General features: G+C 33.1%; 60 protein-coding genes and 1 pseudogene (2 of these 61 running past the window's edge). 17 read left to right on the top strand and 44 right to left on the bottom strand.

Annotated elements, in window-relative coordinates:
• Together ACFWV9_RS09350 and ACFWV9_RS09345 are read right to left on the bottom strand one after the other, a co-directional pair.
• Positions 1-268, bottom strand: the start of a protein-coding gene (locus ACFWV9_RS09350) for an o-succinylbenzoate synthase (protein ID WP_411894946.1). Its footprint begins 767 nt before the window's first position; 268 of the gene's 1,035 nt are visible here — the first part of the coding sequence; it begins with the start codon at positions 266-268; its stop codon lies off the left edge, out of view.
• 4 nt (positions 269-272) lie between these two features.
• Positions 273-962: a DUF2490 domain-containing protein gene (locus ACFWV9_RS09345; RefSeq protein WP_411894945.1), complete on the bottom strand. Its 690-nt coding sequence runs from the start codon at positions 960-962 to the stop codon at positions 273-275.
• A 112-nt stretch (positions 963-1,074) separates the two neighbouring features.
• On the opposite strand from ACFWV9_RS09345, the gene ACFWV9_RS09340 reads away from it, so the two are divergent.
• Both ACFWV9_RS09340 and ACFWV9_RS09335 read left to right on the top strand, forming a co-directional pair.
• The gene (locus ACFWV9_RS09340; protein WP_411894944.1) at positions 1,075-1,917 is read left to right on the top strand and encodes a sterol desaturase family protein; all 843 of its coding nucleotides are present in this window, start codon (positions 1,075-1,077) and stop codon (positions 1,915-1,917) included.
• Positions 1,914-2,705 (top strand): annotated as a pseudogene (locus tag ACFWV9_RS09335) (SDR family oxidoreductase). The gene ACFWV9_RS09340 and the pseudogene ACFWV9_RS09335 overlap by 4 nt, the downstream one beginning before the upstream one ends.
• A 2-nt stretch (positions 2,706-2,707) precedes the next feature.
• On the opposite strand, the gene ACFWV9_RS09330 reads toward ACFWV9_RS09335, so the two are convergent.
• The 8 genes from ACFWV9_RS09330 to ACFWV9_RS09295 form a co-directional block, all read right to left on the bottom strand.
• Positions 2,708-3,382: a metal-dependent hydrolase gene (locus ACFWV9_RS09330; RefSeq protein ID WP_411894943.1), complete on the bottom strand. Its 675-nt coding sequence runs from the start codon at positions 3,380-3,382 to the stop codon at positions 2,708-2,710.
• A 35-nt stretch (positions 3,383-3,417) separates the two neighbouring features.
• A complete protein-coding gene (gene menA / locus ACFWV9_RS09325; protein ID WP_411894942.1) occupies positions 3,418-4,323 on the bottom strand; it encodes a 1,4-dihydroxy-2-naphthoate octaprenyltransferase in 906 nt (301 codons plus the stop codon).
• 15 nt (positions 4,324-4,338) lie between these two features.
• Positions 4,339-5,178, bottom strand: a complete 840-nt coding sequence (locus tag ACFWV9_RS09320; protein ID WP_411894941.1) for a 1,4-dihydroxy-2-naphthoyl-CoA synthase — start codon at positions 5,176-5,178, stop codon at positions 4,339-4,341.
• A 99-nt stretch (positions 5,179-5,277) separates the two neighbouring features.
• Positions 5,278-6,108, bottom strand: coding sequence for a S1 RNA-binding domain-containing protein (locus ACFWV9_RS09315; RefSeq protein WP_411894940.1), 831 nt, complete (start codon positions 6,106-6,108; stop codon positions 5,278-5,280).
• 83 nt (positions 6,109-6,191) lie between these two features.
• Positions 6,192-6,530 carry a DUF2853 family protein gene (locus tag ACFWV9_RS09310; protein WP_411894939.1) on the bottom strand — a complete coding sequence of 113 codons (339 nt, stop codon included), beginning with the start codon at positions 6,528-6,530 and terminating at the stop codon, positions 6,192-6,194.
• A 103-nt stretch (positions 6,531-6,633) separates the two neighbouring features.
• Positions 6,634-8,394, bottom strand: coding sequence for a 2-succinyl-5-enolpyruvyl-6-hydroxy-3-cyclohexene-1-carboxylate synthase (gene menD / locus ACFWV9_RS09305; RefSeq protein ID WP_411894938.1), 1,761 nt, complete (start codon positions 8,392-8,394; stop codon positions 6,634-6,636).
• Between the two features lie 30 nt (positions 8,395-8,424).
• A complete protein-coding gene (locus ACFWV9_RS09300; RefSeq protein ID WP_411894937.1) occupies positions 8,425-9,549 on the bottom strand; it encodes a chorismate-binding protein in 1,125 nt (374 codons plus the stop codon).
• Positions 9,550-9,554: 5 nt separating this feature from the next.
• The gene (locus tag ACFWV9_RS09295) at positions 9,555-9,977 is read right to left on the bottom strand and encodes a PaaI family thioesterase (RefSeq protein WP_411894936.1); all 423 of its coding nucleotides are present in this window, start codon (positions 9,975-9,977) and stop codon (positions 9,555-9,557) included.
• Positions 9,978-10,022: 45 nt separating this feature from the next.
• Between ACFWV9_RS09295 and ACFWV9_RS09290 the strand changes: the two genes are divergently transcribed.
• Both ACFWV9_RS09290 and ACFWV9_RS09285 read left to right on the top strand, forming a co-directional pair.
• A complete protein-coding gene (locus ACFWV9_RS09290; protein ID WP_411894935.1) occupies positions 10,023-10,661 on the top strand; it encodes an alpha/beta hydrolase in 639 nt (212 codons plus the stop codon).
• 1 nt (position 10,662) lies between these two features.
• Positions 10,663-11,229: a GNAT family N-acetyltransferase gene (locus ACFWV9_RS09285; protein WP_411894934.1), complete on the top strand. Its 567-nt coding sequence runs from the start codon at positions 10,663-10,665 to the stop codon at positions 11,227-11,229.
• On the opposite strand, the gene ACFWV9_RS09280 is transcribed toward ACFWV9_RS09285, so the two are convergent.
• Positions 11,226-11,546, bottom strand: a complete 321-nt coding sequence (locus ACFWV9_RS09280) for a YtxH domain-containing protein (protein WP_411894933.1) — start codon at positions 11,544-11,546, stop codon at positions 11,226-11,228. The genes ACFWV9_RS09285 and ACFWV9_RS09280 overlap by 4 nt on opposite strands.
• Positions 11,547-11,735: 189 nt before the next feature.
• On the opposite strand from ACFWV9_RS09280, the gene ACFWV9_RS09275 reads away from it, so the two are divergent.
• On the top strand, positions 11,736-12,095 hold the full coding sequence (locus ACFWV9_RS09275; protein ID WP_411894932.1) for a hypothetical protein: 360 nt from the start codon (positions 11,736-11,738) through the stop codon (positions 12,093-12,095).
• Here ACFWV9_RS09275 and ACFWV9_RS09270 read toward each other — a convergent pair.
• Entirely contained in the window at positions 12,081-13,031 is a 951-nt protein-coding gene (locus ACFWV9_RS09270; RefSeq protein ID WP_411894931.1) for an NAD(P)H-dependent flavin oxidoreductase, read from the bottom strand. The two genes, ACFWV9_RS09275 and ACFWV9_RS09270, sit on opposite strands and share 15 nt — an antisense overlap.
• A 151-nt stretch (positions 13,032-13,182) precedes the next feature.
• Between ACFWV9_RS09270 and ACFWV9_RS09265 the strand changes: the two genes are divergently transcribed.
• Complete coding sequence (locus tag ACFWV9_RS09265) at positions 13,183-13,683, top strand: nicotinate-nucleotide adenylyltransferase (protein WP_411894930.1); 501 nt, start codon at positions 13,183-13,185, stop codon at positions 13,681-13,683.
• A gap of 44 nt (positions 13,684-13,727) precedes the next feature.
• Here ACFWV9_RS09265 and ACFWV9_RS09260 read toward each other — a convergent pair whose 3' ends face one another.
• Together ACFWV9_RS09260 and dnaK are read right to left on the bottom strand one after the other, a co-directional pair.
• Positions 13,728-14,957, bottom strand: coding sequence for a class I SAM-dependent rRNA methyltransferase (locus ACFWV9_RS09260; RefSeq protein ID WP_411894929.1), 1,230 nt, complete (start codon positions 14,955-14,957; stop codon positions 13,728-13,730).
• A 100-nt stretch (positions 14,958-15,057) separates the two neighbouring features.
• Positions 15,058-16,962: a molecular chaperone DnaK gene (gene dnaK, locus ACFWV9_RS09255; protein WP_411894928.1), complete on the bottom strand. Its 1,905-nt coding sequence runs from the start codon at positions 16,960-16,962 to the stop codon at positions 15,058-15,060.
• Positions 16,963-17,156: 194 nt separating this feature from the next.
• On the opposite strand from dnaK, the gene ACFWV9_RS09250 reads away from it, so the two are divergent.
• Positions 17,157-17,660 (top strand): hypothetical protein, encoded by a 504-nt coding sequence (locus ACFWV9_RS09250; RefSeq protein WP_411894927.1) that lies wholly within the window; start codon positions 17,157-17,159, stop codon positions 17,658-17,660.
• A gap of 65 nt (positions 17,661-17,725) precedes the next feature.
• Here ACFWV9_RS09250 and ACFWV9_RS09245 read toward each other — a convergent pair whose 3' ends face one another.
• Complete coding sequence (locus tag ACFWV9_RS09245) at positions 17,726-18,181, bottom strand: nuclear transport factor 2 family protein (protein ID WP_411894926.1); 456 nt, start codon at positions 18,179-18,181, stop codon at positions 17,726-17,728.
• A 105-nt stretch (positions 18,182-18,286) separates the two neighbouring features.
• Between ACFWV9_RS09245 and panB the strand changes: the two genes are divergently transcribed.
• Entirely contained in the window at positions 18,287-19,105 is an 819-nt protein-coding gene (gene panB / locus ACFWV9_RS09240) for a 3-methyl-2-oxobutanoate hydroxymethyltransferase (RefSeq protein ID WP_411894925.1), read from the top strand.
• Between the two features lie 8 nt (positions 19,106-19,113).
• On the top strand, positions 19,114-19,818 hold the full coding sequence (locus ACFWV9_RS09235; protein ID WP_411894924.1) for an RluA family pseudouridine synthase: 705 nt from the start codon (positions 19,114-19,116) through the stop codon (positions 19,816-19,818).
• Here the strand turns inward: ACFWV9_RS09235 and ACFWV9_RS09230 are convergent.
• From ACFWV9_RS09230 to ACFWV9_RS09195, 8 genes are all read right to left on the bottom strand, one after another.
• On the bottom strand, positions 19,811-20,620 hold the full coding sequence (locus ACFWV9_RS09230; RefSeq protein WP_411894923.1) for a sensor histidine kinase: 810 nt from the start codon (positions 20,618-20,620) through the stop codon (positions 19,811-19,813). The genes ACFWV9_RS09235 and ACFWV9_RS09230 overlap by 8 nt on opposite strands.
• Positions 20,593-21,300, bottom strand: coding sequence for a hypothetical protein (locus ACFWV9_RS09225; RefSeq protein WP_411894922.1), 708 nt, complete (start codon positions 21,298-21,300; stop codon positions 20,593-20,595). Before ACFWV9_RS09225 ends, ACFWV9_RS09230 begins: the two co-directional genes overlap by 28 nt.
• 9 nt (positions 21,301-21,309) lie before the next feature.
• On the bottom strand, positions 21,310-21,828 hold the full coding sequence (locus ACFWV9_RS09220; protein ID WP_411894921.1) for a hypothetical protein: 519 nt from the start codon (positions 21,826-21,828) through the stop codon (positions 21,310-21,312).
• A gap of 83 nt (positions 21,829-21,911) precedes the next feature.
• Positions 21,912-22,763 (bottom strand): biotin-dependent carboxyltransferase family protein, encoded by an 852-nt coding sequence (locus tag ACFWV9_RS09215; protein WP_411894920.1) that lies wholly within the window; start codon positions 22,761-22,763, stop codon positions 21,912-21,914.
• Positions 22,756-23,487 (bottom strand): 5-oxoprolinase subunit PxpB, encoded by a 732-nt coding sequence (gene pxpB / locus ACFWV9_RS09210; RefSeq protein ID WP_411894919.1) that lies wholly within the window; start codon positions 23,485-23,487, stop codon positions 22,756-22,758. The genes ACFWV9_RS09215 and pxpB overlap by 8 nt, the downstream gene beginning before the upstream one ends.
• Positions 23,488-23,494: 7 nt before the next feature.
• Complete coding sequence (gene pxpA / locus ACFWV9_RS09205; RefSeq protein WP_411894918.1) at positions 23,495-24,238, bottom strand: 5-oxoprolinase subunit PxpA; 744 nt, start codon at positions 24,236-24,238, stop codon at positions 23,495-23,497.
• A gap of 1 nt (position 24,239) precedes the next feature.
• Positions 24,240-25,466, bottom strand: coding sequence for an Nramp family divalent metal transporter (locus ACFWV9_RS09200; protein ID WP_411894917.1), 1,227 nt, complete (start codon positions 25,464-25,466; stop codon positions 24,240-24,242).
• A complete protein-coding gene (locus tag ACFWV9_RS09195) occupies positions 25,466-26,578 on the bottom strand; it encodes a DUF2891 domain-containing protein (RefSeq protein WP_411894916.1) in 1,113 nt (370 codons plus the stop codon). The genes ACFWV9_RS09200 and ACFWV9_RS09195 overlap by 1 nt, the downstream gene beginning before the upstream one ends.
• Positions 26,579-26,735: 157 nt before the next feature.
• Here ACFWV9_RS09195 and ACFWV9_RS09190 point away from each other — a divergent pair, with 157 nt between their 5' ends.
• Together ACFWV9_RS09190 and ACFWV9_RS09185 are read left to right on the top strand one after the other, a co-directional pair.
• On the top strand, positions 26,736-28,907 hold the full coding sequence (locus tag ACFWV9_RS09190; RefSeq protein ID WP_411894915.1) for a tetratricopeptide repeat protein: 2,172 nt from the start codon (positions 26,736-26,738) through the stop codon (positions 28,905-28,907).
• Between the two features lie 146 nt (positions 28,908-29,053).
• Positions 29,054-29,965, top strand: a complete 912-nt coding sequence (locus ACFWV9_RS09185; RefSeq protein WP_411894914.1) for a transporter — start codon at positions 29,054-29,056, stop codon at positions 29,963-29,965.
• 46 nt (positions 29,966-30,011) lie between these two features.
• On the opposite strand, the gene ACFWV9_RS09180 is transcribed toward ACFWV9_RS09185, so the two are convergent.
• From ACFWV9_RS09180 to tilS, 6 genes are all read right to left on the bottom strand, one after another.
• A complete protein-coding gene (locus ACFWV9_RS09180) occupies positions 30,012-31,406 on the bottom strand; it encodes a sodium:solute symporter family protein (protein WP_411894913.1) in 1,395 nt (464 codons plus the stop codon).
• A gap of 39 nt (positions 31,407-31,445) precedes the next feature.
• Positions 31,446-32,984, bottom strand: coding sequence for a YifB family Mg chelatase-like AAA ATPase (locus tag ACFWV9_RS09175; RefSeq protein WP_411894912.1), 1,539 nt, complete (start codon positions 32,982-32,984; stop codon positions 31,446-31,448).
• 27 nt (positions 32,985-33,011) lie between these two features.
• Positions 33,012-33,971 (bottom strand): YheT family hydrolase, encoded by a 960-nt coding sequence (locus ACFWV9_RS09170; RefSeq protein ID WP_411894911.1) that lies wholly within the window; start codon positions 33,969-33,971, stop codon positions 33,012-33,014.
• A gap of 10 nt (positions 33,972-33,981) precedes the next feature.
• Positions 33,982-35,865, bottom strand: a complete 1,884-nt coding sequence (locus ACFWV9_RS09165; RefSeq protein ID WP_411894910.1) for a CocE/NonD family hydrolase — start codon at positions 35,863-35,865, stop codon at positions 33,982-33,984.
• Positions 35,866-35,929: 64 nt separating this feature from the next.
• Entirely contained in the window at positions 35,930-37,552 is a 1,623-nt protein-coding gene (ade, locus tag ACFWV9_RS09160; RefSeq protein WP_411894909.1) for an adenine deaminase, read from the bottom strand.
• A complete protein-coding gene (tilS, locus tag ACFWV9_RS09155; protein WP_411894908.1) occupies positions 37,549-38,880 on the bottom strand; it encodes a tRNA lysidine(34) synthetase TilS in 1,332 nt (443 codons plus the stop codon). The genes ade and tilS overlap by 4 nt, the downstream gene beginning before the upstream one ends.
• Before the next feature lie 103 nt (positions 38,881-38,983).
• Between tilS and ACFWV9_RS09150 the strand changes: the two genes are divergently transcribed.
• A complete protein-coding gene (locus ACFWV9_RS09150) occupies positions 38,984-39,673 on the top strand; it encodes a hypothetical protein (RefSeq protein WP_411894907.1) in 690 nt (229 codons plus the stop codon).
• Between the two features lie 8 nt (positions 39,674-39,681).
• Here the strand turns inward: ACFWV9_RS09150 and ACFWV9_RS09145 are convergent, their stop codons facing one another.
• Positions 39,682-40,974: an anthranilate synthase component I family protein gene (locus ACFWV9_RS09145; RefSeq protein ID WP_411894906.1), complete on the bottom strand. Its 1,293-nt coding sequence runs from the start codon at positions 40,972-40,974 to the stop codon at positions 39,682-39,684.
• A gap of 79 nt (positions 40,975-41,053) precedes the next feature.
• On the opposite strand from ACFWV9_RS09145, the gene ACFWV9_RS09140 reads away from it, so the two are divergent.
• Both ACFWV9_RS09140 and ACFWV9_RS09135 read left to right on the top strand, forming a co-directional pair.
• The gene (locus ACFWV9_RS09140) at positions 41,054-41,944 is read left to right on the top strand and encodes an aldose 1-epimerase family protein (protein WP_411894905.1); all 891 of its coding nucleotides are present in this window, start codon (positions 41,054-41,056) and stop codon (positions 41,942-41,944) included.
• 39 nt (positions 41,945-41,983) lie between these two features.
• Positions 41,984-43,339: a DEAD/DEAH box helicase gene (locus tag ACFWV9_RS09135; RefSeq protein ID WP_411894904.1), complete on the top strand. Its 1,356-nt coding sequence runs from the start codon at positions 41,984-41,986 to the stop codon at positions 43,337-43,339.
• Between the two features lie 89 nt (positions 43,340-43,428).
• On the opposite strand, the gene ACFWV9_RS09130 is transcribed toward ACFWV9_RS09135, so the two are convergent.
• The 4 genes from ACFWV9_RS09130 to ACFWV9_RS09115 form a co-directional block, all read right to left on the bottom strand.
• A complete protein-coding gene (locus ACFWV9_RS09130) occupies positions 43,429-44,256 on the bottom strand; it encodes a mechanosensitive ion channel family protein (protein ID WP_411894903.1) in 828 nt (275 codons plus the stop codon).
• A 34-nt stretch (positions 44,257-44,290) separates the two neighbouring features.
• A complete protein-coding gene (locus tag ACFWV9_RS09125; RefSeq protein ID WP_411894902.1) occupies positions 44,291-44,464 on the bottom strand; it encodes a hypothetical protein in 174 nt (57 codons plus the stop codon).
• Positions 44,448-45,035, bottom strand: coding sequence for an RNA polymerase sigma factor (locus ACFWV9_RS09120; protein WP_411894901.1), 588 nt, complete (start codon positions 45,033-45,035; stop codon positions 44,448-44,450). The genes ACFWV9_RS09125 and ACFWV9_RS09120 overlap by 17 nt, the downstream gene beginning before the upstream one ends.
• Positions 45,036-45,110: 75 nt before the next feature.
• Positions 45,111-45,515 (bottom strand): DUF2721 domain-containing protein, encoded by a 405-nt coding sequence (locus ACFWV9_RS09115; RefSeq protein ID WP_411894900.1) that lies wholly within the window; start codon positions 45,513-45,515, stop codon positions 45,111-45,113.
• 259 nt (positions 45,516-45,774) lie between these two features.
• On the opposite strand from ACFWV9_RS09115, the gene ACFWV9_RS09110 reads away from it, so the two are divergent.
• Positions 45,775-46,368: a hypothetical protein gene (locus ACFWV9_RS09110; RefSeq protein ID WP_411894899.1), complete on the top strand. Its 594-nt coding sequence runs from the start codon at positions 45,775-45,777 to the stop codon at positions 46,366-46,368.
• Between the two features lie 43 nt (positions 46,369-46,411).
• On the opposite strand, the gene ACFWV9_RS09105 is transcribed toward ACFWV9_RS09110, so the two are convergent.
• The 7 genes from ACFWV9_RS09105 to ACFWV9_RS09075 all read right to left on the bottom strand — a co-directional run bounded on the left by ACFWV9_RS09105 (position 46,412) and on the right by ACFWV9_RS09075 (position 52,142).
• Positions 46,412-47,206 carry a hypothetical protein gene (locus tag ACFWV9_RS09105; protein WP_411894898.1) on the bottom strand — a complete coding sequence of 265 codons (795 nt, stop codon included), beginning with the start codon at positions 47,204-47,206 and terminating at the stop codon, positions 46,412-46,414.
• 58 nt (positions 47,207-47,264) lie between these two features.
• Complete coding sequence (gene lpdA / locus ACFWV9_RS09100; RefSeq protein ID WP_411894897.1) at positions 47,265-48,665, bottom strand: dihydrolipoyl dehydrogenase; 1,401 nt, start codon at positions 48,663-48,665, stop codon at positions 47,265-47,267.
• A 73-nt stretch (positions 48,666-48,738) separates the two neighbouring features.
• Positions 48,739-49,248, bottom strand: coding sequence for a hypothetical protein (locus ACFWV9_RS09095; RefSeq protein ID WP_411894896.1), 510 nt, complete (start codon positions 49,246-49,248; stop codon positions 48,739-48,741).
• Between the two features lie 246 nt (positions 49,249-49,494).
• Entirely contained in the window at positions 49,495-50,265 is a 771-nt protein-coding gene (locus ACFWV9_RS09090) for a LuxR C-terminal-related transcriptional regulator (RefSeq protein WP_411894895.1), read from the bottom strand.
• Between the two features lie 437 nt (positions 50,266-50,702).
• Positions 50,703-51,503 (bottom strand): DUF481 domain-containing protein, encoded by an 801-nt coding sequence (locus tag ACFWV9_RS09085; protein WP_411894894.1) that lies wholly within the window; start codon positions 51,501-51,503, stop codon positions 50,703-50,705.
• The gene (locus tag ACFWV9_RS09080; RefSeq protein WP_411894893.1) at positions 51,490-51,681 is read right to left on the bottom strand and encodes a hypothetical protein; all 192 of its coding nucleotides are present in this window, start codon (positions 51,679-51,681) and stop codon (positions 51,490-51,492) included. Before ACFWV9_RS09080 ends, ACFWV9_RS09085 begins: the two co-directional genes overlap by 14 nt.
• 2 nt (positions 51,682-51,683) lie before the next feature.
• Complete coding sequence (locus ACFWV9_RS09075; protein ID WP_411894892.1) at positions 51,684-52,142, bottom strand: Lrp/AsnC family transcriptional regulator; 459 nt, start codon at positions 52,140-52,142, stop codon at positions 51,684-51,686.
• Positions 52,143-52,299: 157 nt separating this feature from the next.
• On the opposite strand from ACFWV9_RS09075, the gene ACFWV9_RS09070 reads away from it, so the two are divergent.
• Positions 52,300-53,514, top strand: coding sequence for an aminotransferase class I/II-fold pyridoxal phosphate-dependent enzyme (locus ACFWV9_RS09070; protein ID WP_411894891.1), 1,215 nt, complete (start codon positions 52,300-52,302; stop codon positions 53,512-53,514).
• 80 nt (positions 53,515-53,594) lie between these two features.
• On the opposite strand, the gene ACFWV9_RS09065 is transcribed toward ACFWV9_RS09070, so the two are convergent.
• On the bottom strand, positions 53,595-53,990 hold the full coding sequence (locus ACFWV9_RS09065; protein WP_411894890.1) for a hypothetical protein: 396 nt from the start codon (positions 53,988-53,990) through the stop codon (positions 53,595-53,597).
• Positions 53,991-54,149: 159 nt separating this feature from the next.
• On the opposite strand from ACFWV9_RS09065, the gene nhaC reads away from it, so the two are divergent.
• Positions 54,150-55,640, top strand: a complete 1,491-nt coding sequence (nhaC, locus tag ACFWV9_RS09060; RefSeq protein ID WP_411894889.1) for a Na+/H+ antiporter NhaC — start codon at positions 54,150-54,152, stop codon at positions 55,638-55,640.
• Positions 55,641-55,643: 3 nt separating this feature from the next.
• On the opposite strand, the gene ACFWV9_RS09055 is transcribed toward nhaC, so the two are convergent.
• Positions 55,644-56,117, bottom strand: coding sequence for an ankyrin repeat domain-containing protein (locus tag ACFWV9_RS09055; RefSeq protein ID WP_411894888.1), 474 nt, complete (start codon positions 56,115-56,117; stop codon positions 55,644-55,646).
• A gap of 83 nt (positions 56,118-56,200) precedes the next feature.
• On the bottom strand, positions 56,201-57,671 hold the 3' portion of the coding sequence (gene katG, locus ACFWV9_RS09050; RefSeq protein WP_411894887.1) for a catalase/peroxidase HPI. 731 nt of this gene lie beyond the right edge of the window; 1,471 of the gene's 2,202 nt are visible here — the last part of the coding sequence; its start codon lies beyond the right edge, outside the window — the gene reads right to left on this strand; the stop codon is at positions 56,201-56,203.

The following is a 57,671-nucleotide window of genomic DNA, read 5'->3' as shown; positions in this document are numbered from 1 at the left end:
ATCCAAACTGAATACTCGGAAACTCTACCAATTCTAAAACTAATGCTTCTAATCCTAACTGAATGTTATCGCAAGTCCATTTAATCTTTTCTTCATAATCAGGTCTATCGTCAATAGAAAGTCCTCTTAAAATACCACACTCACCAATTCCGGTTTTTCCATCATTATAAAGCTTAATAAACCAAGTTTCTTTGGTAGTCATTACACCACGAGAGGTTCCACTAGGGTTCTTAAAATTTAAAAAGTACTTAAGATATTTAGCTTGCATTTTATTAAAAATTATGATGCATGCTCACTTGAAGCTGGCCTTTACCCCAATTCACAGTTTTCTGATTCATCCAACCTAACTGAAACCTTATTCTAGGATTCAAAACATAACCCAATCCTAAATACGTTCGGTTTCTATCAAATAATTCAACGGTCCTTGAGTCTCCAATATCGGTTTGACCATTGATAAAAAGCTCGTTATATAATGCAACATAAAAGGCCTTAGGTGATAAATCACTTTTGTTTATCGGTACATTTAAAAATAGATTATATCTATACCGTGTTCTAAAATCTTGATCCTCCACAAAACGTTGTTCAAATCTAAATCGATGTGTTAGGTAAACACGATTACCAATTTTTTGAGGAATCAATGCTTCTTGATAAATTCTATTTTCAGCAACGGTTTCATCACTAGTACCATATTGCCCTGTAGTAATATTACCATAACCCAATGTAAACGTTACACCAACATTTTTTGGAGAATACGTAAACCCAGATCGCAATAATAATTGTTCCTTATCTCCTAGTCCTTGCCAATCACGATATTGAAAATCACCTTGAATTCCAAATTCACTATTATTAAACTTGTGATTATAAAAGTACATATACCATGCACCTGTCTGTGATTCATCTACTTGGGCAATAAGTCCACACACATTAGTTATTAAAATGAATACAAGTAATTTTAACTTCATATAAAATGAATTATTTTTGAAAGACAAAAATACGTAACTAACGTTTCTAAATAAAAAAATGCCGGATTTTCCTAATATAATACTCTACGCGATACCTTTCTTTATTTTAGCAATGCTAATAGAACTTTATGTCACTATTAAAATGGGTATAAAAACATATGAACCCAAAGATGCCTTTTCTTCTATAGCCATGGGCTTAGGAAATGTATTCTTAGGTTTTGGCAGTAAAGCTCTCGTGTTGTTAGTGTTTTTTTGGGTTTATGATAGTTTTAAACTCATAGAAATTCCTATTACTTGGTGGTCATTCACTATATTATTTTTTGCAGACGATTTTGCTTATTATTGGTTTCACAGAGTATCTCACGAGTGTAGATTATTTTGGGCATCACATGTTGTTCATCATTCTTCAAAACATTATAATTTGAGCACTGCCTTACGCCAAACTTGGAGTGGAGGATTTTACACTTTTATTTTTTGGCTATGGCTACCTCTATTAGGTTTTCACCCTGCCATGATAATGCTTCAAATGTCAATAAGTTTATTATATCAATTTTGGATTCATACAGAAGCTATAAATAAAATGCCAAAATGGTTTGAAGCTATTTTTAACACACCATCACATCATCGAGTACACCATGGTAGTAATCCTATATATCTAGACAGAAATCATGCAGGAATTTTGATTATATGGGATAAAATGTTTGGGACTTTTCAGCCTGAATTAGAAAATGAAAAGGTTAATTATGGCTTAGTAAAAAACATAAACACGTTCAACCCTATAAAAATTGCATTTATTGAATGGGTTTACATGTTTAAGGATGCCTTTAGTGGTAAAAAATCCTTAAAAGATAGATGGCTATATCTTATTAAACCTCCTGGATGGAAACACGATGGTTCAGGTAAAATTAGTGATGAGTTAAGGGAAGAATGGTTAAAAACCAATACAAAACAATGACATTTAAAGACAAGGTTGTTTGGATTACAGGAGCATCAAGTGGCATTGGTAAAGCCCTAGCTATAGAACTTTCTAATCACAAATGCCAATTAATTCTTTCAGCTAGGCGAGAAAAAGTTTTAAATGAGGTTAAACAACAATGCTCAAGTCCTGAGAATATTAGGATATTACCTTTTGATTTGGCTGATTATCTTAATATGTCTAATGTTTGCAAACAAGCATTACAATATTTTGGGAAAATAGATCTATTAATTAATAATGGAGGTATTAGCCAGCGATCCTTAATAATAGAAACTGACATTTCTGTCGATAAAAAATTAATGGAGGTTGATTATTTAGGTACTGTTGCATTGTCAAAGGCAATTTTGCCTCATTTCATTGAAAATAAATCTGGTCATTTTGTAACTGTTACAAGCTTAATGGGGAAGTTTAGTTCACCCTACAGATCTGCTTATTGTGGCGCAAAACATGCTCTCCATGGTTTTTTTGATGCACTTAGAATGGAACATCAAAACGACAATATAAAGGTTACTATGATTTGTCCAGGATTTGTAAATACAAATATTGCCCGAAACGCTTTAACTGGTGATGGATCACTATAAAATCAACAAGATAATGCGACAGAAAAAGGACTTTCAACTTATGTTTTTGCTAAACGGATGATAAAAGCAATTCAAAAAGAAAAATTTGAAGCTTATATTGGCCAAGGTGAAACCAAGGGAATTTACCTCAAGCGTTTCTTTCCCAAGCTGTTACATAAGTTTGTAATGAAAAGTCAGGTTAAATAGCACTAAACATCTAAGCTTTCACCAATATCCAATAAATATAGTTTCTTAAGTTTAGAATCAAATTTCGCCTTTGCTCTTGGCTTATCGATTTCGATGTATCCAAAAGTATCATAATGGTAACCTAATACACGGTCACAATCTACATATCGTGCTGCTTGGATAGCATCATCAATTCCCATTGTAAAATTATCTCCAATTGGAAGAACCGCTAAATCAAGGTCAAATTGTTTTCTAATAAGACGCATATCATATGTTAATGCAGTATCACCGGCAATATATATTGATTTATCACTTTCTATAATAAACCCACCAGGCTGACCTCCATATTTTCCATCTGGAAATGAAGAGGTATGTATTGCATTAACATACTTAACTTTACCAAAATCAAATTGCCATGAACCACCATGATTCATAGGGTGACCATTAAAACCTAGGTTTTGATAATGAACAACTATTTCATAATTAGATACTATAGTAGCACCAGTACGTTTTGCAATGGCCTCTACATCTAAGGTATGATCTTGGTGTGCATGTGTCACCAAAATATAATCTGCTTTTATCGTATTTATATCAATATGTGAAGCTTTTTCATTGCCAGTTATAAAAGGATCCACTAATATGTTTATGTCCTTAATTTGAATACCTAAACAGGCATGTCCGTAAAATGTTACTTTCATTTTTAATTATTTAAGAGAATAATCTTAGCCTAAAATTAATACAAAATATACCCAATCCCTAATAATAATGAAAAGAGAAAAGTAGATAATGCCAATACTTTTAATTGACTATCAAAATCCTTAGAATCCCTTGCATTATTAATCTTTTTTAAATGAACTATAAATGGTATAAATGAAATTAGATATAAAAAATTATATGGTACAACATAATATAATACTGAGAAAATAATTGTTAAAAGCATTGCTCCTACAATTAAGAGATTATGATAAATTTTAGCCTTTTTTAAACCTAGTTTAACCGCAAGTGTAATTTTACCAGAATTTTCATCAGATTGAATATCTCGCATATTATTAAGGTTAAGTACACCAACACTCAAAAATCCTAAAGCAATTCCCGGTAAAAAAGTTAAATGGTCAATAGTTTTAGTATATAATAAATAACTACCAAGTGTACTGATTAATCCAAAAAATATAAAGACAAAAACATCACCTAAGGCTTTATAACCGTAAGGAGAGTCTCCCATTGTATAGTTGAGAGCCGCATAAACTGACATTCCTCCAAGAGTTACAAATAATAATAGTAGTAAAAACTCATTAGGACCAAAGGCTGCCCAGATTAATGAAAATGTTAAGATAATTACTATAACAATATTAAATTTAATAGCCTCGAGCATTCTCTCTGGCGTTATTGCACCACTTTGAATGGCTCTTTCAGGTCCTACACGTTCATTATTATCTGTGCCCTTTACTCCATCGCCATAGTCATTGGCTAAATTTGAGAGTATTTGAAGACTCATAGTTGTTAGTATTGCTAAGACTAAGACCCACCAACTAAAATGACCATTATAATAAGCAAAACAAGTTCCTAAAATAATACCCGAAACTGATAATGGTAATGTTCTTAAGCGCATGGCTGAAAGCCACGGTTTAATTTTTTTCATTCAAAAGCTTTTAGATTATGGAATCCATTTTTTAGGAAAGTTAGGTTTCCTTTTTTCTAAAAAGGCATCTCTACCTTCTTTTGCTTCATCTGTCATATATGCTAAACGTGTTGCTTCTCCAGCAAACACTTGTTGACCTACCATACCATCGTCAGTTAAATTCATTGCGAATTTCAACATTTTAATTGAGGTAGGCGATTTAGCTAAAATTTCTTGAGCCCATTCATAAGCAGTAGACTCTAATTCATCATGTGTAATCACTGCATTAACCATACCCATTTCAAAGGCCTCTTGTGCAGAGTAATTTCTTCCTAAAAAGAATATCTCACGTGCTTTCTTTTGCCCTACCATTTTTGCCAAGTATGCAGAACCATATCCTCCATCAAAACTAGTGACATCTGCATCCGTTTGTTTAAAAATAGCATACTCCTTACTTGCAAGTGTAAGGTCACATACTACATGCAGACTATGGCCTCCTCCTACAGCCCAGCCAGGAACAACTGCTATAACTGCTTTAGGCATAAACCGAATTAATCGCTGTACTTCTAGAATGTTTAAACGATGATAACCATCATCACCAACATAGCCTTGTTGACCTCTTGCTTTTTGATCTCCACCTGAACAAAAACTCCATATTCCATCTTTTGCCGATGGTCCTTCTGCACTTAATAATACAACACCGATACTGGTGTCTTCATTTGCATCGTAAAACGCATCATATAATTCTGATGTTGTTTTAGGACGAAATGCATTTCTGACATTGGGTCTATTAAAAGCTATCCTAGCGACACCATTACATTTTTGATATGTAATATCTTCGTACGATTTAGCAATTCTCCAATCTATTTGGCTCATTCTTTTCAGGAATTTAACTGCAAAAATAAGGAATTAATAGTAATGATTTCATAGCAATTATTGATGGCCTTTTTAATTTATTTATTTGGTCAATCAATATTAAACTAATCTTATCCCTTCTTTTTCGATAGTAATTAATCGTTCTTTATAAAGTGATCCTACTGCCTTTTTAAAACTCTTTTTACTCATCTGAAGTTGTTCCTTAATATCGTTTGGATCTGATTTGTCATTTAGTGGAATAAAACCACTGTTATCTTTCAATTCCTCCAGGATATACTCAGCATTAGGCTCAATATTTCTATAACCTATTTGACTCAATTGAATATCCAATTTATTATCGTGTCTCACCTTCTTAACAATTCCTTTTATTCTATCACCAACACTCAGATCCTTATAAATGTCATCCTTAAAAACTAAACCTAAATGTTTTTTATTAACGATTACATTCATACCTATTTCTGATGGATGAGATACGATTAAATCAACTTCTTCAAATTTTGAAACCGTTAGTTCTTTATTATCCAAAAATCTATTGGTTTTACTAGAAGCCACCAAACGTTCTGTCTCTTCATCTAAATAGCAATGAACCAAATACCAGCCACCAGATTTCATTTTAAATGCTTGCTCCTTAAATGGACAAAATAACTCCTTAACCAATCCCCAATCTAAAAAAGCACCATATTTTGTTACTTGATTACATCTTAAAAGAGCAAAATCTCCTTTTGTTATATAAGGTTTATCTGTTGTAGATACTGGTCGTTCTTCGTTATCCAAATAAACAAAAACATCTAATTTATCACCAATTTCAAATTCTTCAGGCACATACCTGTTTGGCAATAAAACCTCATTACCTTCTTCATCACCCAAAAACAGGCCAGGTTCAGTATCCCTTAATATTTCTAACGTATTATATTCTCCTAATTTCATCATGGCACAAAGGTATTGATATTGTTAAAAAGAAAAAGCGCTATAATAAATAATCACAGCGCTTTTAAAATGTTTGTAGATAAATCTTAGTAAACTGATTCTTTTTTAAAGTGTTTTACTAATAAGTAATAGATAACTGCTCTATATTTATTTCTATTAGAACGACCATATTTTTCAATTACAGAGTCTATTGCTCCGTCCAAATCAGCACTAGCACTTAATCCTAATTTTTTAATTAAAAAGTTATTCTTTACTGTTGCTAGTTCTTTATCGTCAGAGCCAGAAACTGTAGATGAATCTGCATTATAGATTGAAGGACCTAAACCAACGGTCACTTTAGTCAACAAATCCATATCCGGTTTAACACCACATTTGTCTTTTAAATCTGCCGCATATTTTACGATTAACTCATCTCTTTTACTCATTTTTTTATTGTTTTAGATTAATTTTTTTACCTACTAAAGATAACTAATATTTAGACACTTAAAAAATGGAATGGTCACATTTTATTCCTAAGATTTGGAAAAATTATTTGATGTAATCAAAGTAATCAAGAAGTATTTGATCATTTAATCTAGATGGTGTAATGACCTCAAGTAATTTTGGGTTTTTACTTAAATTATAGAATGTATCTAAAGCGGTCTCAAGCGATTTAGAATCATTTGCAATTTGATAATCTAATTCAAACATGTCACACAAATGCTTTGCATTTAAGTTATGTTTAGTTTCAAAAAATGTATCAAAATTATCAGTGTTTTTATGACCAGGTAAAATTCTGAAAATCCCTCCTCCTTCATTATTAATTAAAATAATCCTGAAGGTTTTAGGTATATAATTATTCCATAAGGCATTGCTATCATAAAAGAAACTAAGGTCACCAGTTATAAATGTAGTTCTTTGATTAGATACCACTGAAGCACCAATTGCCGTACTTGTACTACCATCTATGCCACTTGTTCCGCGATTACAAAAAACATGAATATTCTTTTTTAATTGAAAAAGCTGAGTATATCTAATAGCCGAACTATTCCCTACTTGAAGTTGACTGTTTTCAGGTAGTTTTGATAGTATTCTATCAAATACCTTAAAATCTGAAAATGGTATTTCATTTAAATAGGCTTTATGAAGTTTACGGCGTTTTTGCCTTACTTCTATCCATTTAGATTTGTAATTACTTTTTAAAGCATTATTTACTTGTGGTAAAAATTCTTTAAAAAAAGAATTTGGTGCAATCTTGAAGTCTTTATTTAAACAAAAAAATGTGTCATTAGCATTATTCAGACCAACATGCCAGTGGTGGATTGGTTTATATTTTCTAAGGAATGCCTTTATTTTTTTTGAAACAATTAAACCTCCTATGGTCAATAATAAATCTGGTTGTAGCTGTTTGAAATCATTATCATCTAGAGGTGCAATTATCTTATCTATCCCAGGGAAAAAATCAGGATTATGAAGATTTGAAGTTGTTTCAGTAAAAACAATAATGCTTTCATTATCAACTATTTGATCTAATATATTTTCTTCAATCGAGTTTGGAGAAAGAACACCTACTATTATCATTTTTCTCTTGGCATTTTGCCAAATATTCAAACAACTATCTATATCACCTAAATCTATCCTTGAAACCTTATTCTGTATTTTGAAATCCTCTAAACCTATCGTTGGTTCATCTATAGTTTCATATAAAGGTTCTCCAAATGGAATATTGATATGAACTGGTCCGGAATTTGAATTAGCTATGTTTAGTGCTTTTGATATTTCTTCTTCATTAAATGATTGAATATCTTTTTGTAGACCTATAATCCGTTCTAATTTATTTTCAAGATTTTTAAAAATTGGTAATTCTTTTTCTCCTGAACTTTCAAAGTCATCTTTCAGGTCTAACTTTAGATTGGCACTATAATGCACATGATCTCCATAAACATTTCTTTGTTTAATGGTCTGTCCGTCTCCCATATCAATTAGGTGCTTCGGACGATCTGCAGATAATACTACTAATGGAATATTACTATAATATGCTTCTGATATGGCTGGATAATAATTTAAAAGTGCACTACCTGAAGTACAAACTAATGCAATAGGACTTTTTAATTGTTGTGCAATACCTAAAGCAAAAAAAGCCGCACAACGCTCATCAACAATACTATAGCATTTGAAATTTTTATTATAAGTAAATCCAATTGTTAATGGTGCATTCCTGCTACCAGGTGAAATAACTATATGCTTAATATTATGTGCCTGACATAATGCAACTACCGTTTGTGATAAGGGAATTTTAGAGTATTTCATCAGCGCACAAAGATAACACTTCTCCTCGTTTTACTTTAATACGTTAACGATAGTTTTGGTTTTATTAACTGTCTCTTCCCATTCATTCTCAGGATTTGAATCCTTAGTTATACCTCCACCTACATAAATGAATGCTTTATCATTTTTAATCTGCATACAACGCAGATTAACATAAAAATTAGAAATGGACTTAATACTAGAATAGGCATTATTTTCAACATTTCTTCTATTAGAATTTCTTGTTTTCGTTTGCTTTAAATTGAGTTCTCCTAAAAATCCTGTATAGTAGGTACGCTCATAATTTTCATTGTTAATAATAAAAGATTTCGAGGGTTCTTTTGGGAATCCACAGACTGCAGGTGTAGGATGCAAGGCTTCAATTATAGTATTCAATTCTGTATCATCATTAATCCTACTTACTATTCGTGTTTTTAGATGAAGCAAATTACCGGCTCTAACGGTCTCTATATCTGAAACCTTTAATTTAGAGGTGTAAGGTTTTATCTTATCTATGATATAGTCTGTAACTATTTGCTGTTCCTCTAGTTCTTTTGCAGTCCAATTTGTTTCAGATTTAGAATTGTAAGGTTGCGTTCCTGCTAACGATATAGTTGTAAGTTGTTTACCAACAACTTTAAAAAGCAACTCTGGAGTTGCACCTAGCCACAAACCTATCTTTGGATGGTACCAACAATACACCATTGCATTTTTATAACTACTATACAGACGTTTAAAAATGTCTATTGGGTTTAAATCACCTATTTGGTGTTCTTCATACCTAGACAATACTACCTTATCTAAATTGCCTAAGTTAATCTCAGTAATACCTTTGTTTAAGAGTTCTAGATGCTTTTGTTTATCCGATTTAATAGCATCTCCATCATTTAATTTAGAATTAAAAATATACTCTTCATCTTTACCAACTTCTAAAATGTTATAAGCACAATACTTTACTGGCAATATTATACTCTTCACAGTTGAATCGAAAGGTGCAAAAACAAATCCACTTTCCTCAAAATTATCTGTTGTATGCAACTCATTGTCAGTTTGCAACCAGCTTTTGACTATAGAATTTATTGGTCTACTATATACTACAAAGGGTAATTTCTTATTGTATTGGTTTTCTAATGCAGAAAAAAATGAATTGCTATTCATTAAAATTATGATTTGGGTAGAGAAATTGTAGATAACCGACAAATTGAAATTAAATTATCGGCCTCATCTGTAATTCTAACATCAAGTAGTTGTGTCGTTCTGCCTTTATGTAAAAAAGTAGCTTTTGCATATACATAACCTTCTTTTACACTTTTTAAATGATTTGCAGTTATTTCTATACCTCTAACAAATAACTTTTCTGTATCTATAAAAATATGCGAGGCAAAACTACCAACACTTTCGGCGAGTGCTGCCGTGGCTCCTCCATGTAATACACCATCTGGTTGATGTACTTTTTGAGTCACTGGCATTCTTGCAACTAGATAATCATCACCATAATCTATCATTTCAATTTCTAATGTTTCCATTAAAGTATTTTTACAAATGGCATTGGCTTGGATTAGAAATTCTTCTTTAGAAAGTTGCATAGAAAAACATTATTTTTAAAGTCGATTGCAAAGATACTGAGAATAATGAATCTGACCGAAAAAGAAACATATTACAATACGAGTAACTCCTATTCAACACTCAATGTTTTAAATAAAAACACCAAAAATGTATGGTTTGTCTGCCATGGTATGGGTTACTTAAGTCGATATTTCCTCAAGTATTTTAAGTCTCTAGATCCGGATAAAAATTATGTGATCGCTCCACAAGCACCTAGCAAATACTATCAGCAACCAAAAATGCATGTTGGAGCAAATTGGCTAACTCGTGATAATACACAATCTGGAATGGAGAATATTATCAACTATTTTGATTCCATTTTTAATAACGAACAGTTTTCTTCAAATTTAAACTTTATTGTTTTAGGTTATTCTCAAGGCGTAAGTGTTGCATTACGATATATGATAAAACGAGAAATTCAATGTAATAAATTGATTATTCATTCTGGTGGCGTACCAGTTGAGCTTGTTAATAAAGATTTCAGCTATTTAAAAAAAGAAACAGAAGTATATTTAGTTTATGGTACAAAAGATGAATATTTAAACGAACAACGAATCGCGGAAGAAACCAAAAAAGCTAAAGAATTATTCGGTGATAAATTACAAATTATACCTTTTGATGGTAGTCATACTGTTAACGTATCATTTATAAATTCAATCGTCTAATATGCAAATTCTAGAAAATGAAAGGGTAAAACTTAGCTTATTAGATTTAAGCAATTACTCCTATCTCATCGATATAGCCGAGGAGGAAAATCTAATTTATTATTCACCTTCAGACATATCTACACCAGAAAAATTAAGAGATTATGTTGAATTTGCAGTTAATGGTTACTATAATAATTCAATCATTCCATTTATAGTTTTCGATAAACTAAAAAATGAATTTGCCGGATCTACAAGGTTCGGATTTATAAACCATAAGAATAAAGTACTACACATTGGTTGGACTTGGATTGGGAAAAGATTTCAGTGTACAGGATTAAATAAGAATATGAAATTCTTAATGCTTCAATTTGCATTTGAAAACATGAATTTTGAAAAAGTTGAATTTAGAATAGATGAACGTAACACAAAATCAAGACGTGCAGTTGAAAAAATTGGTGCTACACTTGAAGGTGTTTTACGCCAAGACACAGTAATGAAAGATGGCTTTAGACGAAGCACGTGTTGCTATGGCATTCTCAAAGAGGAATGGCCAAATATTAGGACTTCAATTTTTAAAAATCTCTAATTCGCCTGCTGAAAAGAATTATTTTTCTCCTTTAATATAGCTAGTTGCTTTTCTAAAAAAGTAATTGCTTTTTCTGTTTGATAGCTTGTTTTAGAAGCTAAATTATTTATTTCTTCCTTCAATTTTTTCTTACCAGATGCTGTAGCTTTAGACAAATCATCTTTTACTTCCTTAAAATCCTTCGTAATCTGATCTTTTACCTCTTTACCTTCTTTTTTAAGCCTATCTCTTGTGGTTTTCCCTTTGTCTGGTGCTAACAATACACCAATTCCAGCCCCAACAAGCACTCCTAATATAATAGCTCCTTTATGAATCATTATTTTTCCTTATTAATTAAACACCTTCATTTATATGTATAAAAATATAGCAATTTGTTACAGTCAATTAAAATATAAGAAATTGATTATTATAATTTTAAATGTTTAATCGTGTAAATCAATATTTAAATCGAATATAATCTAGTTTCCTAATCTATTGTTCTATTTTGACTGACTAACCAACATTTTATGAAAACCTTACTTACCTTTTTTGCAATTGTTTTAATGAATCTAAGCTATGCACAATTTATCTCATCAGATGATGCTTTACATTTTGGAGCTGGTGCTGTGATTTCTAGTGCAACTTACTCTATTGTTTATAGCAAAACTAAAAATAAGAAAAAAGCATTTTGGTATAGTTTAGGTACAGCAACCTTTGTTGGTTTAGCTAAAGAAGTCTATGACGGATACATCATTGATGGAAGGTTTGACACAGGTGAAGCTATTGCTACCTTTTCTGGAGGATTGGTTGCCAGTTACACTTTTAATATTTTTACTGGTAGAAAAAAGAAAAAACAAATCGCATCATTAAAATCAATCTCTGATTAGACGTTCAATAATTTCCTTAGTAGGTAAAATTGAATCAGTGTGCTCTATACTTGGGCCAGCAACCCATACTGTTTTATAAGTTGCTTTTTTTGCCGCTTTTTCTGTGATTTTCATACCAATTGAAAACCGAATCATTTTCACCCATTTTTTTAGTTTACGATTCTTATTCAGCAAATTCTCTATCCAGGTAGCCTTGGTTCCTATTTTTTGCACATAAGGGGTATTAATTACTGTACATGGTGTACCAGAGATCCGTTCAGTCATAATAATATCCTCCGCACCATAGTCAACGCAAGCTTGTTTGTAGTCATCCGTTACACCAGCTTCTAAAGATGCTATAAATGGACTGCCAACTGAAACTCCCTTTGCGCCATAACTTAGCATCATATCGATATCTGCCTTGCATCCTACACCTCCTGCCGATATTACCGGTATCATACAGTTTTCAGTTAACTGTTTTATCAATTCTTCCGGTGATAAATTGCCTCGGTGACCACCTGCTTCATTATTAACAGCAATTATGGCATCGGCACCTAATCCCTCTACTTTTTTGGCAAATTTTAAATCTGTGACATCACAAAACACTTTTATACCAACTTTATGGGCTTGTCTAATCGTTTCTTCTGGACTACCCAAAGATGTAATTATAAAATCACAGCCTTCTTTACAAATCACCTCTAATTGGCCTCTATATTTAACGTTTGATTTATTAACAATTAGATTAAAGCCAAAAGATCCACCTTCCACTTTATTTTGTTTCAATTGTTTAATTGCCATACGTAACTCATCCAATGTTCTATAATTTAATGCTGGTATACAGCCAGCGATTCCAGCTTTCATAGCCTCAGTAACCATGGCCACATTAGACACTAAAAACATAGGTGCTTGAATAATTGGATATTTAATTTCTAGAAGCTGTGTAAGTTTAGTATTCATAGGGAAAGTTTATTTTTCAAATATAGTAAAATATATTATGCGTGCATAACATATTAGTGGTCTTGAATAAATATTCTAATACTGATCTACATCATTTTGAGATTTACCTGTTAACCATACATTTAGACTATTAATCATAAAAAACAACAACATGAAAAAGCTATCAATCTTATTACTTCTACTTACATTTAGTAGTCAAGTATTCGCACAGGTTATTGAATTACCTGAAATTGAAATTACTGCTGTAAACTACAAATATTTGAGTTCAGTAGAATCAGATGACACACCGATGTCAGTTAAAATGTTGCAAGAAAAAGTTGCAATGTTCAATCTTAAAAGTTCAGAGTTTTACAATGATGAGTATGCCACATACAATATATCTTTTTACATTCCAGAAGGTAAAATATTAGCAGCTTACGATAAGTCTGGTAAACTTATTAGAACAATTGAAAAGTATAAAAATGTAAAATTACCGAAAACTGTTAGAGAGGCAATTGCTGAGCGATTCCCAAATTGGACAGCAGTTAGTGATTTTTACAAAGTTAATTTTCACTATATGAACGAAGTCACTGATAAACTTTATAAAGTAAAACTTGAAAATGGTGACAAAAAAATGAGAGTTAAGATTAATGAAAAAGGCGAATTTATGTAGAATTCAAATTTTAGAGAGCCCAGCACTATTGCTGGGCTTTTTTTTTATTCTAAAAATCTGTAATAGCCACATTTTAAATAAGCACCTTCTGTAAATGTAACGGGATGATCGATATCATGTGTGGTTTTTAGATAAGTCTCAAACAATAGTGATTGAGAATTTAATACATGTTCATTTAAATCAAAAAAGGACTGTGCAGAAATACGTGATGAACAAGATGCTAAAACCAATAACCCTTTTTTTGCAATCAATTGTATACCTAATTCTGCCAATTGAGTATATTTCTTTTTTGCTAATTCAATATCAGACTGTTGCTTTGCAAAACTAGGTGGATCAATAACAACCACATCATAACGTTTACCTCTTTTTATGAGGTTCATCATTTCTACAAAAGCATCACCAGATATGGTTTTATGAATTCCAGTATAGACATTTAATTTTCCATTTTCTCTTGCCATATCCAAGGCTTGTTTACTAATATCTAAACTTGTTACTTCTGTTGCTCCGTTTGCTAAGGCATGTACAGAGAATCCTCCAGCATATGAGAATACATCTAAAACGGTTTTACCTTTACTAAGTTCACCAACGCGCCTTCTATTCTCTCTATGATCTAAAAAATAGCCCGTTTTATGACCTTTAATTACATTGGCTGAAAACCTTACATCATGTTCAATAAATTCTACAACTTCATTTTCTAAACTACCATACACCACCTCTCCATCCTTGAAGGCGTGATTTTTTGAGTTAAGTAGACTGCGACTTAAACGTATGACTGCGGTTTCGGTATCAGAAACTTGTTGTAAACTAATAATGATAGGTTCTAAATAGGGTAACCAAATTTCAGAATATAATTTTACGACTAAAACTTTGTTGTACACGTCAGCTATTAAACTAGGGAAACCATCATTCTCACCGAATAGTAAACGATAACTGTTGGTATTGGTTTCTAATAATTCTGATCGTTTATCTAACGCGACTTTAATTTTGTGATGAAAAAACTCAGCATTAATTTCGGCTTTAGTTTCTGCGTTATGAATAATTTTTATTCGGATTGGTGAGTTGGCATCGTACAAACCTATGCCAACAACTTTGTTTTTATTCTTGCTGAATATTATAGCTAAGTCACCTGTATTTGCATTATCATTAATCTTTACAATGCTGTTAGAAAACACCCAAGGATGTCCTTTTACAACATATTGCTCTCCTTTAGAGCTGAGTTTAACCGCTAAGTGTTTAGGTTGATAACTAAATTTTAATTTTTCCGATAAATTCATTTATTTTTTAATGAATGTAATGTTTTATTTTATAAAAAAACGCAATCAAATTAATGATTGCGTTTTCAAATTTATTTCAATTCTCTTCAGAGAAAGTAAATTACTTCACTTCTTCGAAATCTACATCTTCAACATCGTTAGTTTCTCCTGTATCATCTTGACTTGCATCAGGACCAGGTTGTGAACCTCCTTGTTGAGCCTCAGCTTGTGCTTTGTACATTTCTTCACTTGCTACTTTCCAAGCTTCATTAATTTTTTCTAAAGCCGGTTCTATAACAGCGATGTCTTTAGTTTCGTAAGCTTTCTTCAATTCTTCTAAAGCATCTTCAATTGGCTTCTTCTTATCATCAGACAGTTTATCTCCAAATTCTTTAAGTTGACTCTCTGTTTGGAAAATCATAGCATCTGCCTGATTAAGCTTATCTGCAGTTTCTTTTGCTTTCGCATCTGCCTCTGCATTAGCCTCAGCTTCAGCTTTCATCTTTTGGATTTCTTCTTCTGTCAAACCAGACGATGCTTCAATTCTAATATCTTGCTTCTTACCAGTAGCTTTATCTTCTGCAGATACTTTTATGATACCATTAGCATCGATATCAAAAATAACTTCAATCTGAGGTGTTCCTCGTCTTGCTGGTGGAATACCATCTAAATGGAAACGACCAATTGTTTTGTTATCAGCTGCCATAGGACGCTCACCTTGTAAAACATGAATCTCTACTGAAGGCTGATTGTCTGCTGCCGTTGAGAATACTTGCGATTTCTTTGTTGGAATCGTAGTATTAGCCTCAATCAACTTTGTCATAACATTACCCATTGTTTCAATACCAAGCGATAACGGTGTTACGTCTAATAGAAGAACATCTTTCACATCTCCTGTAAGTACACCACCTTGAATTCCAGCTCCTAAAGAAACTACCTCATCAGGATTTACACCTTTACTTGGTGATTTTCCGAAGAATTTTTCAACTGCTGCTTGTACCGCTGGGATTCTTGTAGAACCACCAACTAAGATAATCTCATCAATATCACTCTTTGATAAACCAGCTGCTTTAAGCGCAGATGCACATGGTTCTATTGTACGCTTGATTAAATCGTCAATTAATTGCTCAAACTTACTACGTGAAAGTGTACGTACTAAGTGCTTAGGTCCACTAGCAGTAGCCGTTACATATGGCAAATTAATTTCTGTTTGAGTAGATGATGATAATTCAATCTTAGCTTTTTCAGCTGCTTCCTTAAGACGTTGTAAAGCCATTGGGTCTTTACGCAAGTCCATATCTTCATCCTTAATAAACTCTTCAGCTAACCAATCGATAATTCTTTCATCTACATCGTCACCACCCAAGTGTGTATCACCATCTGTTGAAAGTACTTCAAAAACGCCATCTCCTAATTCTAGGATTGAAACATCATGTGTACCACCACCAAAGTCAAATACTACTATTTTTTGGTCAGTACCCTTTTTATCCATACCATAAGCCAAAGCAGCAGCTGTTGGCTCATTAATAATACGTTCTACTTTTAAACCCGCAATCTCACCTGCTTCTTTAGTAGCTTGTCGTTGTGCATCGTTAAAATAAGCTGGTACAGTAATTACTGCTCTGCTTACGTCCGATCCTAAATAATCTTCAGCAGTTTTCTTCATTTTCTGAAGAATCATTGCCGATAGTTCTTGCGGTGTATATAATCGACCATCAATATCCACTCTTGGAGTATCGTTATCACCTTTTACTACTTTATATGGTACACGTTCTGCTTCTTTCTTAGATTCAGAATATTTATTACCCATAAAACGTTTAATAGAATAAACGGTTTTTGTTGGATTTGTAACTGCTTGTCGTTTTGCTGGGTCACCAACTTTAATTTCACCTCCTTCTACGAAAGCGATAACCGAAGGTGTGGTGCGCTTACCTTCTGCATTAGGTATTACAACCGGTTCATTACCCTCCATTACTGAAACGCACGAGTTGGTTGTTCCTAAATCTATTCCAATAATCTTACTCATAATTTTATGTGTGTTATTTTGTTTTTTAAATTTTAACTCGTCTACAATAATTCAAGTATTATGCCATGTCAAAAAATATGACATGATGTCATACCGTTTTTAGAAAATTAAATGGAATCATTTATACTTTGGTACGTGCTTTGATATACCTAGAAATAATATTAGCTATTATGAACAAATTAAATATTTTACACATGAAACGTATTTTATCCTTTATTACAGTATTTACATTATTATTAACAGCATGCGAAGGCCCTCAAGGACCTCCAGGTTTTGATGGATTAGATGGCTTGGATGGTGAAGTCATCGCATCATCTGCATTTGAAATTGTATTGGATTTCACACCAGGTAATAACTACGAATTCATAGAGCCTTATGGTTTTACTATGTTACCAACAGATGTAACGCTAGTTTATATATCATGGGAAGTAGACAACGGACAAGATATTTGGAGACTTTTACCTCAAACTGAATATTTTGATGATGGCGTATTAGTTTACAATTATGACTTTACTCAAAACGATGTACGCTTTTTCCTAGACGGTACCACTGACTTTTCATTGTTAGACCCATCTTATATAGACGAACAGGTGTTTAGAGTAGTTGTTGTGCCAGCAGATAATGTGGGACGATTAGACATTTCTGATCTTGAAGCTGTACAAAATGCATTTGGAATTACCGAATTCCCGAGACGATAAATTTCAAGGTATATAAGTAAAGCAGTTTTGAGAGGTAATGCTTTCAAAACTGTTTTTATTTTAGACTACTTACAACCTTCTCTTCGCCTTGTATCTACGAGATATATTATTTTCCAGTTATCATCCTCTTTAATTAGTTGAAATGAATTTACACCACAATGACTTAGTTGGTCCATGTACCAAAACTCATAAGGTGTCCATGCATTCGCCATGTTTCCATCGACTTGTATTGAAAAATCCAAAAGTTTCTCCTCAAAATTTCTATCTTCTGGAATACTAGCAATGTTTCTAAGAAAATCGTTATAACTATTTTCATTTAAAACTGTATTTCCTTCTTTGTTGACCGAAATAGACTGCAACAAAATATCACCTCTTGCCATCGTTCTCATTGCTGTAGTGTCTTGTTTATGAAAAGCTTCAAAGAAGGTATTAATAGTATTCTTAACGTTTTCCATTTCTTTATCTTGAGAATGAATATTCATCCCAATACAAATCATAACTGTAGTTAAAAGATATCTCATGCTTCATTAGTTTGCTTGAAATTACAGTTTCCACTGTATTTCCAAATTAGATTAAACAAAAGTTTAACAAAACTCTTATTTTTACAGACAACTAATTTAAACAATATGTCTGTAGCCAAAAACGAATACAAAAGAATAACCGTTAAGACCCTTGTTGACATGAAATCTAAGGGTGAAAAAATATCTATGCTAACAGCGTATGATTATACCATGGCCAAGATAGTTGATGGTGCAGGCGTAGATGTTATTCTTGTTGGGGATTCTGCCAGTAATGTCATGGCAGGTCACGAAACCACTTTACCTATAACTCTAGATCAAATGATTTATCATGCCTCTTCTGTAATTAGAGCTATAGATCGATGTCTTGTTGTTGTTGATTTGCCTTTTGGAACCTATCAGAGCGATCCAAAAGAAGCACTGAGGTCTGCTATACGAATTATGAAAGAAAGTGGCGGACATGCTGTAAAAATGGAAGGTGGTAAAGAAATTAAGGAATCTATAAAACGAATTCTAAACGCAGGTATACCTGTAATGGGTCATTTAGGCTTAACACCTCAATCCATATACAAATTCGGTACATATACTGTACGAGCTAAAGAAGAGCAAGAAGCACAACAATTAAAAGAAGATGCTTTAATGCTGGAAAAAGCAGGATGCTTTGCTATTGTATTAGAGAAAATCCCTGCAGCACTTGCTAAAGAGGTGGCCGAAAGCATCTCAATACCAGTTATAGGTATTGGTGCTGGTGATGGTGTTGATGGCCAAGTTCTTGTTTTACATGATATGTTAGGTATGACACACGAGTTTAACCCTCGGTTTCTTCGTAGGTACATGAATTTATATGAGGAAATGACTAAAGCCATAGGGCAATATGTTGATGACGTTAAGTCAGAAGACTTCCCTAATGATAAGGAACAGTATTAATACATAATTTGAACTCCAAAATCTTATCTAACAAAAATAATCTTCAAGTACTTTATGAAGACAACCACATCATTGTTGTAAATAAACGTGCTGGTGATATTGTACAAGGTGACAAAACAGGCGACAAACCACTATCTGAAGTTGGTAAGGAATACATTAAAGAAAAATACGATAAGCCAGGTAACGTGTATTTAGGTGTCGTACATCGCTTAGATAGGCCAACTACTGGAATAGTACTTTTTGCCAGAACCAGTAAGGCTTTACCTAGGTTGAATAAATTATTTGCTGAGAAAAAAGCAAAAAAAACATATTGGGCACTTGTAAAAAACGAACCACCTAAATCTGAAGACACTTTAATTCACTGGTTGAGGAAGAATCCTAAAAACAACAAATCTACCGCTTTCAATAAAGAAGTTAACGGTAGTAAAAAAGCTATTTTACATTACAAAGTAATTAAGACTCTTGATAACTTCTATTTATTAGAAATTGATTTAGAAACAGGAAGGCATCACCAAATAAGAACACAGTTAGCATCAATTGGATGTCCTATAAAGGGAGATTTAAAATATGGATTTGACAGAAGTAACAAAGATGCTAGTATTAGCTTGCACTCTAGACGTATTCATTTCATTCATCCTGTTAAAAAAGAAGAAGTAGACATTATTGCTCCTACTCCAAATGATCCATTGTGGAAAGCTTGTGAGACTAATTAACAGATCTGTAGGGATATTTTATAACTAACCTGGTTCCATTGCCAACCTGAGATGTTAAATCAAAATCTGCTTCAATAAGTTCTGCTCGCTTTTCCATATTGATAAAACCAGAACCCTTTTCCACGTCGTCAGAATCAAAACCTTCTCCATTATCATTTGCACTAATTGTCATAAACTCTTTTTGATAATTTAAATTGATATGTAGTAATTCTGCACTGGCGTACTTTAAACTGTTGGAAATGAATTCTTGCAAAATTCTAAATAAAAATAATTTGTCCTTTTTATTTTCTAATTCTATGCGATTCCCAATAATATCCAATTTTGCATCTATAAGGCCAGATTTGTTTAGCCGATTTACTTCGTTTTTAACAATAGCATCAAATCCTAAATTAAAAATCACATCATTATTTAAGGATTTAGATAATGCCCTTACTTCTGTTAAAGTAGTTTTAACGGCCTCTGACGCATTAGTCAGCTTTGGTTTTATAGTATCATCCGCAACCTTATCAGCTGCCTTTAATTGCATAGTAGCTATTGCTAATAATTGCCCAATATTATCATGTAATTCTCTACCAACATACTTTAAGGTTTCTTCTTGGATTTCTTGTTGGGTTTTTACCAATTCTTCATCAAAGGCCTTTTGTTGATTAATCTTGTCTAAGATCAACTTATTTTTACGTTTTTGAAAAACAAAGAAAAAAAGTATAATTAATAGGCTTATTACAATCAATACGATAACCATATAGATGAGCAGATGAAATTCTGCATCATTAGTTATAATTTTGTCTTGTGTCTGAAGCATATTAATGTAATTGTTAAGGTCAAATAAAGGAGAATATTGGATAAAAGTAAAATTGTATACTTTACAACAACGAAATCTTTATTGCCAGAATCAAAATATCCCTCGTAAAACTGTAATGGGGCAGTAACTAGAGTCCAAAGTAATATTATGGCATTTATATAAAAATAAATGGATTTATAGAAGTAAACAACTTTTTCCGATTGCAATATCTCCAAGAAATATAGCGTACAACTTAAAATTGTCATCCATAAACTCAGTATTGTTAAAAAGGCCATACTTGGTTCAAATATGGCTTTAAAATTAAAAACAACAAAAGCTATAAATAAACTGATATACACATAAAAAGAATATTTAAGTACAGTCTTGTATAGGGCTTTTTCTAAAATTTTAAAATTTAACAATGCAATAAAACTGGTCAACCCAAGATTCCAAAAAATATTATACCACCAATAGTTGTCATTAATCCATGAATCCTTTATTAAGTATAACATGTTGAGCTTTTTTAAAACTCCTGGATAATAACCTATTAAATCTACTAAAAAGGCAAATGCTAAAAAATAAACTAGGTATTTGGCAATTTTATTTTTGTAATGTTTATAAAATAATATTCCAACAAATACAGCCAAAAACTCTACAAAATAAGTCAACGTGGTATAGTTATCCAGGAGAAATTGTTGCATTCGCTTAAATTATTGTGGATAATTTGATCCAGGCGGATAACCTTGACTACCAATATTTAACCCATTACCACCTGGGATATCTCCACTCATGGGTTGTAACGCAAAAACAGCGCCTTGAGAAGTGTTTTTTGTACCAGTCGGTACTATAAACATTGTTGTTAATCCCGACATCTCACCTGGTTTTGCAGGATAAGACCCTAAATAAACTCTAAGCCCATCCATTTTATATCCTAATTCACCGGCTTGATTTTCAGAATAGTTAATGTAATTCTGGATGTCCTCTATAGACCACCAAGATGAACGGTTGTCACCTCCATCAGCAGATTTTCTAAATAATGAATCATTGATAATGTTGTGCTTTATATTATATGCTTGATCTAAAGCTTTCATTTCCGTGGGTGTGACAACACCCTTTGGTTTCGTAATTTCTTGGGCAGTTTTCATTTCTGCTTCGCCTTGATTGCAATAAAAATACATGGCCAATGCGCCAATAATAAGCCCAAGTAAGAGAGGTCCTAATTTTTTCATGAATGAGAATTTTAATTAATAGTTAATACCAAAATATCGAAATTATTCAACAGAAAAAAATAAAGTATCAACTTATTCCTACATTACAATACATTTAATCTGAAATATAATATATCGCCTTGTCGTTTTTGACTTAGAATATTAAGCGATCTTTCTGTTAATTGAAGAACCCTTGGATAGCCTCCCGTTGTTTGGCAATCTCGCATTAAAACAATGAGATTTCCATTTGGCGTAAGTTGAACTGTACCTGGTAAAACAGGTGAAGTTATTATGGCTTTTAATGTATTAGGTAATAATGGTTTTAATTGATATGCCATGCGGTTATTAAGTTTAGACACTTCAAATTGAAAGCTACTTAACTTATCTTTTTGATCTTGAGATAACTCATCGTATTCAGGTCCTTTCTCTACTTCTATTATGTTAACTGAAATAAGACTCTGATCATATTTTACATTTGAATACGTCTTTATAGAATTAGTTGATGCCTTTTCATAGTAAATTTCGTCACCAGCCTTAATAGTATCAGATTCCGTAATTGTTTTGTACATGCTTCTGCTACCCAGAACTTCATTTGTTTTTAAACCTTCTTTTAATGCCAGATAACACCTCAAACCAATTCTAAGGCCTGCAAAACTTAATATATCATTTGGTCTTATGCCAACTACTTGATTATTAGATATGACGTTACCATTTAACATTGGCGCCATGTCTGCACCTGCTATAGCTATCTGAGTCGGTTCAAGAAAATGCAACTCAGGTCCGGACATTGTAATTTCTAAAACGGCACAATCTGCATCATTACCTAATATAGAATTCGCAAAATGACTAGAATAAGAATCCATCACTCCAGAAACAGGAACACCATAGGCTCTATAGCCAAATCTACCAGAATCTTGAATGGTAGTGTAAAAGCCGGATTTGATAACTTTAAGCATTATAAGTTGTAGAAATTAGATTAAAAGTATTAGAATCCACTTCTTGTTTTATTCTTGCATGTTCTGTTCTGCTGATTTGATAGAATCTAATTTTATCTCCAGGCATAATCTGACAAGGGGGATCTTGAAGCGGATTAAATAATTCTATTGGAGAATTTCCAACAACATGCCATCCTCCTGGACTATCTTGAGGGTATATTCCTGTTTGATGTCCTCCTATGGCAACCGATCCTTTTTTTACATCTAAGGAAGGTGTTTTTTTACGAGCCAGATTCAGTTTTGGGTCGAGTCCTCCTAGGTATAAAAAACCTGGTAAAAAACCCAAAAAATAAACTGTATAAATGTTGCAGGTATGGCGCTTGACAATTTCAGATTTAGACATGCCTATAGCATCCGAAAATTCATCTAAATCTAGTCCAAAAAAATCATCATAACAGACTGGAATCTCCCATAGCTTAGTAGTAAATTTTTCTGTAGTATCAAGGCTTGAATATAACTGTTTTAAGATTGATATTTCATCATAGAAGTTATCTATAGTGAAATCATATATTATTAATATTGAGGCATATGCAGAAATTACCTCAACTTTATATTTAATATAATTAGATTTAATGGATTTTTTAAATTTTAAGATGTCATTTAGGATTTTTTCATCAATATTTTGTGGCCATTCAATTAAAATTGAATCATTATTAAACTTCGAATATTTTAGACTGAATCCCATAAAATAACTACTCTACTTCCACTCCGTTTCTTGGTAATTCTGCATTCAAAAATTCTAGAATTTCAACAGCATTTTCAGTATCACCATGTACACAAAATGTTGATGCTTTTATTTCAATATTTTCACCATTTACTGCGGTAACTTTTTCGTCTTTTACCATCTTTAAAACATGTGATAAAACACCTTCTTTTTTATGAATTATAGCATTATCCTTTTTCCTTGAAACCAAAGTTAAATCATCATTATAATTTCTATCGGCAAAAGCCTCATATACAACTTCAATATTATTTCTGATAGCAAGATTTGCAATTACAGAATTATAAGGTGCATAAAGTTTAACCTCAAAATCGAGATGCTTTATAGTCTCTATGACTACAGTTGCAGTGTCCTCATCAATAGCAATTAAATTGTAAAGAGCGCCATGAGGCTTAATATGGTTTAGTTTTATTCCCAATTTATCTGCAAACTCATTTAAATTGAGTATTTGCTGAAGCAAGCTAGCTTTTAACGCGTTAGGCCCTATTTGCATAATCTTTCGACCAAAATTCTCTCGATCAGGAAATGAAGGATGCGCACCTACCTTTACGCTATTCTGCTTTGCAAGTTCCAATACCATTTTCATAGTAGAGGTATCACCAGCATGAGCACCACATGCTATATTGCAAGAGGATATTAAAGGCATTAGCAATGCCTCATTACCCATACCCTCACCTAAATCTGCATTGATATCTATTTTGAAACTTTTTGTCATCTTATATCAGGTTAAAAACTGAAAGAATTCCTTTTACTCCTAAAAATACAGCAATAAAGACAACAATAAGTCCAACTATATTCTGAAATACAGAGTTTTTATAGTTTCCTAAAACATTGGTCTTATTCATTATCCAAAGTAAAAATCCAGCTATAACCGGTAGTAGCAAACCGTTGGCAACCTGCGCAAACTTTATTACTTCAATAGATTTAAAACCAACAGAAGCAAATATGACACCTAATGCAAGTATGAATATCCATACCATTCTAAATTTTGTTGATTTAAGATTATTTTCCCAACCCAAGCAACCACTTGCAACAAATGCAGCAGCTAATGGCGCTGTTATAGCACTTGTGATACCTGCGGCAAATAAGCCCACAGATAAAAAGTACTTAGCATAGCTACCAAAAAGTGGTTCCAATCCTTTGGCTAAATCCCTAGCATTATTAATACTTTGGTCTTGAATAGCACTAGCCGATATTATGATACACATAGACACCAAACCACCTAAAACAACTGCGATAATGGTATCTTTTCTAGCAAAACTAAGGTCAGACTTATTGTTCCACTTCGTTTTAGCTAGAGACGCATGAAGAAATAGATTATAAGGTACTACTGTGGTGCCAATCAATCCAACAATAGTTAATATACTTTTAGCTGGTGTACTGGGCATCAAGGCTCCTTTTATAACTTGAGTAAAATCAGGTTTTGTCATAATTGCAGTGGTCACAAAGGCTAAACTCATAAAAATAACAAGCGTAACTAATACACGTTCTAAAACTTTATAATTTCCTATATAAAGTAATATGAAAGCACAAAGCCCAATCAAAAGCGCCATGGTTTCTAATTGAAAACCAAATATGTCAATATTGGTATCGCCTAAAATAGTCTGCAAACCCAAAACACCACCGCTTATATTACCTGCCTCGTAGGCCGCATTTCCCACTACAATTGCGCTTAAGATTAGTAGGATTGCCAAATTTCTTAGCAGTGGATTTTTAATTTCTTCCCTAATTACTTGAGACAATCCCTTTTGAGAAACCACTCCCAATCTCGCTGCCATTTCTTGTAGTACAATTGTTGCAACAATTGATAATACCATGGCCCACAATAATGCAAAGCCAAAGTTTGCGCCTGCGAGTGTGCATAATGTTACTGTTCCTGGACCTATGAATGCAGCGGCAACTAAAGGTCCTGGACCAATATTTTTAAAGAATTTCTTAAACATTATTCGATAGAATTCAAAGCGTAAATTGCAAAACTACCTAACCAATGGCCACCTTCATAGCTGTCACCAACAATACTAGGTAATGAATAATTAATATGTGCATTGGCGAGGTTTTTTAAATGTTCAAACTCCGACAAATCTTTGGCGATATAGTTTAAACTCCACGCTCTAGAAAAGTTAACACCGTCAAGGTGAACCAACTTACCATCGGTTCTATCTGAAACTTTACCTGTTTCAATATAAAATGATTTGTCCTTTAATTGTGGAAGAAAGTCATTGATCCAGCTTTTGAATTCATCCGCAGACAACACACGTTTCATCAAAGCCGCTTCCTCTAAACAAGGGGATAAAAAATCAAAACCACTTGGTTCCCATTCTAACGGGCAATTTGAATCGCTACTATAGAAATCTCTCGCACGCGTTTCTATCATTGTCATTAACTCGTCGTGTTCTAAGGTAACGGCATAGTCATAGGCAAAACTTAAACCAAATGCGGTATTAGGGTGCTCTCCTACTCGTATTGGATAATTAAGCTTCGGTAAAAACTCAAGGTATTTATCAACAATCATAGCAGTCATTGGCTGTAAATTAAATTCTAGTTGCCTGGCCACATCGCTATCCCATGTATGCAACTCTTCTGCCAATTTTAAGAGCCACGCCCAACCATAGGTGCGCTCAAAAGATGTATTGTGCTTGCCTTCAAAGTATAGGATTTCTTGCTCAATATTTTCCTTCGATATATTATTGAGTAATTTTTGCTCTATATCAGTTTTGTTGTTTATATCTGGAAATTGTTTTAAAAGCGACACTAAACTCCAATGGCCGTGTACCGCAGAATGCCAATCGAAACAACCGTAAAATGCAGGATGCAACTCCTTTGGTGTCTTTAAATCTGAAGCACCACCTATGGTTTGGTTTAATTTGTTTGGATACTCCGTATTCATGCAGTGCAAGGGTAACTGCGCCAAACGGTTGGCTTCTTCTAAGTTTAATATTGGAGTTTTAGCATTAATAGCTTCGCCAACATTGCTTGGTAAAGCCGTTTTGTCTTCAGAATTATTACAACTCATAAAGACAAATAATATAGCAATAAAAGGAAGGTGTTTTGTCATAAAAGTGGCTTTAGCAAGTCAAGTAAAAATACAATATAATTGTACTTCTAAGTAACTTTCATGTCTAATTGAGGACTAATCTTACAAATAGTCCTTATATTTAAAACTGCGATGCTTGTATTACCATTGCTTGTCAGCTTATTTTAAACCAAAAATAATGTCAATCCAATCAAATAGTAAAACAAAATGGCTTACAACTTTAAAATTCTTTGCCGCTTATCTTGTTGCAGCATGGACCTTCTTACAATTTGTTGATTGGGTACTTAATCGTTACAATATTTCACCGTATTGGGTAGATCTTTTACTTTGGATTTTTATTGGCATTATACCATCATTACTGATATATTTTCATCACCAAAAACGTATTAACAAGTTTATGCTCAAAAAGCGTGAAAAGATAATTTTTCCTTTGAACATTGTCTTAATAATGGTAGTGACCTACTTTGGTTTTGGTAATAGTGATCTAGGTGCTACTACAAAAACAATTGACTATGAAACCGAAAGTGGCGAAAAAAAATCAGCATTAATAACAAAAGAAGAATTTAGAATAGGAATCCCTATATATGGTTTTGAGAATATTGATGGCAATGATTCTATTGATTGGTGGCGTTATGGCATTGGCAAACTATTGGTGAATGACCTAGAACAAAACAAGAACATAAGCCCAGATTTTATGTTTTTGACAAAAACAACTACCAAAATACGAGAAGCCTCCCTTTTTTATGACTTTTATGTTGATGGTAAGTACAGAAAGAATGGTGATGACATAGAAATTACGGCCTATTTTAAAAAGGCATCTAATGGCAAAACATTAAAGGAAAAAACATTTTTAGGACAAGATTTCTTGTCCTTAATAGACGAAATTAGTTTTTATATCACTGAACAATCTGGTTATGTTGAATCGAATAACTTAAGGTATTTAGATTTACCAATTAATGAATTTTTAAGTAGTTCTGAAGATGCAGTGCGCGAATTTGTTGAAGGAGATTATGATGAGGCTGTAGCAATTGATAGCACTTTTGCATTAGCATATTTAGAAGATGCAAAAAGAGCGTTGCGTTACAATTCAGGACTTTTAGAGGTGCAATCTGTGATTGACAAAGCCAATGCCAATAAAAATAAGTTACCCTTACAGAAACAACTAGAAGTTAGCATTCAACGCAATTTAGCCTACCAAAACTATGAACTGGCTGAAGAACAGGTAAAACTGCAACTCGACGTAGATCCAAACAACTTATTTTACAACACCATTCTGTATAGTATATATGGAGAGATGAAGGACACAGATAAATTTGCCAATCAATCCAAAAAGCTTTACGATAGTGACCCTAAACCAGAAAATGGGATTGTATTAGCAATAGCAGCCATGGCATCAGGACAAGATGACCTACTTCTAAAAGAATTAAGCAAATTTGAAATAATCAATCCAGCTATAAAAGTATTTAAAATACCACCCTATATTTTTAAAGGAAATATTGAGAAGGCAGAAAATGTTTTGAATGAGGTAAAATCATCTTACCCTGAATGGAAAAATCGAACTATGGTCTACGATTCTATTATAGATTATCTCAAAAACAATACAATAGACAGAAAGCGACTTGAGCTATTTGAAGGGCATTATCGCTCTGAGAGTAATGAACAAACCATGGATTTATGGATTGCAAATGATAGGATTATTCGTCATGTTAAAAATCAATTTATGATGCCAATGATACCTGCCAGTGCAACAGCGCTGGGAGGAGGCTTTGTTAATGGAAGAACATGGAGAGTGGATTTGATCTTTGATGATAATGGTAAAATTATTGGTGTACAGAGTCACCAATATGACAGAAACAGCATGGTGGTTGAATGGTATTGGAAAGAAGATAAAAGTATACAAGATGCACATAAGGCATATAAAAGCGGAGATTTGCAAGTGGCTAAAACCCTCTACGAAATTGCGTATGCAGACAACCCTAAGCATGTTTATTTAAAAAATATTTTAGACCATATTAACTATGTGCTTACCACAGATGCACAAACACTATTGACCCAGCATAATTCTTTTGTTGGTAATTATGGACCTCGTAAATTTTATATGCAAGATGGTAAGTTTTATTATAAACGTAAAGGAGCAGATTCAGAATTGCCAAAAGTACGACTATTACCTCTAGATGAAAATAGGTATATGGACCTTACAAGATTGGATGTCATTATGACTTTTATAGATGATCCCTCTGGTAAAATGGCCTCTAAACCTTTTAGCTTTGTGATAGGTGAAGACCTAAGTTTTGAGTGGCGATTTATTAACAATGAAAACATTAAAAACTACTTCATAAAAGACGATTAACCCAACACACCCTCTCTATCTAATCTCCTGTATTATATAGTCTCAGTAGTATGAGGTCAAAAAATATTTCTTGTTTTTTTAAATTAAAAATTATTTATCTTAGACCAACTTGTTTGATACTATTCAATTCATAACCATTAACTAATTTGAAAAGTCAAAAATTCCTCATAAATCTGTTGATATTACTTGTTGCAGCTAACCTCTTTGCGCAAGACATTGAGCCAAGACGTTGGTCTGCTCTCCCAGTAAACTCCAATATTTTAGGAGCAGGATATGCTTATAGTTTTGGCAATGTAGAATTTGATCCGTTAATAGAGGCTAAAGACGTTAGCATTGATGTTAGCACTGCTATTCTCTCATTTGTAAAACCTTTACGAATAGGTAAAAAACTAGGACGGATTGATATTACAGTTCCTTATAACTTTATAATGTTCGAAGGGCGTTTAAGTGGAAATCCTGCAAGTCTATATCGCAATGGATTTGGAGACTCAAGGATACGCTTCTCTTTAAACCTTAATGGCCCACCTCCTGGTAATATGAAGGATTTAATGATGTACTATAAAGACAACCCTGTAAATACCACATTTGGTGTATCGTTTGCACTGACATTACCAACGGGTCAGTATTTTAATGAAAAACTAATAAATATTGGTCAAAATCAAATTATTTTAAGACCTCAATTTGGAATACTTCACAATTGGAGATCCTGGTCTTATGAGCTCACCGGTTCCATTTATTTCTTCACTAACAATCATAACTTCTTTGGCAATTCAACCAAAAAACAAGAACCCATATTTGCACTCCAGTCCCATCTTATAAAGAGATTTAGTCCAAAACTTTGGTCATCCTTAAGTGTGAGTTATGGCATTGGAGGAGAATCTGAGGTAAATAATATATCTAATGCAGATTTACGGACTAATTTATTATCTGCGGCTTCAGTTGGTTATAGCATTTCAGCAAAACAAGGCATTAAATTGGCATATTTAAATTCTACGACACTTAAAGATATTGGCTCTAATACCCACAGTATTATATTTGGTATCACCCATTTATTCTAAAAAGAAATATAATACATATTCTTACCCTAGCCAGCCTCGTATTTTACTATTCGATATCAGTTTTGCCTTTTTTATCCGGATATATCAGACTCACAATGACCATACAAAAACAACTTATTACGGTTCCATAAATTGTCGCATCTAGTCTTGTTTCAAAAATATAGCAACAAAACCACGTTAAGCCTCCAAAAATAACAGCTGCCCATGCCCCTTTTACTGATGCTTTGTTCCAGAATAAACCAAAAGTAAATGGTGCAAAAAGACATACTAAAATTAAACTCAAAGAAGCCTCCACTAATCCAACAATATCGGAGTTGTCAAATGCGAAATAACAAGAAACAATGGCTACCAAAACAACACTTAATCTTGTAAATCGCAGTAATTTTTTATCGGAAAGGGTCTTCACATTTGGTTTGATCAAATTTTCAGCAATCACCGTTGCAGGTGCCAACATAGCGCCACTTGAGGTGCTTAGTATTGCTGAAATCATAGCGCCATAAAATAGTATCTGAACTGGTATAGTAGTCATAGTTTTAACCAGTGTTGGGATAATATCTTGACTATTGCCGTTTTCTAGTAGCTCCGGATATAATTGTACACCTCCCAATCCAATGATTAAAGGAATACTAGGTATTAAAACCATTAAAAAAGCGCCTAAGAAAAGGCCATGTCGGGCCGTTCTTTCATTCTTTGCAGAAAATACTCTTTGGTAAATTTCCTGAACAGGAATTGCACCTGCTGTAAATGCCAATAACAGTGCAATATAATCTGACCATTCATCCAAACCACCATCTGGCGTTAAATGGTAAAATTCGTTGGGTTGATTCTTAAAAATTGCAGTAATCCCACCGGTTTCATCAAGAACCTGAAATAATAATATGAATAAACCCAAGAGAATCATGACGCTCTGTACCATGTCCGTATAGGCTACAGCCCACATACCACCAATGTAAGTATAGAAAACTACGATAGAAGCACCCAATATAATACCATATTGAAAGGGAATACCCATTACCGTATTAAACAAGTACGCTAAAGCAACAAATTGAGCAGCTATCCAATGCGGATAAGAGAGTACCATTAATATTGAAGAAACCGTTTCGAGCGTTTTGTTATAACGTACCTTAAAGAAATCGTTTATGGTAACGATGTTCATCCGATACAACTTACGAGCATAGAATTGGCCAACAATAACTAAACAAAATCCTCCTGATAACACGAGGGTTATATAAGACGAAAAACCATCAGTAATAAAATATCCTGGGTTTCCCATAATTTGAGTGCTCCCAAACCACGTGGCAAACAGCGTAACGGCGACTAAAAGAGTAGACAAACTTTTTCCAGCAAGTGCAAAATCACCTGCAGATTTTATTTTTTTTGAGGCCCAAAATCCAATGACAAGGGTAATGGACAAGTAAAATATTATAAAGAAGTTTACCATTTTAGATATATCAAAATTTTTTGTGTTATGTAATTCATTTTACCCCAACCAGCCTTCTCGATCCAAACTACGGTATTGAATGGCTTCACTAATATGAGGTCCAGAAACAGAATCGGAACCTTCTAAATCTGCAATAGTTCTAGCTACCTTTAGGATTCTATCATATGCTCTTGCAGATAAATTTAAGCGTTCCATAGCAGATTTGAGTAATTGAAGTGAAGCTTCATCAAGCTTACAATATTCTCTTATTTGCTTAGTATTCATCTGTGCATTATAATGCACATTTTCTAAAGCTTTAAAACGACTGGTTTGAATATCCCTTGCCTTGGTGACACGTTCTCTAATTTGTACCGAAGATTCACCTTTTCTATCATCTGAAAGTTTTTCAAAAGGTACAGGAGTCACTTCAATATGAATATCAATACGATCTAACAATGGACCAGAGATTTTACTCAGATAGCGTTGCATCTCAGCAGGACTAGAAGTTACAGGCGCATCAGGATCATTAAAGTAACCTCCTGGACTCGGATTCATGCTTGCTACAAGCATAAAAGAAGATGGATAGGTCACAGTAAACTTTGCTCTGGATATAGTGACTTCCCTATCTTCCAAAGGTTGACGCATTACTTCCAAAACTTCGCGTTTAAATTCTGGTAATTCATCTAAAAATAATACACCATTATGAGACAAGGAGATTTCACCGGGTTGCGGATAACTTCCGCCACCAACCAAGGCAACATTAGAAATGGTATGATGTGGACTTCTAAAAGGACGTTGTGCCATAAGGCCAGCGTGAGCTTGTACTCTACCCACAACAGAATGTATTTTGGTAGTTTCCAATGCCTCGTGTAGCGTCATTGGTGGCATAATACTTGGCAATCGTTTAGCTAACATGGTTTTACCAGAACCTGGAGGCCCAATAAGTATGATATTATGTCCACCGGCTGCTGCAATCTCCATACAGCGCTTAATACTTTCTTGGCCTTTGACATCTGCAAAATCAAATTCAGGAAAATCGAGATTTTTATAAAATTCTTCTCTGGTATTGACTACAACTTCTTCAATTAATTCACCTTTATCAAAGTGATTGATAACTTCGGTGATATTGTCAACACCATATACCTTTAAGTCATTAACAATTGCTGCCTCCTTAGCATTTTGATTTGGAAGTATAAATCCTTTAAACCCTTCTTCTCTAGCTTTTACAGCAATTGGTAAAGCACCTTTAATTGGCTGTAAACTCCCATCTAAGGACAATTCACCCATAATAAGATAGTCCTCAAGGCTCTCAGCCTTAATTTGATTTGATGCCGCAAGAATACCTATAGCGAGTGTAAGATCGTACGCAGAACCTTCCTTTCGAAGATCCGCTGGCGCCATATTTATAGTTATTTTTTTACCAGGAATACGGTATCCATTATTCTGAAGTGCTGCAGCAATACGGTAGTTGCTTTCTTTTATGGCATTATCTGGAAGACCTACTAAATGATAACCAATTCCTTTGTCAACATTAACCTCAACCGTAATTGTTGTGGCTTCAACACCAAAAACGGCACTTCCAAATATTTTTTTGAGCATAGATATTAATTTGCCTAAAACTACAAATTAAGTTTCATTTACAAAATCTAAAGCGCGCTGCTCATTATAGTAAATATTGTTCTTATCTATAAACCCAACATGACCTCCATATTTTGGCATTTCTAAATACAGATTAGGATTTTGTTTAGCCTCTTTTACAGGGTAACACTCAGGTGATAAAAACGAATCATTCAGTGCGTTTAATACTAATGAAGGTACCTTAATATTTGATAAAAATTGTGCGCTACTCGCTTTATTATAATAGTCAAAAGCATCTACAAACCCATGTGCTTTTGATGTATACACATGATCAAAGTCTATTAAACTTTTAATTGAGTTAAAATCTGTAACAGATAGTCTTTCAGGAAATTGATTTAATTTGGGTTTTAGTTTCTTTTTTAAATGATCTAAAAAACGAATTGCATAGTGTTTGTTTTTTAAACTCAGTAATTCATCACAAGATCCTTTTAAATCACAAGGTGCAGAAACCGCTATAATTGCCTTTAACTCTTTTGGAGTTTTTTCTCTTTCACCAGCATACTTTAACGCCATATTTGCTCCTAAACTAATGCCCTTTATGTAAATACTTTGATATCTATTTAAGGACAAAATATGATTGATAACTGCCTCTAAATCCTCTGTTGCACCAGAATGATAACTGCGGTATAGCTTGTTTGGCTCACCACTACATCCTCTAAAATTTACAGCACAGGCATCGACGTCATTGTCATTGAATAACTTTGCAGGACCAGTTACATAGGGTCTTTGCGCATGGCCCTCTAAACCATGCAATAAGATTATTACTCTATTAGACGGTTTGTTTGCATAACTCCAATCTAAATCTAAAAAATCACCATCTGTAAGATCTATACGTTCTCTTGTTTGTTCCAGACCTTTGACTTGTCTGGCTAAGCCAGAGAATACCGTTGACACAAAACTCTTCTTTGCCCAAAATGGTGGTTTATAATTAGACTCTATTACAGGCATGCTAAACGCTTTATTTTAATACAGTAAATTCTATTGCAGAATCGTTGAAAACCTTGTGTGTTTGTGCTTTAAAGTCTTCTTCTTTAGCTTCAAAGATATTATCCACATAGGTTTGCGGATTAGCATCTATATATGGGAAGAACGTGCTTTGTACTTGCACTTGTATTTTATGGCCCTTTTTAAACGTATGAAATACATCTTGCAATTCTAAATTTACAGCTGTTTTCTGATTTGGTACAAATGGTTCAGGATTTGACATACTATTTCTAAAACGACCACGAAGCGTCTCACTTCTCACTAACATGTGATAATTACTTAGCTTAAGATGATCTTGCACATCATCAGTATTTTCAATATCTGCAGGAAATACATCAACCACTTTTACAATCCAATCAGCAGCAGTACCTGTTGTAGATACATTTAGCTTTGCTAATATATCACCAGCCAAGGTCATATCCTCTTCTAAAATTTCAGTTTCAAAGGTCAGTACATCTGGTCGTCTCGATGCAAAACGCTGATCGTCCGTCATGAATTTACGTGGTGTAAAAACGACTTTAATATCTTCCGAATATGGCACTGGCTTTTTAGGATCACTAATAAAGTCTGAAGAAGCCATATTTCGTGTTGCCTGTTGTGATAAACTTGCGTCAGGTTGCATAAAATAACTTTCGTTTGTTGTGTCTGCCGGAGGCCAAGAATCAAACGTTTGCCATTCTTTTTTACCAGTATCAAACATATGTGCTTCAGCCAAACCAGTTTCTCCATTAGCTTCACCCTTTAGAAAATGATTAAAGAATTTAGTTTCAATATTCTTCTGAAAATAATCCGAAATACTATCTCCAAAATGGATGTTTCCTATAACCTGTCTTTCTTTATTTCTTGCCCAATCCCCATGGCTCCATGGTCCAAAAACAACCGTATTATAATTGTCGCTATTCTTTTCTATACTTTCGTAAGTATTATAAGGACCGTATAAATCTTCTGCATCAAATTGTCCACCAACAATCATTGTTGCTGGTTTAATGTCCTTTAAATGCTGAATAATTCCTCTACTCTGCCAAAACTCATCATAATTAACATGAGTTTTTAATTGCTCCATAAATACATTATCCTCATCGTAATACTTATCTAATTTACTTAGAGGCATATTATCCAAGAAAAATTGGTACTGGTCTTCTGTACCAATATCTGGAAATTCATACCAAGATTCCGTAGTTGAATAATCCTTCATATAGCCAAAAACGGATGTTGCTCTCCAATAACTTAATAAATACGCACCATTATGGTAAAAGTCATCAAAAAAGAAATCTCCAATACAGGCTTGTGGTGAAACGGCCTTAAGCGCTGGATGTGCATCTAATAAAGAATAAGTGGCATAAAAACCTGGATACGAAATACCATAAGTACCCACATTTCCATTATTATTCTCAACATTATTAATCAACCATTCAATAGTATCATACGTATCACTCGCTTCATCTGTTTGATTACCCGTTTTATTTGGGATATACGCCCTCATATTATCATAAATACCTTCACTGTTCCAACGACCTCGAACATCTTGATATACCATGATATTCCCCTCTTCCATTAAATATTTGTTTGGCCCAACTTTAGTTTTAAATTCATCTTCACCATAAGGTCTACAGCTGTAAGGTGTTCTCATCATTAAAATAGGATAATCCTTTGATGTATCCTTTGGTGAATATATCGTGGTGTGAAGTTTAATGCCATCACGCATTTCTATCATTACCTCTTTTTTAGTGTAATTTTCTTTTGCGTAGTTATCTTCGATTTCAATTTTTACATTGCCTACGGTAACGGATTTCTTTACTTTTTTACAACTCGTGAAGGTAACTGCCAATACGGCAATAAGGAGTATTCTTTTTAGCATAACAAGGTTGGTTTTTGAAACGTTAAAGATAGTTGTTTGGAACTATAATTTTTAGAAGAAAATGTTAAGAGACTTCCAAATTGGAAAATTCAAAATTATTTCCATTAAACAGACCTTTATCAGAAAGCTTAAGTGATGGAATAACTAAAAGTGCCATAAAGGACAAACTCATATAAGGTGCGTTTAATTTACTTCCCAAGGATTTTGCCATTACATCCAATTGATGATAGTCTTTACCTATAGTTTCGGCGTCCTTATCACTCATAATACCAGCAACTGGAAGTGGCAAAATTTTACTTTCCTTACTAGATATAGCACAAATACCACCTCTATGTTCTATGATAAGATTAACTGCCTTACAAATAGATTCATCTGTTGTACCTACTGCAATGATATTATGGGAATCGTGCCCCACAGACGATGCTATTGCACCTTCTTTAAGACCGAAATTCTTTATAAAAGCAATCGCAGGTTTATCGTTTTTATAACGATTTACAACAGTCATCTTCAGAATATCCGTTTCTATATTAGAAACTAAATTATCATCAATTATTGTTGAATTTTCAATAAGCTCATTGGTAATCAGCTCGCCATCTAAGCACTCAATAACTCTAATTTTATCTGAATTTGATTCTAATCTGAAGTCAGCAACTTCTTTTTTGTCCGTATTAAAGTTATTGAGATTTTTAAATTGGGCATCATTTATTTTGGAAGCACCATTATCATAAACCAATTCGCCATTGATATAAGTTTGAAGAGTTCTAAAATCTTTCAAATCTTCAATGACAATACAATCAGCATAGTCTCCAACTTGGAGCATGCCAACATCTAGATTATAATGCCTTATTGGATTGATGCAAGCCATTTGAAGCACTTTAAACACATCTTTTCCCAAAGCAATCGCACGTGCACAAAGCTGATTAATATGACCTAGTAATAAATCATCAGGATGTTTATCATCACTACAAAACATCATAATTTCAAAATACTCATCTACAAGGTCTATTAGAGCATTGAAGTTTTTAGCAGCACTACCCTCTCTAATTAGCACCTTCATACCTTTTTGTAGTTTCTCTAATCCTTCTTCATATGTAAAACACTCATGATCGGTACTTATGCCTGCTTCAATATATTTACTTAAATCATCACCTCTTAGTCCTGGCGCATGTCCATCAATTGGTTTATTGAAATGTTTTGCCCATTCTATCTTTTTTATAACCTCTTCATCATTGAAAATAACGCCAGGGTAATTCATCATTTCTGCCAAATATTTAATATCTGGATTGGTTATTAGGTTTTTAATGCCCTCAGAATCAATTACAGCTCCTGCAGATTCAAAGCTCGTTGCTGGGACGCAGGAAGGTGCTCCAAAATTGAACTTAAATGGTGTTTGCTTGCCATTTTCAATCATAAACTCAACACCTTTTGTGCCTAACACATTAGCAATTTCGTGTGGGTCTGAAACAGTAGCTACTGTACCGTGACATACTGCTACTTTAGCAAATTCTGAAGGTACTAACATAGAGCTTTCAATATGAATATGTGCATCTATGAAACCTGGCATTATAAAATGGTCTTCAGAACAATTTTTTTCAATGATATTGGAGATCTTGCCATTTTCAATGCTTATTTCACCTTTAAAAATTCGCTTGTTCAGAACATCTACTATGTTACCTCTTAGAATCAAAGCAATTCAATTTTAAAAAATTCACTTGAGGATTCGCTAATCTTAAACCTATCATCTGCCCTCATACCAATTACCCAAACTATTTTTCCATCAGATTCTAATATCCAAGTTTTTTCTTTTTGAGCTGGTGTTAGTTTCTCATCCTTTAAGTACTTACTCACTTTTTTTTTGCCCTTCATACCCAAAGGATAAAAGATATCGCCTTTTTGCCAAGGTCTTAATAATAAAGGAAAATGTAATCGAGACTTGTCTATATAAATTTTGGATTTGGTATTTTCTTCACCAGATACAACCTCTTCAAAATTTAATTGACCTATTGAAGTATCAATCTGCTTGTCATTTTTGGTAATAGGGATTGAAGACTTACAATCCTTAGATGGATTAACTTCAGTAAGAATTAAAAATTCGCGATGTTTAGTTAAACGATGTGAATGGGAAGACACATACTTGCCAGTTTCAGCATCCAACAATCCTTCTACATCATTCCATTCCGTAAAACCATAATCCTTGAACATTTCAAATAAATAAGCCCTTGAATTATTTACTTTCTTAAACTCAGAAACTTTATATGTTATACCTTCTTCATTGATTTCAACAATTGCTCTTTTTGCAACAGCATTTAGGCTTTCTGCAACAATATCTGCCGTATCATTGAGATTTTCTAAAGTAACTTGAAAACTTTCTAATAACTGTGGGTTTATTTCCTTCAAAATTGGGACAATTTCGTGCCTTAATTTGTTTCTAAGATACTTCCGTGATGAGTTGCTACTATCTTCTCTCCAAGTTAGGTGGTTCTCTCTTGCATATGTTTCAATATCTTCTCTTGAAAAACTTAAAAATGGCCTCACTACCTTATCATTTACAACTGGAATTCCTTTGAGACCTTTTAATCCAGTCCCTCGCGTAAAGTTTATAAGGAATGTTTCGAGATTGTCATCAGCATGGTGTGCTGTGAGTATGTAGTCAAAATTTAACTGATCAGCAAGTTCATAGAACCAATCATAACGCAATTCTCTAGCTGCCATCTGTATAGAGGTTTTATTATCTTCTGCATAGGCATTGGTATCAAAATTCTGAACGAACACCTCTACATTTAACTGATCCGCAAGCTCTAAAACAAATTCCTCATCAGCATCACTTTCTTTTTCCCTTAAATTAAAATTACAATGCGCTAATGCAATATTAAGGCCTAATTGGTGACATAAATACGCTAATACAACGCTATCCAATCCACCGGAAACCGCAACAATAATTCTAGAATTTAACAGAAAGTCTAGGTGCTTTTTCGTATATTCATTAAAGGCCATTTGCATATCGTAAATATACAATAATGAGCAGGTCTTACAATCGTAAAATACTGTAAAATGACAATTGTCATAGTATTTGCAAAGCAATATTAATAGCTTTAAAAAACATTAAAAAAATAAGGTCATGAGTACATTCAAAGAATTAACGTCAAAATCTGCTCAGACTACTTTTGATAAAAAGGTCTTGTCTGCAGTGCCACATTTACATCCTTATGTTAAGCACAGAATATATATTGCTGAAACTACAGGCATTTTACCAAAAAATATGTATTCATCTAATGGCATTATAGACGAAAGTATAATAGAGCTATACACTCAAGGGTTTAACATTGAAGCTGAACGAATGGCTGTAAAGCTTGAACTTTTCAAATTGGTTGACAATTACATGAATGAGTTGTTCAAGAAAGAAGCTTACCACAAAAAAACCATAAGCACCAATTCTATACTAAATGATGAACTTTCTAGATTGGGTGAAGACTTTACTGTTGATGGAGACCTTGACTTGATTTTAAATACTGAGTTAAATGATATTTCATACCATCAAGACCATGGCAATCACCTTTATTTGTATGAGGACAAAGAAGCATCTATGTTAAGAGCTTTTGAACTAGAAAACCTATCTCCTAGTGAATCACCAAAAGTTTTCGGTAGATTCTACAGTTGGTTACCTATTAATATATCAAACATTGTAGATTTATACATCTTTGGAAATTTAGATTTTGATGATATTTCCAAAATAAAGCATATTACTAAAGATCGTGTAGAGCTTATTTTCGATAAAGTTAAAAAGAGCTTCAGAAGTCATTTAGAGTAATCTATGCTTTAGTTTTCGAGTACTTCTCGCATAGCCTTGGCTTTGACCAAGCATTCTTCGTATTCTTTAAGAGGATCGCTTTTTGCAGTAATGGCGCTACCCACAGAATATGACACATATTGCTTTGTTGAATTATACAATATGCTTCTTATTATTACATTAAAGTCAAAATCTCCATTCGGCTTAAAGTAACCAACTGAACCAGAGTATAGACCACGTTTTGTTTCTTCTATAGCTTCAATTATTTTCATTGCAGAAATCTTTGGAGCACCAGTCATGCTTCCCATTGGGAAGGTTGTTTTTAAAATTTCTATCGGAGAAATGCCCTCAGTAACTTCAGATGATATTGTAGAAATCATTTGATGAACTTGTAAAAAAGAATACACCTTACAAAGTTCTTCAACCTTTACGGAACCTCTTTTTGCTGTGTGTGATAAATCATTTCTAACCAAATCTACAATCATTATATTTTCACTACGTTCCTTTTCATCATCACTAAGTTCTCGAGCAAGTTTTTGATCTTCATTAAAATTTACAGAACGCCTTGCAGTACCCTTAATTGGTTGGGAAATTACTTTGCTTCCTTCTTTTTTAATATAGCGCTCAGGAGTCGCGGACATTAAATATTTGTCTTCAATTTTAAGGAAGGTTGCAAAAGGTGGTTTTGATATATTGTTGAGCTTTCTAAATGTATCTAATGGATGAATCGTACAATTTTCAGAGTAAAACTCCTGACAAAAATTCGCCTCATAAATATCTCCGTGCTGAATATGACCTAACATCTGGTTTACCTTGTCAAAGTATTCATCCTTATGAATCCTTAGTTTTATTTTAATTGGTTCGTCTGAATGTTTTGACTCAATCAATTCGGTTTTTTCTATTTCCATGAGATCAGTCTCTAATTCATCATCTACAATATTCAAATACAGAATCTCTACTTTGTCACCTTTAAGCAAAAACAATTTCTTTGGTTGAAAAAAATATAAATCTGAAAACCCTAAACCATCATAATTTTTAGAAATCAGCTCTTCTATAGAGTTCTTTAAATCGTAAGTTAAATAACCAAATATCCAATCGGAAGTTGAGGATCGATATTCTTCTAAATCTTCAAAAGCATTAAAAAAATCTGTTTTAATACTTGTAAATGCATCAACTGCTAGGACTGCATCATAATTGTCATATTTACCCTCGTATTCATTGGAATCTAACCAAACTATTTCATGGTAAGCTTGGCTCCACAAAAGTAGTTTTTGTTTAAATAGTTGAGGATTTGATACGTGATGAAAAACCTTTGTTCTCAATACTAAAAATTATAGATGGTAAAAATAACGGAATACTTTTTAATCTCATTAGTTTTGTATGTTTCTTAAAAATAACATTATGATATTACTAAAGAACCACCTTTTAAATGTAGGTATTAAACGTAAAGGTGCCGAGCTATGCAGTATAAAATCTACTTTGAATAATAAAGAGTTTGTTTGGCAGGCAGACCCTGATATTTGGGGAAGCCATGCTCCAGTTTTATTTCCAATAATTGGTTGCATGAAAAATAACACGTACTTCTACAACGGGTTAAAGTATAATATGCCAAAGCATGGTTTTGTTCGGCATAATAATAATGTTGAAGTCGTTGAGCAGACTAGTGATATGGTGAAATTTCGATTAGAATCTAGTGAAGAATTATCTAAAATTTATCCATTCAAATTTCAGTTTAATTTGAAATATCAATTGAAGGAGAATTTTTTAAAAGTCAATCACGAAGTGTTGAATCTTGACTCTAAACCAATGTATTTCTCATTAGGTGGTCATCCTGCATTTAATTGCTCATTTGAAAAGGACGAAAACTATAATGATTACTTTCTGGAGTTTGAAGCCCTAGAAACAAGTAAATCATATTTGTTAAATATATCCAATGGCCTATTAACGGATAAGACCATCTCTGTTTTTTCTGATGAAAATCGAATTAATTTAAGCGATACCCTATTTGATAATGACGCACTTATATTTAAAGATTTAAAATCTCGAAAGGTTTATCTTAAACACAAGGACAAAGGCAACTTGCTTTCCGTGACTTTTAAAGACTTTGAATACTTGGGTATTTGGGCAAAACCAAAAGCTCCCTACGTTTGTATTGAACCATGGCTTGGAATTGCAGATCATGAAAATACTAATCAAAAGATTGAGGACAAAGAAGGAATCATTTTATTAGAGAATAATAAGTCCTTTAATGCCAGTTATACTATAGAAATAGCTAAGAGTCATTTAGTCTAAGAAATTATTTAATGGTAGCTTTGTCCCAAATTCTTAAAAGTGACATTTAGAGATTTAAATCTTAATACGCCATTATACAATGCCTTAGATGACTTGGGGTTTGAACAGCCAACACCTATACAATCAGAAGCATTTAGTGTTGTTGCATCTGGTAAAGACCTAGTAGGTATAGCACAAACGGGTACTGGTAAAACCTTTGCCTATATGCTGCCAATACTCCGTAATCTCAAATTCTCCAAACAAGATAATCCAAGAGTTTTAATTTTGGTGCCAACCAGAGAGCTTGTTGTACAAGTAGTGAATGAAATTGAAAAACTTTCAAAGTACATTAATAATCGTGTCTTAGGTGTTTATGGTGGCACCAACATCAATACTCAAAAACAGGCTGTAGCACAAGGACTTGATATTATTGTAGCAACTCCTGGCAGATTATATGATTTGGCAGTTAGTAGAGTATTACAGTTAAAATCTATTCAAAAATTAGTTATTGATGAGGTAGACGTTATGCTAGACCTTGGGTTTAGGCATCAACTAATGAATATATTTGATATTCTACCCGAACGCAGACAGAATATTATGTTTTCTGCGACTATGACTAATGAGGTTGACACTCTGATTAAAGAATTCTTCATCAATCCCCAAAAAGTTCAAATTGCTGTTTCAGGTACACCATTGCATAACATAAACCAATCAAGGTACAATGTCCCAAACTTTTATACCAAACTAAATTTATTAGAAGCTTTGCTTAAAAACAGGGACAATTTTTCTAGAGTTTTAATATTTGTAGCTTATAAGAAAATGGCCGATCGCCTGTTTGAAAACTTGGAGGAGTTATTTCCGGGAGAATGTTGTGTTATCCATTCTAATAAAACGCAAAATTATCGCTTAAGAAGTATTGAACAGTTTAGGGAAGGTCAACATAGATTGTTAGTTGCTACAGATGTTATGGCTCGTGGCTTGGATATAGACGACGTTTCTCATGTGATTAATTTTGACACACCAGAATATCCAGAAAACTATATGCATAGAATTGGCAGGACTGGTAGAGCTGAGAAACAAGGTCAAACTATACTGTTATCTACTGAAAAAGAACAATCTTCACGCGAAGACATTGAATCATTAATGCAAATGGCTATTGATGTTATAGAAATACCTGAGACTATTGAGATTTCGACAGAACTGATAGAAGAAGAGCGCGATATAATTAAAGAACGTCACAATCCAATAAAGCGACGTACTGACGATGAACCTGGACCTGCATTTCATGAAAAAAAGGAAAAGAACCAAAAGATTAATCTTGGAGGATCTTATAGAAGGGAAGTATCAAAAAAATATAAGAAACCTAAAACGAGAGGTGACAAGAACTACAACCGCAAAAATAAGCGTAGAAAGTAAAAACCTCTTAAAAATGAAGAGGTTTTATATCTCAAGTACTGCAGGACTACATTTTATATAATATAAAATCTATAACCCTAACCTTATAGTTAGTCCTGCAATTGTACTTGATTTTCTACTATTTCATTAATAGGAACAATTAATATTCCATCATCATTTTTAAGTTTAATTGAAATACCTTCTATTGCCTCAACCTTATATTTCTTTTTGTTGAATTCGATTTTCTGGCCAACCTCATAAGTTTTGCGTGCATAGAATGATTTTAGCAATTTCCCTACCACTTCTTTAGCACCTAACCCAAAGGCTATAGCAAATGCTAAAAGAAACGCAGCTATAATCATATTAATATTATTGGTAATGATAGCTGTGTCAATACCTGCCTGATTAAGTGCTGTAATTGAAATAAATGTCAATAACAAAAAGAACACAGCTTGACTTATCATTTTACCACCCGACAAGTCCATTGATTCAAAGAGAGATTTTAAGCCATTTTTTACAAAATTGGCAAATAAGAGACCTAGGGTGAAAATTAATAGTGCTGCAAATAGTTGTGGCAAATAACCTAGTAATTCACTTATTTGAGTAGATATTATTTCTAAGCCCAAAATATCTGATGCGGTAATTAACAGTACTATGTACATTAACCATTTCACAAAATTGGAGATGATTTTCACGGTATCGAAGTTTAGCTCTTTTCCTTCAATAATTTCAATTTCGTTAAGCTTATCATCTAACTTGTCAACCTTCGCAAGTTTGAGCACCTTTTTAATAACTCTTACAATTATTTTAGTGATTATCCATCCAACTAGAAATACAACTAATGCACCAATTATGTTAGGAAAAACATTTGTTATTTCCATCCACATTGATGTTAATGATTTAAGCATTACTTCTTTAAATTCTGTCATTTTTTCCATACTAATAAGATTTATAGTTAGGGTTTATTAAGTATTATTCTTTTCTGTTTTTGCTAACACTATCTATGATATAGCCAAGATTATACGAAAATAATTCTGCTAATTCCATAAACAATTTTGCCATGGCAATATCATGCATAACTTTACTTTTAAGTTCTGCAGGCACCTCTTTTAAAGGTTGATTTATGTGTTTAAATGGATTCTCCATTCTTCGTATAATTTTCGTACTTCTGTACTAGTTTTTCTTTAGCTCTTTTTAATCGCATCTTTACTGCGCTTTCTCCAATATCTAAAGCCTCAGACAATTCTTTAATTGTTAAATTGTCTTCATACTTTAGTAGTAATATCATCTTTTCATCTGGTGAAATCAGCTCCATTACCTTTTTCAATTTTTCTACTCGCATATTCTGAAATTCGCGTGTAGAATCGACATCTTCACCAATGTTTTCAATACTATCTGAACTTATCGACTTTTTCTCAATCTTCTTAGCCGTGTTTCTGGTTACATAATTAACACAATGATTATAAGTAAATGCATATAACCATGTTGAAAATTTAGATCTCCCTTTGAAACTGCCTAGCTTCACAAAGACTCTTAAAAAAACATCTTGTGTTAAATCTTTGGCTTCATCAACGCCATTCGCAAATCCATAACATTTATTATACACCATTGAGGCATACCTATCGTATAGCACCTCGAACAACAATGTGTTGTTGTCTTTTACGATTGCCTCTACGAGTGCCTCATCGGTTAGGGTATGAACATCCGTTGGTGTCAAAATTTGTCTATTAGCATATGGTTAGTTGTTTGTAAGACACACATAGAAATAATAGGTCACAAAAAATTTAATTATTTACTTTCTTATATGTTCTTCCATATCTCCTAGGTGGTGATTTAATGCTTTGCTTGATATCTGAATCTCCCAAATCAAGAATGCTAATGATAAGATTAACAGCAACAAGGCCACACCAAATATCCATATAGCAACAATATGCTGATCGATATAAATTAAAAACATAGTTAAAACACAAAGAAGTAAACTTGCAATTCCAAAAATCTGCATCCAACGGGTTAATTGAAGTCGCAACTTTAAATTGTTTATTTGTCTGATCAATGATTGCTCCTTCTTTTCCTTATACTTTTCACTTAAGTTTCTTATCACAGCAGCATAAGCCAAAAATCTATTGGTATAAGCCAACATTACTAAAGAAATTGCAGAAAATAGTAATGCAGGTGTGGTTAGAGTTAGTTCTTCCATTGATCAGTATTCAAATAGCATTACAATAATAACAGTGAATCTTTAATAAAATTAACATATGTTAAAATTGTTATTAACTAAAAATGTTAATAGAACGAGTTTTTTGGTGCGATTTTACAATTAACAGAAAAGATTTGGTCATTTATCGAAGATTTCAGTTTAGATTATTTAAAATATCAGAGAATTATTAATTTAGAAGAAATTCCTCCAAAATCTAATATAACGGCTAGCTTTTGCTAGAAAAATTTAACCGCTTAATATGGAAGACTACTTAAACAATACAATACCAAATCTTCAGCCTTTTAATTTTGATGAACATCATGATACTCATTTTATCAATCAAAAATGGGTATTGGTAAACGGTATATCAAAGAAAAAATCAGTTTATACTTTTAGAAAGAATAATATTCTTGAAATAGCAAGGCAAAATAATATTATTAAAACTTCATGGAACTTAAATTTTAAAAATAATTTCTCTATTGAAACAGAAGATGGATTAATTAGTGTTAAAGCCTATTTTAAAGATGATGACATTCTTGTACTAAATCATCAAAACAAAAATGAGTTTGCTGTCTACATAAACACGACGGAATATGAAAATGAGCTAAATACAGTAGAAGACATTAAAGAATATCTCAAAGATAAATACAAGAGAAAGGCTAGTGACGTAATTTATGATCATGAATTCTATTATATTGAAAAATCAGAAGAATTTGGTCCATATAAAGTCGAAGAACTATCTAAAAAAGTAGAAAACGAAGAGATTTCTGCCTATTGTTTTGTTAGGGATATTAATGAAGATGACTACAGCAAAAGACTAAGAATAAATGATTTGATTACAGAATTACACTAGTTTATTAATTGCTTTTGTAAAATTCATATTTGGCTAGCTCAATTTAAACAATAGCCTCCCAGTTTTCTTGCGTTTCCGTTTTATCTCCTCTCGCGGTTTCTCTATCATATTTTTCCTGACGTTTCTGCATTTCATTGAATACTTTATCGAATATGGTTTTTGCACGAAGTAATTCACTACTTGTTACTTTTGCATCAGCTAATTCCTTTCTTAACTTTCTTGAGTATATTTCTGTAATATCAAAGTGGATCTGCTCATGTCTCAAAACATAATCTGTGCGACCTTCTTGTAAAACCCAACTGCTATTTGTATTAAAAACACTTTGTACAAAGACCTCTCCTTCCTTAAACATGTTGTTACCAGATTCATAACCAAATCCTGAATTTGTTAGTGCCAATGCATTTGGGTAGTTTTCACGATCTGGTTTACCTTTAAAATCATCCCAAGTTAGTTTTCTATCCTCGCTCCATTCAATCTGTGTTTCAAGTAACTTTGGATCGTCAACACGATAAATATCTGCCCATAACCTGTTGCAGGTACTCCATTTATCTGGTATTTTTTGTCTGGTTATTTTAATAACATTAGCTCCTGATTGCATGGCTAATTTTTTAAGGCTATTAATATTTTCATAATAGGTACAATTTACCGACATACCATTATCCGTAGCTTTGACTGAACCAACTTTATCACCTTCTATCAGCTGGTCATCTGAAATTTTTAAAACAATTACTAAATCATCTTTTTCCAAAGGATTAAAACTAGTAATTACGTTGCTTTTTAATTTTGGCGAACATGATAATGCCAATAGAAATAATAACAGAACATTTAATTTTTTCATAGACTTTAAATAAAAAAAGCGAACAAATCGTTCGCTTTTATATATGTTATTTTTTTAACTAAACATGTAGCGCTCTATTACCAGTTGCAGCCAATGCCGCCTCTTTTACAGCCTCTGCAAATGTTGGATGGGCATGTGAGTATCTTGAAATATCTTCAGCAGATGCTCTAAATTCCATTGCCGTTACGGCTTCAGCAATTAGATCTGCACAACGTGCACCAATCATATGGACACCTAATACTTCATCTGTAGTCTTATCTGCTAAAATCTTAACAAAACCGTCAATATCACCACTTGCCCTAGCTCTACCTAAAGCCCTAAACGGAAACTGACCAACTTTATATTCTACCTTTTCTGCTTTTAATTCTTCTTCAGTCTTACCAACCGCAGCAACTTCAGGCCATGTATATACAACTCCTGGTATAAGGTTATAATCTATATGAGGTTTCTGACCAGCTATTGTTTCTGCAACAAAAACGCCTTCCTCTTCAGCTTTATGTGCTAGCATTGCTCCTTTTACCACGTCACCAATTGCATATACATTAGATGCAGAAGTTTGTAGGTGTTCATTAACCTCAACTTGTCCTCGCTCATTAATTTTAACGCCTGCAGCCTCAGCATTCAATCCATCAGTATATGGTCTACGTCCTACAGATACTAAACAGTAGTCGCCTTTAAATTCTACTATTTCTCCCTTTTTATTTTCTGCTTTTACAATAACCTCATCACCTTTTCTCTCAACTGACTGTACCTTATGAGACATCATCATTTTACACTTGGCCTTTTTAAACACCTTATTCAACTCTTTAGATAGACCTGCGTCCATAGTAGGTAAAATTCTGTCCATATATTCCACGACAGTCACTTGGGCTCCGAGTCTGTAATATACTTGACCTAATTCTAAACCAATTACACCACCTCCAATTACAATCATATGTTTTGGCACCTCTTTTAATTTAAGAGCTTCAGTAGAGGTAATTATTCTTTCTTTATCTAATTCTATAAAAGGTAAGTTACTGGGCTTACTACCAGTTGCAATAATTATATTTTTAGCTTCAATCTCACCTGCGTCTTTACCCTCAATTTTAATGTGAGTCGCATCAATGAAAGAACCTAAACCTTCATAAACATCAATGTTATTTTTCTTCATCAAAAAATCAATACCTCCTGTAGTTTGATCTACAACAGATTGTTTACGTGCAATCATCTTTTCGAGATTTACCTTAATTTCACCAGGAATATCAATACCATGATCAGAAAAATGTTTAGTTGCTTCTTCATAATGATGAGAAGAACTGAGCAAAGCCTTGCTTGGAATACAACCCACATTTAAACAAGTACCACCTAAGGTTGAATATTTTTCAATAAGGGCAGTTGTCATTCCTAATTGTGCGCATCTTATCGCGGCAACATATCCACCAGGACCTGAACCTATAACTGCAACATCGTATGATTTCATATTGTAATTTTGATAGTTTAAAAACGATTACAAAAATACAAATGTTTTATGGTAAGACAATAAAAATTAAGACTTAGTATAACCGAATAATGGTCTCCTTTAATCCTTCAGATTTTAAAAATTCAGCTACCTCTATTGCTTCATCTCCACCTTGTTCTGCATGATGTAATAACGTATAACCATGTGGACCCTTGGCATGTAAAAGCAAAGGATTAAACTCTAACATTGCTTTTAAAATATTTAGCTGACCAAATAATGCCATGGTGAAAATATTTGCTTGAGCGCCTTTATTCAGAAAAAATTTAACAAGTTCTTTATGACCTACATGGCTTGCGGCACCGAGCCCAGTTTCAAAATCACCAGCACGCCAATCGTAGGCAGCATTGAGTAATGTTGGGTGCTCCTTAATTAATACTTTTACTCTATCTATCCTGCCGTGAGAAGCACCTACAAATTCTTTTACTAAGGCCTTATCTAATTGAGGTGGTTCTTCCTGAATACTATTCTGACCAAATACCAAAGAGGATCCTGTTATACCTAGAATACCCAAACTCGCTGATTTTAAAAAGTATATTCGTTTCATGACAAAGTTTTTTAAAAGGTATTAAATATTTAATCATGAAGTCCATAACTTAACACCAAATTAAGATGGTAAATTGAGTATTCTAATCCTTAAAACTGGATTGTACGATTTCAAGCATCAAAAAAGTGTCTAGTGATTTTAAATCAATGACACTTTTTCTAATTCCCCTAAGAATAAACTAATAGCACCGTAAATATCCTACAAAATAAATAGTTATACAATACTCAAATTGAGTAATTTAAATTATTATATAATGTTTTGATTCATTTTTAAAATACCAATTAGTTCTCCAGTGGATGAGATATTTAATTTTTTAAGTATGTTTCGCCTATGCGTATCTACCGTATGAGAGCTAATATTTAATTTTTTTGAAATTTCTTTACTACTCAAATCTTGAATAAGTAACCTAATTACATCTCTCTCTCTATTGCTAATGCCTCCATTTAATAATTTTTGCGAATAGGTATTGAAATAAACCGTTTCATACTCTTTGTTGTTATTTAGCAACTTGGCAGATGCAGAAATTTCTAATTTAAGACCAGGATCTAGTACAGTATAATGTGCCAACCCAATAATAGGTTTGCCTTTACTATCAAATGCTAAAGGTGTTGTATTCTGAACAATATTGACATAAACATCATTTGCATTTTTAAATCTGTAGTTCCATGTATAATTTGCATTTTGCCTTTTCTTTTCCTCAATGTTACCTATAGTGAATTCCATTAATTCGTTTAAAGCTTTTAGCCAATTATCAATATCTTCTGGATGTATTCTGCCCCAAAAATAGCGCATGCCCTTCTCCATTAATTCATCAGAATTTAGCCCCAAACACGAATTGAAATTTTTACTCACAAACTCAAAACTCAGTGATTGTGTGTTAGTGACACAAAAAAATGTAGAGCTATAGGGTAAATAATTATCTAACTCGATTATCTTTTTAATATGTGTTTCTAAGGAAGGTTTATCATATGATTTAAAGATGGACTTATAGAAGTCCATTACGTTATTGAAATCCATGATTAATAGCTTTTTTGGTAAAGTTAAATAAAATTAGGTTGGAAACCCAAGCATTTCTCCCGTTACTACTGTAAATAACCAGCAACCATGCATAGCATGCTCAATTGAAATTAGTAGTGTTAATTTCGTTTTATAAAATGTTTGTGCAAATATTAAACCACCAATAAATGTTAAAAGTATCACCAACGAATTCTTGAAAAAAAAATGTGCTTAAGAAAACATAATAGGATTTAAATAAAAAAGAGGGTATATTTTTAATTAATGTTTCGTGTGATTAAAAGAAAATATAGATAAAGATGCCTAAAAAATAACTACAATTATATCGATCCATTTGAGGGTTTTAAGAAGAATGCGCTTCATTCTTTGTGGGTGTTGTATTAATGTTCCTCTAAATTAACGAATTAATATATTTGGCATTGGTCAATCTACCATCAAGATCATAAATTAACGGATAATCCGAAACTCAAATAAGCCGAGCTATCTTCCTCACCCGAAGGAGCAAAATTATTATACAAATAATCAAATTGAGAGGAAAGGCTTAAATAAGAATTCAAAGGCATGTCGGCTCTTAATTCCTGTAAGATCCTATGATTACCAAAATCGGAATACAAGGGTTGGAAATAAGTTGTATTCGTTAATTCCAAAACGGTCTTATCATCATTATTCTTAACGTTGAAAGTAAGTGATAAGTAACTATTATGGCGGTGCCCATAATAGGTTTCATCAAGGACATCCACCTTTTCAATTTCGTACATATATGAATTACCGAAATAACCATTGAAAACTTTAGAATTGATAAACTTCAGACGAATTCCAGCACCTATCAAATTCCTTGAATTGATGGTGAATAGCTCATTATTCTGGTTTTGTATAAATGCCTCAAATCTAAATACTTGACTTAGCTTTTGATTATATCTGATATGAAAGAACCAAGAGTTTTGATAATCCACATCCTTACTTCGTATCAAATTATAATTACCCATTATGAAAAAGATCTTCTTCAAGTCCTTGGATTTGAAGGAGGTTGTTAAACTTGGTCTTATCTGAAACAAGTAATCGCCATTTGTATTGGAATAATTGAACAGAACATCACCCCGAAATGCGAAGATTGTAGAATCCAATTGCATACGTTGGGATTCAATATTTACTTGCCCTTGGATATCATGAATGCTCAGGGTAAATAATATGCCTATGATATATTTGGTTATTGCTGATGTTGTTGGGTTACTTGTTTTCAATGCCGTGTTGTTTTTTCTGTTTATTTGAAAGTGATTCAATTGTGCCATTTTTAAAATATTCTAATAATGGAGTTGCAGGTATCATATCCCATAATAAGGTAGTATTGTTTGAAAATGCAACTGGTATTAAAATGAATCGAATGAATAACTCAATTACCTTGTGTTTTTTTGAATTCATAACTAAAGTGTTATTGTAGTAGTATGTTTTACTTCATTAATCATAAACATACTATGAGTACTTCCAATATGATCAATTCTGGTTAATTTTTTAACCATAAATTCTCTAAAAGCTTCCATATCTTTTACTAAAACTTTTAAAAGATAATCATAATCTCCACTAATATGGTAACACTCTAATACTTCTTCTAGTTCAGCAACATCCCTTTCAAACTTCACCACATAGTCTTGTGAATGCTGTAATAGTTTAACATGGCAAAATGCCACAAATGCTTTGTTGACTTTCTTTTTATTTACTAAGGCTACATTCTTACTAATTACACCGCTTGATTCTAATTTTTTAATACGTTCATATACAGCAGTAACAGACAATCCTAGCTTTAAGGAAAGTGCTTTATTTGTTTGCTTACTGTCTGATTGCAGCAACGCCAAAAGTTGTTTATCTATTTCATCAAAAACCATAATGGATAAATTTTCTATTTAATTGAATTTTAAATTAAAATTAATGAAATATATTCTTTATTATTAATTAATAATAGTATATTTTTCTATAAATACTAATAATTATTGATTATATGTCTTATTATACCGAAATTTGTAATAATTAAAATTAATGATTATGGATTTCAAACCTGCTAATAATATACAAGATCTTCAATATTTTGGAGAATTTGGTGGTGTAAACCCTTCAATTTCTGATTCTTCTACATATACCTTTTTATCTGCAAAAACAATGTTTGATACCTTTGAAGGAAATGCAGATGGTTGTTACCTATATTCAAGGCATTCCTCTCCTTCAAACTTATATTTAGGCGAAGCACTAGCAGCAATGGAAGGTACTGAAACAGCTACAGTAACAGCTTCCGGTATGGGAGCAATTACTCCAGTATTATTGCAACTGTGTGAAGCTGGTGAACATATTGTAAGTAGTCGAACAATTTATGGTGGTACATACGCCTTCTTAAAGAATTTTGCTCCACGTTTGGGAATAAACACATCCTTTGTTGACATCACCAAATTAGATGTTGTAGAAGCTTCTATTACAAGTAAAACAAAAGTATTATACTGTGAATCTGTTAGTAACCCTTTGCTAGAGGTTGCCGATCTAAAAGGATTAGCTAACCTAGCAAAGAAATATAATCTCAAATTGGTTATTGACAATACGTTCTCACCGCTCAGTATATCCCCAGTTAAGTTAGGTGCAGATATCGTAATCCATAGTTTAACAAAATTTATAAACGGATCTTCAGACACTGTAGGAGGAGTTGTTTGTGGTACACAAGAACTTATAGACCAATTAAGAAACGTAAATGATGGAGCTGCAATGTTATTAGGAGCTACTATGGATAGTTTACGTTCGGCATCAGTACTTAAAAACTTAAGAACATTGCACATAAGAATGCACCAGCATAGTAAAAATGCTATGTATTTAGCTCAACAGTTTGAGAAAGCTGGTCTTAAAACTGTATATCCAGGATTAAAATCTCATCCATCGCATAATCTATTTAAATCGATGATGAATAAAACTTATGGATTTGGAGGTATGCTTACAATTGATGTTGGTACTTTAGAAAAAGCTAACGATTTAATGGAAATGATGCAAAAAGAAAATCTTGGTTATTTGGCTGTTAGTTTAGGTTTTTATAAAACTCTTTTTAGTGCTCCAGGCTCATCTACCTCTTCAGAAATACCTGAAGAAGAGCAAGTTGAAATGGGATTAAGTGATGGTCTTATTAGATTTTCTATTGGCTTAGATGCAGATATTGAGCGTACATTCAATAAAATGAAAGAATGTATGCTAAAACTTAATATTCTAGAAACAGAATTAGCCTAATAAAAAAAAGAGCAAATTAAAATTTTAATTTGCTCTTTAAGTTTAGGCGCTATCAATCCTCTTAGTTCTTGTCTTTTGTATTAAGCAACCAAAGATTCGTAATGTTTAACCAACTTTGCATTTCTAATTACTTCTCTGTGTAGTTTTTGTCTAATGTTAGTCATTTCTACCACTGGAGTAAATTCTTTTAAGGAAGATTTGCTGGATTCTAACTTAGCTAAATAGTTTAAGGTCATTATATGTCTTCTAAGCTGTCTTCTATTTCGCTTCAATTCTTCCTCCATATTTAAGGTAGAACAATAAGATACTTCTTGTTGACCTAGATCTTTATTTCGTGCATTTGTTAATGTATAAGTACTAGTTGAGTTTCTATGAGTTTTGAATTCTGATTTGATACTTTGTCTTTTAAATAAGAAGTAGGCAACCAATATTAATTGTATCCCAACAAATACTAAAAAATAATATAAAAATTCCATAGTTCAGGGGTTTAATTACTTTTCAGACACATTAATGGTTACCTGTAGTCACAATTTTTCGATGAAATGCATGAAATTTTTAGATTTTCTAATTATAATATCGATTATTTGCTATAAAATTAAGATTATCGTAACATTACGCTCGTAAACAAATATTAAATGCAGGAAGATAAAAATATCACAGAAGTAAAGATTAAAGATCAAAAGGTTATTCAAAATACAGAATTAAACATTTGGGAGGCGCTAATTCCTGTTTTTGCATTGATTGGTATGTTAGCATACAATATTTATGTTTATGGTGATGATGCCTTAAGTGGTAGTAATCAATTTATTCTTCTTATGGGTGCAGCAGTTGCCGCAATTGTTGGGTTTATGAATAAGGTGACTTACAAAAGAATGCTAGAAGAAGTTGCTGAGAATGTAAAATCTACTACAGGAGCACTTCTTATACTATTAATGGTTGGTGCACTAGCAGGTACTTGGTTAGTAAGCGGTATTATACCAACAATGATTTATTATGGTCTTCAAATTTTAAATCCGACGATATTTTTAGCGGCTTGTGTTATTATTTGTGCAATCATATCTATTGCTACAGGTAGTAGCTGGACTACATCTGCAACGGTCGGTATAGCATTAGTTGGTATTGGTGAAACATTAGGGATTTCTATGGGTATGACTGCAGGTGCTGTTTTATCTGGCGCTTATTTTGGTGATAAAATGTCACCATTAAGTGACACTACCAATCTTGCTCCTGCTATGGCTGGAGGAGAATTATTTAGTCATATTAAATATATGGCTTATACCACTATTCCTACTATTGTTATAACATTAATCATATTTGTAATTATAGGTTTAAATTTAGATACCATAGGAACACCACAAATTGCTGATAAATTGACAGCAATTGATAACGCCTTTAATATAAGCCCATGGCTTTTTATAGTGCCAATTGTAGTCATATTTATGATAATTAAAAAGACACCTCCTTTAATTGCTTTACTTATTGGAGCACTTTTAGGTGGCATAACTGCTATTATTGCACAACCAGAAATTATTGTATCTATTGCTGGAGCTGAATCCTTAAGTTTCCAATCTGCATATAAAGGTGTAATGAATGCTTTAACAGTTGATACTGCTGTCACAACTACAAGTGCAGAATTAAATGATTTATTTACCGCTGGTGGAATGAAGGGAATGTTGGGTACAATTTGGTTAATTGTCTGTGCTATGGTTTTTGGTGGTGTGATGGATGCAATAGGTGCTTTGTCTAGAATTACAGATGCACTTTTAAAAATGGCAACCTCAATATTTGGATTGTTCGCAAGTACCGTAGTGAGTTGTCTTGCATTAAACTTAACGGCATCAGATCAATATTTAGCTCTTGTCGTGCCAGGTAAAATGTTCAAAAAAGCATATGAAGATCGTGGTTTGGCTCCAGAAAACTTGAGTAGAACTCTAGAAGATTCAGGCACAGTTACTTCTGTTTTGATACCATGGAATACGTGCGGTGCATATCATTCAAAAGTGTTATTTGGATATGCTGGTGCCACTGCTTACATTCCTTATGCTTTCTTTAGTATCATAAGTCCTTTTATGACCTTACTTTTTGCTGCGTTTAGAATTAAAATTAAACAACTTTCAGATAAATAGTAATTAAGATTTTAAGAGATCCGCGATGTCTTTTAAATTGCGCTCTAAAGCGTAATCTAGGGCTGTCTTACCCTGGTTATCCTTTACTTCCTTATTCGCTTTATTTGCTAATAATGTCTTTACAATTCCTTGGTGACCATATTGTACTGCATAGATAAGTGATGATATTCCGTTATTATTAATAGCATCAATATCTGCTCCGTTTTCCAATAAAAGCTTAACTAAATCCAAGTTTCCTTTAAAACTCACACCAATTAGTGCTGTATTACCTGAAGCATCCTTAGCGTTAATTTCAGCACCATGCTCTATTAGAGATATAGCTATTTCAGCTTTATCAAAATAAGTTGCATATATTAATGGTGTAAAACCACGTGCGTCATTTGTGTTCGCCACTTCAGGACTGTTTTCTAATTGGGCTTTTATATTTTCAATATTCCCAATTTGAATTGTTCTAAAAAAAAGCTCAGTCGCATTCATTTTTTTAAATTTTATGATAAAAAAAGGAATGCTTACCTAAGTATCGCACCCCTTCTTTTTCATTTGCTATTAATCAAGTACTATTATAAATCAAAGCGGTCTAAATCCATAACCTTAGCCCATGCCTTAACAAAATCATTTATGAATTTTGTTTCACCATCATTGGCACCATAGACTTCACAAACGGCCCTTAATTCTGTGTTAGATCCAAAAACTAAATCTGCTCTTGTACCTTTAAACTTCAATTCACCTGTTCTACGATCTCTACCCTCAAAGTATTTCTCATCCTCTGATGTTTCACTCCAAGTATAGGTCATATCTAATATATTTTTAAAGAAATCATTAGATAAACTACCTACATTATCTGTAAATACTCCATAATCAGAATTATCGAAATTTGTGCCTAACACGCGCATTCCACCAACAAGAACAGTCATTTCTGGTATTGTTAATGTTAATAGGTTTGCTTTATCAATTAACAGGTCTTCAGCTTTTGCTTCTGCATTAGCATTTTGATAATTTCTAAATCCATCTCCTACTGGCTTTAAGTAATTGAATTGCTCAATATCAGTTTGCTCTTGAAGTGCATCACCACGTCCTTGAGAAAATGGCACTGAAATATCATACCCTGCCTTTTTAGCTGCTTCTTCAATACCAGCATTACCGCCTAATACAATTAAATCTGCAAGCGAAATCTCACCGCTAAATTCGTTTATTATACCGTTATAAACATTCAAAACATTATTTAGCTCTTCTGGGTTGTTAACCTTCCAATTTCTTTGAGGCTCAAGTGCAATGCGTCCTCCATTAGCACCACCACGTTTGTCAGAATCACGATATGTGGAAGCTGAAGCCCAAGCAGTTTTAACTAATTCAGAAACTTTTAAACCCGACGCCAATATCATTTTCTTTAATGAGTCTATATCAGAAGTGCTTAACTTATAATTTACTTGAGGAATTGGGTCTTGCCAAATTAATTCTTCAGATGGTACTTCTGGACCAACATACCTAATTTTTGGACCCATATCACGGTGTGTCAATTTAAACCATGCTCGAGCAAATGCATCCTCAAAAGCCTTGTGGTCTTTATGGAATCTTTTAGATATTTCCAGATAAGCTGGGTCCATCTTTAGTGCGATATCAGCTGTTGTCATCATTAACGCTTGCGTACCATTACCAATTGCTGTTGGAGCCATTCGGGATTTAGATTCAGCTGCAGGCGTCCATTGGTGTGCACCAGCTGGACTTTTTGTAAGCTCCCAATCATAATTCAATAATACGTCAAAATAATCAGCATCCCATTTTGTTGGATTTGGTGTCCAAGCCCCTTCGATACCGCTCGTTATAGCATCTTCTAATACACCAGTCTTATATGTGTTTTTCCATCCTGTACTCATCTCTGCCATTGTTGCGCCATGAGGCTCTGCACCAACGTATTGCCCTGGATCTGCGGCACCATGTGCCTTACCAAAAGTATGTCCACCAGCAACCAGAGCAACAGTTTCTTCATCGTTCATTGCCATACGACCAAAGGTTTCTCTTACATCATGAGCA

Source organism: Winogradskyella sp. A2 (assembly GCF_046762865.1).
Taxonomy (GTDB): Bacteria; Bacteroidota; Bacteroidia; order Flavobacteriales; family Flavobacteriaceae; genus Winogradskyella.
The sequence above is the reverse complement of the archived record's forward strand: the minus strand, read 5'-3'. Positions and strand labels throughout refer to the sequence as shown.

What these genes read in the sequence shown, in the direction of transcription:
- ACFWV9_RS09345 (WP_411894945.1), bottom strand. Translation starts at nt 962, where the DNA reads ATGAAGTTAAAATTACTTGTATTCATTTTAATAACTAATGTGTGTGGA.
- ACFWV9_RS09340 (WP_411894944.1), top strand. Translation starts at nt 1,075, where the DNA reads ATGCTAATAGAACTTTATGTCACTATTAAAATGGGTATAAAAACATAT.
- ACFWV9_RS09330 (WP_411894943.1), bottom strand. Translation starts at nt 3,382, where the DNA reads ATGAAAGTAACATTTTACGGACATGCCTGTTTAGGTATTCAAATTAAG.
- menA (WP_411894942.1), bottom strand. Translation starts at nt 4,323, where the DNA reads ATGAAAAAAATTAAACCGTGGCTTTCAGCCATGCGCTTAAGAACATTA.
- ACFWV9_RS09320 (WP_411894941.1), bottom strand. Translation starts at nt 5,178, where the DNA reads ATGAGCCAAATAGATTGGAGAATTGCTAAATCGTACGAAGATATTACA.
- ACFWV9_RS09315 (WP_411894940.1), bottom strand. Translation starts at nt 6,108, where the DNA reads ATGATGAAATTAGGAGAATATAATACGTTAGAAATATTAAGGGATACT.
- ACFWV9_RS09310 (WP_411894939.1), bottom strand. Translation starts at nt 6,530, where the DNA reads ATGAGTAAAAGAGATGAGTTAATCGTAAAATATGCGGCAGATTTAAAA.
- menD (WP_411894938.1), bottom strand. Translation starts at nt 8,394, where the DNA reads ATGAAATACTCTAAAATTCCCTTATCACAAACGGTAGTTGCATTATGT.
- ACFWV9_RS09300 (WP_411894937.1), bottom strand. Translation starts at nt 9,549, where the DNA reads ATGAATAGCAATTCATTTTTTTCTGCATTAGAAAACCAATACAATAAG.
- ACFWV9_RS09295 (WP_411894936.1), bottom strand. Translation starts at nt 9,977, where the DNA reads ATGCAACTTTCTAAAGAAGAATTTCTAATCCAAGCCAATGCCATTTGT.
- ACFWV9_RS09290 (WP_411894935.1), top strand. Translation starts at nt 10,023, where the DNA reads ATGAATCTGACCGAAAAAGAAACATATTACAATACGAGTAACTCCTAT.
- ACFWV9_RS09285 (WP_411894934.1), top strand. Translation starts at nt 10,663, where the DNA reads ATGCAAATTCTAGAAAATGAAAGGGTAAAACTTAGCTTATTAGATTTA.
- ACFWV9_RS09280 (WP_411894933.1), bottom strand. Translation starts at nt 11,546, where the DNA reads ATGATTCATAAAGGAGCTATTATATTAGGAGTGCTTGTTGGGGCTGGA.
- ACFWV9_RS09275 (WP_411894932.1), top strand. Translation starts at nt 11,736, where the DNA reads ATGAAAACCTTACTTACCTTTTTTGCAATTGTTTTAATGAATCTAAGC.
- ACFWV9_RS09270 (WP_411894931.1), bottom strand. Translation starts at nt 13,031, where the DNA reads ATGAATACTAAACTTACACAGCTTCTAGAAATTAAATATCCAATTATT.
- ACFWV9_RS09265 (WP_411894930.1), top strand. Translation starts at nt 13,183, where the DNA reads ATGAAAAAGCTATCAATCTTATTACTTCTACTTACATTTAGTAGTCAA.
- ACFWV9_RS09260 (WP_411894929.1), bottom strand. Translation starts at nt 14,957, where the DNA reads ATGAATTTATCGGAAAAATTAAAATTTAGTTATCAACCTAAACACTTA.
- dnaK (WP_411894928.1), bottom strand. Translation starts at nt 16,962, where the DNA reads ATGAGTAAGATTATTGGAATAGATTTAGGAACAACCAACTCGTGCGTT.
- ACFWV9_RS09250 (WP_411894927.1), top strand. Translation starts at nt 17,157, where the DNA reads ATGAAACGTATTTTATCCTTTATTACAGTATTTACATTATTATTAACA.
- ACFWV9_RS09245 (WP_411894926.1), bottom strand. Translation starts at nt 18,181, where the DNA reads ATGAGATATCTTTTAACTACAGTTATGATTTGTATTGGGATGAATATT.
- panB (WP_411894925.1), top strand. Translation starts at nt 18,287, where the DNA reads ATGTCTGTAGCCAAAAACGAATACAAAAGAATAACCGTTAAGACCCTT.
- ACFWV9_RS09230 (WP_411894923.1), bottom strand. Translation starts at nt 20,620, where the DNA reads ATGCTTCAGACACAAGACAAAATTATAACTAATGATGCAGAATTTCAT.
- ACFWV9_RS09225 (WP_411894922.1), bottom strand. Translation starts at nt 21,300, where the DNA reads ATGCAACAATTTCTCCTGGATAACTATACCACGTTGACTTATTTTGTA.
- ACFWV9_RS09220 (WP_411894921.1), bottom strand. Translation starts at nt 21,828, where the DNA reads ATGAAAAAATTAGGACCTCTCTTACTTGGGCTTATTATTGGCGCATTG.
- ACFWV9_RS09215 (WP_411894920.1), bottom strand. Translation starts at nt 22,763, where the DNA reads ATGCTTAAAGTTATCAAATCCGGCTTTTACACTACCATTCAAGATTCT.
- pxpB (WP_411894919.1), bottom strand. Translation starts at nt 23,487, where the DNA reads ATGGGATTCAGTCTAAAATATTCGAAGTTTAATAATGATTCAATTTTA.
- pxpA (WP_411894918.1), bottom strand. Translation starts at nt 24,238, where the DNA reads ATGACAAAAAGTTTCAAAATAGATATCAATGCAGATTTAGGTGAGGGT.
- ACFWV9_RS09200 (WP_411894917.1), bottom strand. Translation starts at nt 25,466, where the DNA reads ATGTTTAAGAAATTCTTTAAAAATATTGGTCCAGGACCTTTAGTTGCC.
- ACFWV9_RS09195 (WP_411894916.1), bottom strand. Translation starts at nt 26,578, where the DNA reads ATGACAAAACACCTTCCTTTTATTGCTATATTATTTGTCTTTATGAGT.
- ACFWV9_RS09190 (WP_411894915.1), top strand. Translation starts at nt 26,736, where the DNA reads ATGTCAATCCAATCAAATAGTAAAACAAAATGGCTTACAACTTTAAAA.
- ACFWV9_RS09180 (WP_411894913.1), bottom strand. Translation starts at nt 31,406, where the DNA reads ATGGTAAACTTCTTTATAATATTTTACTTGTCCATTACCCTTGTCATT.
- ACFWV9_RS09175 (WP_411894912.1), bottom strand. Translation starts at nt 32,984, where the DNA reads ATGCTCAAAAAAATATTTGGAAGTGCCGTTTTTGGTGTTGAAGCCACA.
- ACFWV9_RS09170 (WP_411894911.1), bottom strand. Translation starts at nt 33,971, where the DNA reads ATGCCTGTAATAGAGTCTAATTATAAACCACCATTTTGGGCAAAGAAG.
- ACFWV9_RS09165 (WP_411894910.1), bottom strand. Translation starts at nt 35,865, where the DNA reads ATGCTAAAAAGAATACTCCTTATTGCCGTATTGGCAGTTACCTTCACG.
- ACFWV9_RS09150 (WP_411894907.1), top strand. Translation starts at nt 38,984, where the DNA reads ATGAGTACATTCAAAGAATTAACGTCAAAATCTGCTCAGACTACTTTT.
- ACFWV9_RS09140 (WP_411894905.1), top strand. Translation starts at nt 41,054, where the DNA reads ATGATATTACTAAAGAACCACCTTTTAAATGTAGGTATTAAACGTAAA.
- ACFWV9_RS09130 (WP_411894903.1), bottom strand. Translation starts at nt 44,256, where the DNA reads ATGGAAAAAATGACAGAATTTAAAGAAGTAATGCTTAAATCATTAACA.
- ACFWV9_RS09125 (WP_411894902.1), bottom strand. Translation starts at nt 44,464, where the DNA reads ATGGAGAATCCATTTAAACACATAAATCAACCTTTAAAAGAGGTGCCT.
- ACFWV9_RS09115 (WP_411894900.1), bottom strand. Translation starts at nt 45,515, where the DNA reads ATGGAAGAACTAACTCTAACCACACCTGCATTACTATTTTCTGCAATT.
- ACFWV9_RS09110 (WP_411894899.1), top strand. Translation starts at nt 45,775, where the DNA reads ATGGAAGACTACTTAAACAATACAATACCAAATCTTCAGCCTTTTAAT.
- ACFWV9_RS09105 (WP_411894898.1), bottom strand. Translation starts at nt 47,206, where the DNA reads ATGAAAAAATTAAATGTTCTGTTATTATTTCTATTGGCATTATCATGT.
- lpdA (WP_411894897.1), bottom strand. Translation starts at nt 48,665, where the DNA reads ATGAAATCATACGATGTTGCAGTTATAGGTTCAGGTCCTGGTGGATAT.
- ACFWV9_RS09095 (WP_411894896.1), bottom strand. Translation starts at nt 49,248, where the DNA reads ATGAAACGAATATACTTTTTAAAATCAGCGAGTTTGGGTATTCTAGGT.
- ACFWV9_RS09090 (WP_411894895.1), bottom strand. Translation starts at nt 50,265, where the DNA reads ATGGATTTCAATAACGTAATGGACTTCTATAAGTCCATCTTTAAATCA.
- ACFWV9_RS09080 (WP_411894893.1), bottom strand. Translation starts at nt 51,681, where the DNA reads ATGAATTCAAAAAAACACAAGGTAATTGAGTTATTCATTCGATTCATT.
- ACFWV9_RS09075 (WP_411894892.1), bottom strand. Translation starts at nt 52,142, where the DNA reads ATGGTTTTTGATGAAATAGATAAACAACTTTTGGCGTTGCTGCAATCA.
- ACFWV9_RS09070 (WP_411894891.1), top strand. Translation starts at nt 52,300, where the DNA reads ATGGATTTCAAACCTGCTAATAATATACAAGATCTTCAATATTTTGGA.
- ACFWV9_RS09065 (WP_411894890.1), bottom strand. Translation starts at nt 53,990, where the DNA reads ATGGAATTTTTATATTATTTTTTAGTATTTGTTGGGATACAATTAATA.
- nhaC (WP_411894889.1), top strand. Translation starts at nt 54,150, where the DNA reads ATGCAGGAAGATAAAAATATCACAGAAGTAAAGATTAAAGATCAAAAG.
- ACFWV9_RS09055 (WP_411894888.1), bottom strand. Translation starts at nt 56,117, where the DNA reads ATGAATGCGACTGAGCTTTTTTTTAGAACAATTCAAATTGGGAATATT.